Below are 57,671 nucleotides of genomic sequence, written 5' to 3'. Positions count from 1 at the left end.
TCGGCAAACCAGTCAGCAAATCATACATAGCTATATTTTCGAGCTCTTTGGTTTTTTGTTCGACCTGTAAATTAAGCTTTTCTAACTCAACACTTAATTCACCACTTGAGTTTGCCAAAACATCAAATTCATCTTCAAACAAACCGTTTGAGGTTAAATCTATTTCTCTAAATTGTGTAAATTCTTTACGTGCTAACATAGGCAAAGCACGTGACAAGGTTAAAAGTTTCGACGTAAATGGGCTAATAATAAAATAAATCAGCACGGCGACCGCAATAAACACAACAAAAATAGACAATAAAAATTGGTCACGATTGCGGTTATTCTGTTGTTTTAATTGGGTAACATCTTCAACTAATGCTAAGCGATAAAAGGCATCATTCGATTCAGCTAAGAGTAATAAATTCATTAAATAAAAATGGTTATTTATTTCAACTAACTTCCCTTGCTGAGCTTTTATCGCAAAGGTTAACGCTGATTGTTTTTGAGCTAGCAGTTGTTTGGTTAATTCAGCATTCGTTGTTGATATTACGCCAACGTCTGATGATTCTACACTACCAAGTTTTGGCTCTTTAAATATCGCGATATCATGTTTTAACAGGGTATTTAATGAATATAAAATATCCACTAGCGACGCTGTTAAGGTAACAACCGCTATTTCACCATCAAAGTTTAATAACGGAATGGAAATAACTTGTAAACAACTGTTTTGGCAATAAATTTCTTCTACCGGCTGCTGTTTCGCTAAAACCTGTTTGGTATTAGTTAACACTAAACTTGTTACTGGCGCTGTTTGAAAAAGCACATCACCTGACTGAATAAGCCAAAGTTGTTCAATATTAAAGTGCATTTGCAAACCATTATATTGTTTAGCCAATGACTTTGAAAAAGTTTGAAAATCACCTTTATCTTGTAATTGGTTAATGTCAGAAAAAGACTCTAACCAAGCTGATAATTGTGATTTTAATTGACCAAGGTGCTGGTCAAAAAGTTGCTGCTCTTTTACTAATCTTTCAATTTGATGCTGCTGAAACTCACCTTCTAAGCGGGTTAATGAATGCCAAGAGTAACCCGCACTAATAATTAACAAAATAGTTAAGATAAGAAAAAGTAACTTACTCGGCACACTAATAAATAATTTCATAAGCGTTAAAACCAATACATTAATTGTAGTGCGGTGAGCTGCCAGTGTTCCTGGGGATTATTGGTGGGATCCGGAATAATTAATGGCGTCAGGCGTGCGGTGCCTTGCACCCAATGATGTTCAAATTGTAATTTTAAATTAAAATCAAAATGATAAGTCAGACCAAGCGTTACATCATGCTGAAAACCAAAATAATAAGGCACAGCTCCAAACGTTGATGCCGCCAATTGATTACCACTTTTGTCATTTTTATCGGCAAAGTATCTTTCGTACCGAGCTAACAATTGAATGTCTTGTGTTACTTTATATTCACTTTGAAGATAACCACCTTGGCCAGTTGTTGGGCGTGAAAACTCTGGAAATAACAAACCGGTTAAGGCCATTTTTTCCTGTAATAATTCCGCACTCAGTGACCACTTTTCACCAAAATATTCAGCATTAAGGTAAAAACGTTGTAAATCAATTTCGCCATTGTCATAAATATCATCCAATGCACTTTCGTATTTAAATCTGGCATCGGTTAAGGCAAAACCAAACCGCCAAGGTAAGGCAACCGGCCGCCAATAGATACTAGCTTGTAAATCAGCATCATGTTTTAAACGCCCTTTGGTTTTTGGGTCAACAATGCTTCGGGTATCACCTGTAGGAATTGGCGCTTTTGAAGAGCTAATGGTGAGATCAATTTCACCGATATTTTCTGACGCGTATTTATTTGAAAAGGCAATGCCATCACCACCTACCGACATATCTCGAGTACCATCAAAATAAACGGATTGTGGTAAAATAATACTTGGTCTTGTCATCGGCACATCTCGAGTGCTTGAATACAACCAATGGTAGTTTTTAATCCGGCCAATATATAAATGGCTTTGATTTTTTTCGCTGTTATAAAAATTCCAATCCGCTAATAAATAATCAACTCGTAAGCCTTCATCAAAACGGTTGCCACCATTTAAATAAACCGCCTGACCAGCAAAACGTAAGCTATCACTCAATTGATAAGAAAAATTTAACCCTAACTCCGTCAAATCAAAAGTAAGTTCATCATCTTCAATAACGAAGTTACTGCCTTTGTTTTGCACCACTCCTTGAGCGATAAAACCATGCACCTGAAATTCATCGGCTAATGCTTTTGTCCCAACGGTAAAAAATACCACGTACAAAATAAGTAAATAGTATGGTTTATTTACGGGCTTTGCTTTTTTACTCGGTAATTTTAATAACATTAAAGTTATCTCCCTGCCCTACTTTATCAATATAGCCAATAGCTCCTGGTGTATTCATAACCGCCGTTTTCAGTTCAGATATCGAATTAACAATAACCGGCATTTCCCCTAAACCCGAATAAATGAGTTTTCGCCAAATTCGATCTAATTGATAAGGAAATATTTTTAGAATTTCTTTACTAAATTCTTGATGAAGTTCTGAATTACTTGCAAGCGCATAAACAACTATTTTTTGACCATCCTGCCAAACTGTTTGCCGCATAGTATAAATTTGACGAATTTGATAAGTGGTGAGAGCAGAAGTGGCTATATTTTTATCGTGAACAATAACCTCCACAGCATTAACACGGAAAAATGCCGTAAAAAGTAACACCAATAAAAAAACGCTTAACTTATTAATAGAAAATTCCTTTTATTGTTTCGCACGTGAGCTGTACGCGACAAAATCCTAATAGAATGTTTTCCTAGTTTAATTAAGGCTACCTCAAAAAACTAAGCTCTGCTATTTAAAGTTTAGTTTAAATTTCTTGAGAAACAATATTAACTGATTAGACCACTAAGTTGCTGCTAATTTCTTCGAAATCACGATAATATTGCAAAAAGTTGAAAGAATAATAAAAAAAAGTGTTTTCAGCTATTCCCGAATGGTTATTTTTTTATTATCATGGCTAAATTACTACTTAAATGGTTTTTCACAGAAAATGACAGCAATTTATAACATTTTAGTGTTAAATGGCCCCAATTTAAATATGTTAGGTAAAAGAGAGCCTAATGTTTATGGTCATCAAACACTTGAGCAGATCATTGCTGACTTATCTCAACAGGCTAACGAAAGAAATGTTCACTTAAGCCATTTACAATCAAATGCCGAGTTTGAGCTTATTGATGCTATTCATCAAGCATTTGAAAAAGTAGATTTTATTATTATCAATCCAGCAGCATTTACTCATACTAGTGTTGCTCTGCGTGATGCACTACTTGCCGTTAACATCCCTTTTATTGAAGTACATTTATCTAATGTACATGCTCGGGAAGCATTTCGACATCATTCATATTTATCAGACAAAGCTCAAGGCGTAATTTGCGGCTTAGGCGCTCAAGGTTATTCGTTTGCTCTAGAGGCCGCGATTAACCAACTTAACAATTAATTTACACAAAAAAATAAGGTGTACTAAATGGACATTCGTAAAATTAAAAAACTCATTGAACTTGTTGAAGAATCAGGCATTAATGAGTTAGAAATATCTGAAGGTGAAGAATCAGTACGCATTAGCCGTGGTGGTCAAGTGGTAGCAGCACCAACATATGCGCCAGCACCAGTGCAATCTGCTCCAGCTCCGGCAGCACCTGCAGCTGCTCCAGCTTCAGCACCATCAGCACCGGCGGCAATTAGTGGTCATGTTGTTCGTTCACCAATGGTTGGTACTTTCTATACGGCTTCTTCTCCTGATGCTCCGGCATTTGTTGAAGTTGGTCAGCATGTAAATGCTGGTGATACTTTATGTATCGTAGAAGCAATGAAAATGATGAATCAAATTGAAGCTGATAAGTCTGGTGTCATTAAAGAAATTTTAGTTCAAAACGAAGATGCTATTGAATTTGACCAACCGCTATTCATCATTGAATAAGCCCAAACAAACAAGGGGCATTCTATGTTAGAAAAAGTACTTATCGCAAACCGAGGCGAAATTGCATTGCGTATTTTACGTGCATGTAAAGAGCTTGGTATAAAAACTGTTGCTGTGCATTCAACAGCAGATAAAAATTTAAAGCATGTATTGTTAGCCGATGAAACCATTTGTATTGGTAAACCTTCAGCGCTAGACAGCTATTTAAATATTCCGCGTATTATTACCGCAGCTGAAGTGACTAATGCGTCAGCTATTCATCCTGGTTATGGCTTCTTAGCTGAAAATGCCGACTTTGCCGAACAGGTTGAAAATTCAGGTTTTGCTTTTATTGGGCCAAAAGCCGAAAGCATCCGCTTGATGGGTGATAAAGTTTCAGCGATCAAAGCTATGAAAGAAGCTGGTGTACCGTGTGTACCAGGTTCTGACGGGCCATTAACTGATGATGATGCTGCTAATATTGCACATGGTCGTCGTATTGGTTATCCCGTGATCATTAAAGCCTCTGGTGGCGGTGGTGGTCGTGGTATGCGTGTTGTTCGTGAAGAAAGCGAACTTATTAACGCGATCCAATTAACCAAAAATGAAGCCCGTTCAACCTTCAATAACGACATGGTTTACATGGAAAAATTCCTTGAAAATCCTCGTCACGTTGAAATACAAGTACTTGCTGATGGTCAAGGTAATGCTATTCATTTAGCTGAGCGTGACTGTTCAATGCAACGTCGTCATCAAAAAGTTGTTGAAGAAGCACCTGCACCAGGTATTACACCTGAATTACGTGCTGAAATTGGTGAACGTTGTTGTAATGCGTGTAATAAAATTAATTACCGTGGTGCTGGTACCTTTGAATTTTTATTTGAAAATGGTGAGTTTTATTTCATTGAAATGAATACCCGTATTCAAGTAGAGCATCCGGTAACTGAAATGATCACGGGTGTTGATTTAATCAAAGAACAACTTCGTGTTGCTTCTGGCATGAAATTAACCATCAAGCAATCAGACATTGACGTTAAAGGTCATGCAATTGAATGTCGTATTAACGCTGAAGATCCTCGTACTTTTATTCCTTCGCCAGGAAAAATCACCCGTTTCCACCCTGCTGGTGGTATGGGCGTTCGTTGGGATTCTCATATTTATACCGACTATTCAGTTCCGCCACATTACGACTCAATGATCGGTAAGTTAATTACTTACGGTGAAAGTCGTGAAGTAGCCATCGCTCGCATGAAAAATGCGCTTGATGAATTAGTAATTGACGGTATCAAAACCAATATTGCATTGCACAAAGATATCTTAAACGATAAAGGCTTTGTTGATGGCGGTGCTAACATTCATTATTTAGAGAAAATGTTAGCCGAGCAAGAATAACAAGCCAAACTACGAAAAAAGTGGTATTGTACTATCTATTAAAGCCCCTTAGCTGTTTAAATGAATAAGCTTTAAGGGGCTTTTTTTATAACAATAAAAAAATTCATATAAATGATATAGTCGATATGCGTTCAGAAATTATTACCACTAACAGTCACGTCCAAAATAAGCAGTTTAAAGCACTTATTCTTGGTCGTATCATGATAATCTCAGTAATATTCACCTTATTTTTTGCTATCTTAGACACCTTAAAAATCAATTATATTGGTGATGTACAGCGTATAAATAATTATTTGCACGCCGCTTTTGTATTGCCCGCTTATTTTTTATTTAAACATAGAAAAATGAGTTTAACTTGTGCTTCTCATTATTTTTTGCTGTTTTGTTTTATTACTTCTATTACCGCACTACTCTTTGCTGATAATGACGCTTTCCGTGCAATCTGGTTCTTTCTTTCAACCATGATTTCTTTTATATTTGTTGGTAAAAAATATGGAAATTTGTACGGCTATTGCTCTTTTGTTTTTATTGCCGTTGCGGGCTTTTATTTTGAAAGTAATTTAAATGCCGAGTCTATTTTAAGTATTTTAATTAGTTTTTTAGTACTCATTTTAGTAATGTCAGCTTATACCGGTCAAATGGAAAAACACTTAGATCATATCGAACAAATACAGCAAGAACTTTATTATTTAGCCAATAAATCAGATATATCCAATTCGTTAAGCTCTAATGAACACGCCCTTACTGTTGAGCAAATGCTAAAAAATGCACAGGAACTAAATTCTGACTTTTCACTGATCTACGTTGATATTGAAAATTTTGATGAATTAAAAAGTCACTTCGATAATTATTTTATTGTTGATATTAAAAACAAGTTAAACCACATCTTAAAAGCCTTAGTCAGTTCATCTGATATTGTCTCTACCATTAATAACGACTTACTTTATATCGCAGTACCTAATCGCGATTGCGTAAGCATAAAACACTTAGTAGAAAAAATTTATCACTATATTCGTGACCATGGTTTGCAAGTTAATGGTCAGCAAATTGAGCTAAAACTTTGTATTTCAGTAACCACCTTACAAAAAAATGATACCGGCATTCGTGCCTTACATATCCGAGCCGATAAAGGCTTGATGAAAGCGAAAGCTATGGGTGGAGAGCAAATCGTCTTTGTTGATATGTAATACCAATTTCATTAAATTATTGCCCTCTTGTGCGGGTTACAATATTCCATGGCTGCGTTGCTTTCAATCCCAGTAACCAGCTATTGCTAAATCAAGCGCCTTGCCATGATTTATTTTTCCTACGCACAACAAAATCACAAGCTTAATTTAATTGCAATACGCCACCCTTGGATGGGGAATACCATTCCGTATAAAGTAGAACGGTGTTTGAATCAAAACTGAGGCTCACTATTGGCGCTCAAATTTTCCTTATCCTAAGAAAAACATCACTCCAGAATAAAAAACATCAAAACCATCTGTATTTCATATTGTTATGATAATTTTTTATCCTGCGTTCAAGTTAAAAAACTTTCTCCCTAACTCAACTCACATGAATAAAACTTGACATAAATCAAGAAAGTTTTACAATTTTCAGTAATTACTGAAAATTCAAAAGAGACAGAAAATGAAAGTTACACCTATGACTCAATCGCTTATTTTACATTTTGGTGAAATGGGCTCGCGCTGGGGGTTAAATCGAACGTTAGGACAAATGTACGCATTAATTGTGCTAACCGAAGCTCCACTCAATGCTGATCAAATTAGTGATGCCCTGCAAATTTCACGTTCAAATGTCAGCATGGGCTTAAAAGAATTAAAAGCTTGGAATTTAATCAAGCTTCAACATATTCAAGGAGATCGCAAAGAGTATTTCACGGCCCCTGAAGATATTTGGGAAATTGCCCGCACTTTGGTAATAGAGCGTCGTAAACGAGAACTTGATCCAACATTGACAACAATGCGCGATGCCCTCATGGCTGAACCAACCAATAGTACAGACGAATACGCTCAACAGCGTGTCAAAGAAATGCATGACTTAATGGAGATGTTCACCTTGTGGTCAAATGAGCTACAAAACATGTCTTCTGAAAAGCTATCTGCTCTCTTAAAACTAGGTGAAGGCATCAGCAAAATTTTAGATGTTAAAGACAAGTTATTAATGAAGTAATTGCCATTTCGGCTTTCGTAACTACATACCGCCGAACCGATAAATAACAAGTTCATTTAATCACTGATTTACTCAGTTATTATGATATTGAACGAGGGTCAAAAAATGTTAGATATTGCACTATCACAAGCACATGAAACAAGTTTTATACTTTCGCGTATACAGTTTGCCGCCAATATTAGCTTCCATATTTTATTTCCAACCATCAACATCGCTTTGTGTTGGGTACTGTTGTTTTTTAAAGTGCGTTTTAATCAAACTGGCGATGATAATTGGCTACGTATCTATCGTTTTTGGGTGCGAATTTTTGCCCTAACCTTTGCAATAGGTGTTGTGAGCGGTATTACCATGTCTTTTCAGTTTGGCACTAACTGGCCTGGCTATATGGAAACCGTTGGCAATATTGCGGGGCCATTACTTGGTTACGAAGTTATGACAGCCTTCTTTTTAGAGGCTTCATTTTTATCCATTATGTTATTTGGTATGGAACGTGTTTCTAATCGTGTTCACACCATCGCCACCTTATTAGTTGCTATTGGTACCAGCTTATCAGCCTTTTGGATTCTAGCATTAGATTCTTGGATGCAAACACCAGCAGGCTTTGAAATGATCGACGGCGTTGCTTATGTTACCGATTGGTGGCAAGTAATTTTTAATCCTTCTATGCCTTATCGATTAATGCACATGGTACTAGCTTCAGGCTTAACTACAGCATTTTTTATTGCCGGCATCTCAGCTTACCGAATCCTTAAAGGTGATAAGAAAAACTCCGCTAAAATGGCTTTTAAATTCGCAATAACATTAGCCGCCATATTAATCCCTATACAAATATTGGTTGGGGATATGCATGGTTTAAATACCTTTAAACATCAACCTGCGAAAGTAGCAGCTATGGAAGGAGTTTGGCAAACGGAATCAGGCGTGCCACTTTTATTATTTGCACTACCTGATGAAAAAGCACGAAAAAATCACGCTGAAGTTGCTATACCTAACATCGCCAGCCTCATTTTAACTCATGAGTTTGATGGTGAGATCAAGGGGCTAAACGACTTTATGGGGGAGCATCCCCCCGTTGCTCCGGTATTTTTTAGTTTTCGGATCATGTTAGCTATGGGGATGTTGATGTTGTTCTTTTCATACCTTGCTTGTTATCAATTATTTTATAAAAAGCAATATCCCACTTGGTTGTTAAAAAGTGCGGTATTAATGACCTTTTCTGGCTGGATTGCCACACTCGCCGGCTGGTATGTTACCGAAATTGGCCGACAACCTTATTTAGTTACCGGTGTTTTAAAAACAAGAGATGCTGTAACGCAAGTACCTCCTGAAAACATTAGTATTTCGTTAGCAATCTACTTATCGCTATATGCTTTTTTACTATTTGCTTACATTAAAACCTTATTTGTTATGGCTAACCGCGCGGTAAAACTAGAAGCTGAGAACTTAACCATTAATAAAATGGCTGACAACGACAACACAACGTCAGAATCTTTAGGAGCAACAAAATGAATGAACTAACACAAGGCTATGATTGGTTGCCGGTAGTATTTATTGTTTTGATGGGCATTTCATTTTTAGTTTATGCCATTTTAGATGGTTATGATCTTGGGGTTGGTGTGTTACTTCCTTTCGGTGATGAGCGCTCAGGTAACTTGAATCAAAATCAGCGAGACAAAATGATCTACTCCATAGGACCTTTTTGGGATGCCAATGAAACTTGGTTAGTGCTTGCAATTGGCTTATTGTTGATTGCATTTCCAAAAGCTCATTCCATTATTTTTCAAGCGCTATATTTACCTACCGCCTTAATGTTAGCGGGTTTAATTTTACGTGGTGTTTCCTTTGATTTTAGAACCAAAGCGCCAAGCACAGAAAAACACAAATGGGATCTCGCCTTTAAGTTTGGTTCGTTACTGGCAACACTCAGCCAAGGCTATATGCTAGGACGTTTTGTTACCGGTTTTGATGATGGCATTATTGGTATAAGCTTTGCCATTTTAGCTAGCATTTGTGTAACGGCTGGTTATTGTTTTGTTGGCTCAGCTTGGCTGGTGATGAAAACCGAGGGCGAATTGCAAAAACGTGCAGCTAAGTGGGCAACGTATAGCAATATTTTTATGATGCTGGGAATTATTTCTGTGTGTATTGCCAACTTAATGATGGACGTTGTATTGATGGATAAATGGCTCGGTTTTCCACAAGTATTTATTTTAGTGCCTATTACCATGTTATTCGCTTTTACTTTTGTCTCAGTGCACCTGTACTTAAAGCGAGTACCACTAACTGATGATATAGCATGCTGGTACCCATTTATGTCAGCGATTATTATGTTTACCGTTTGCTTTTGTGGCTTAGCTTATAGTTTTTATCCTTATGTTGTACCTAATCAAATGACAATATTTGAAGCAGCAAGTAGCCGAGAATCATTAAAAGTTATTTTTTATGGGGCTGTTATTGTGCTACCCATGATCATTGGTTACACCATCTTTGCTTACAAAGTGTTTAGCGGTAAAACCTCAAAGCTAAATTATTAATGAATAAATGGCGCATAAATAGAAGATTAAAATAACTCGCAATTGCCTACTATGCGAACACCTTTAGTTTTTGTTAGAATACGCGCCATTAACCGCTTACTACCACTCTACCGTCAATAGAGTATGAAATTAGAGAGACATTTATGCCAGCTTATGCCGTAGGACACAAAGTTCCTGATTCAGATTCAATTTGTTCAGCTATTGCGTTATCGTATTTAAAAACGTCAATTGGTGAAGAAACTGTACCAGCACGTTTAGGTGAGTTATCACCTGAAACATTATTTATTTTAGATAAATTTGGTTTTGAACAACCAGAGCTAAAATTAAGTTATGCCGGTGAAGAAATTTACGTTGTTGATCATTCAGACAAAATTCAAGGCCCTGATGATATTGATGACGCCACTATTTTAGGCATTATTGATCATCACAAACTCGGCGATATCACAACCTCAACACCATTAGAGTGTTGGATCCGCCCAGTAGGTTGTACGAATACCATTATTAAAATGATGTATGATTTCCACAATGTTGAAATTCCTAAAAACATTGCAGGTGCCATGATGTGTGCCATTTTAAGTGACACGGTTATTTTTAAATCACCAACTTGTACAACGGCGGATATTAAATGTGTTGAAGCCTTAGCTGAAATTGCCGGTATTGAAGATCCTAAAGCTTTAGGCATGGAAATGTTCAAAGTTAAGTCTGCGGTTGAAGGTACACCAATTCGTGACTTAGTCATGCGTGACTTTAAAGACTTTAACATGGGTGGTAAAAAAGTGGGTATTGGCCAATTAGAAGTTATTGACCTAGCAATTTTTGACGCTATGAAAGATGACTTACATGCTGATCTTGCCGCGCTTAAAACGGAAGGTGAACGTCATAGTGTGATGTTGTTATTAACCGACATTATGAAAGAAGGCTCTGAAGTTTTATTTGTTAGTGATGACGAAAACTTAACCGAAAAAGCTTACGGCTCAGCCAGTGTTGATGGCCGTGTTTGGATCGACGGTATTATGAGTCGTAAAAAACAAGTGGTGCCACCACTACAAGAATACTTAGCGTAACCGTTTAAAACTTAATGCTCTACGCTTAAACACTAAACCCAGCACTCGCTGGGTTTTTTATTATGATTGGCAGTAACTATCACCATGAAAATACCTAACTCAGTGCGCTTATGCTTCAAAAAAATCACAGCTGCTGATAGCGAATTACTTTTTCAATTAGATCAAGACCCAGAGGTAATGCGCTATTTAACCAATGGCCAGCCAACTTCCCGCACTACCATTAACGATGTTTTTATACCTCGAGTCGAGCAGTACTCAAATGCTGAAAAAGGCTGGGGCTTATGGCAAGTGCTAACCCGTGATAAGCATGAGTTTATTGGTTGGATTATTGTGAGGCCATTTAACTTCTTTCATGAGCAGCAAGAGTTTATCCGTGATGACAAGACCATTGAACTTGGTTGGCGCTTTAAGCAGTCAGCTTGGGGTCAAGGTTATGCGACAGAAGCCGCGGCGACTATTATGAATGAACTTGCTAAAAACCGAGCACATCAATATTTTTGTGCTACAGCTTTGGCTGAAAATACCGGGTCAATTAATATTATGAAAAAGCTCGGTATGCACTTTGTTAAAAACTACACTCACAGTGATAAGTTTGGTGAAAGACAAGCGGTATTTTATCAAACCACTTAAGGCAGATTGATGTGTAGTGAATTATTATTTCAAAAAAAGCTACATCAACCGATGTAGCTTTAATTTTGCTAAGTAAAAATACTTAATCAACTTGTGCTGATGATATTTAACAACGCTCAAACACAGTTGCAATACCTTGTCCTAAACCAATGCACATAGTGGCAAGGCCAAGATTAACATCTTGTCCTTCCATTAAATTAATCAAGGTTGTCGAGATACGAGCGCCAGAACACCCTAACGGATGCCCTAAGGCAATAGCACCGCCGTTTAAGTTAATCATCTCATCCAGCTTATCTTCAATACCTAAAGCGCGAACACAAGAGATCGCCTGGGCAGCAAAGGCTTCGTTAAATTCGGCAAGTTCAATATCAGCTAATGTTAAGCCCGCACGTTTTAAGGCTTTTTTCGTTGCTGGCACAGGACCAAAGCCCATGGTTGATGGATCACAACCAGCTACCGCCATACCACGAATTTTTACCCGCGGTGTTAAGCCCAACGCTTTAGCTTGTTCAGCAGACATTACTAACATGGCCGATGCCCCGTCAGACAACGCTGAAGACGTTCCTGCGGTTACCGTACCATTAACTGGGTCAAATACCGGTCGTAAGGCACTAAGTCCTTCTATTGACGTTTCAGGACGTATAACTTCATCATGCTCAATTAACGTAAGTGCACCCATGTCGTCATGACCTTGCATAGGTGAAATTTCGTTGGCCCAGCGCCCTTCTTGTTGTGCTTGAAACGCCCGTTGATGAGAACGCACAGCAAAGGCATCTTGTTCTGCGCGGCTTACCTTGTGCTGCCGGCCTAATAATTCTGCCGTTAAGCCCATGCTACCTGAGGCTTTTGAGATGTATTTACTTAAGGCGGGATCAAAATCAACATCGTACATCATTGGTACGTGCCCCATATGTTCAACACCACCAACAATAAATATATCCCCTTGCCCTGCCATAATATTAGTTGTGGCGTCATGTAATGCTTGCATCGACGAGCCACATAAACGGTTCACAGTCACCGCGCCAGTGGTTTTAGGAATGTCGGTTAATAACTGGGCGTTACGCGCAATATTAAAGCCTTGTTCTTTAGTTTGTTTAACATTTCCCCAAATAATATCTTCAATTAAAGCAGGATCTAAATTAGGGTTTCTCACTAATAATTGTTGCATCAAATGAGCCGATAACGCTTCAGCTCTAACATGACGAAAAACTCCACCTTTTGAACGCCCCATAGGGGTACGAATACAATCGACTATCACTACTTCTTTCATCTTCATCTCCTATTAAGCTTGTTGTTTATTAAGTGAAGTTTTTACATCTGTATTAAAATACGACTTTCCTGATGCAGCCATTGCACGCAAGCCATCGGTTACGTGATAAATTTCCCCTAAAGCGGCCAACTTATCCGCTTGTTCAATAAACTTAGTTAAGCCTAAGGTTTCTAAATAACGAATGGGCCCGCCTCTAAAAGGTGGAAAACCTAGGCCATAAATTAAGCCCATATCCGCTTCATAAGCAGTATCAACCACCCCTTCTTCTAAACAGCGGATCACTTCATTGACCATAGGGATCATTAAACGGGCGATAACGTCTTCCGGCGTAAAACTAGTGATTGGCTGTGCATGTTGAGCAATAAGGTCTTGCGCAACAGACGATACCGTTTTGCAAGGTTTGCCACGCTTGTCTTTACTGTGATCATAAAAACCACCACCAGACTTTTGCCCTAAACGACCCGCTTGATATAACTTGCTAACAGGGTCATTTTCTATTTTATGCATACGAGTAGGAAAGCCTTCTGACATAACGCCAGTACAATGATCAGCTGTATCAATACCAACAACATCCAATAACATTGCCGGCCCCATTGGCCAACCAAACTCTTTTTCCATCACTTTATCAACCGTAGCAAAATCAGCGCCTGCTAATATGAGCTGGCTAAAACCAGCAAAGTAAGGAAATAATACCCGATTAACATAGAAGCCAGGACAGTCATTAACCACAATCGCTGATTTTCCCATACCGCTTGCGTATGCCACCACCGCGGCAACCGTTTCATCGGAAGTTTCGCTACCACGAATCACTTCAACTAAGGGCATTTTATTGACCGGATTAAAAAAGTGCATACCACAAAATTTATCTTTACGTTTAAGATCGCTCGCTAGTAAATCAATAGAAATGGTGGACGTATTCGAAGTCAAAATAGCGTTAGCATTTATTTTACTTTCAACTTCCGCTAATACCGCTCTTTTAATTTTGGGGTTTTCAACTACGGCTTCAACGACAATATCGGCATTTACAACACTGTCGTAACTTAAGGTTGGGGTAATTTGATTTAACGTTTGTGCTAGTTTTTGGGTAGTAATACGCTCTCGTTCATGCAGTTTAGTTAATAAATCAGCCGCGGTTGATAAACCTAAATCAAGCGCCTGCTGATTAATATCTTTCATAATGATCGGCGTGCCTTTATAAGCCGATTGATAAGCAATACCGCCGCCCATAATACCGGCTCCTAACACCGCCGCTTGAGTGATGGGCGCAACAACTTGCTTAGCGGCCTGTTTAGCTTTTCCTTTAATAACTTGATCCGCTAGAAAAAGCCCTACTTGTGCCGTAGCTTCATTACTTCTTGCCAGTTTTGAAAAATTGATATTTTCAATTTTCATAGCTTCGCTGCGCGAACAGCTAGCTGCTTGTTCTAAAGTATTTATCATCATCACTGGCGCAGGATAATGTTTACCGGCTTTTGCCATTATCATGCCTTTACAAGTACTAAAAGACATCACACTTTCAATTTGGCTTAATTTAATTGGCGCTAATTTTGGCTGACGTTTAGCTTGCCAATCAAGTTTTCCGCTAATCGCTTGTTGTAAGGTTTTTAACGCCGCCGCTTTTAAGTTTTCAGGGCTAACCACCGCATCAACAACACCAACAGATAAAGCTTGCTCTGCTTTATGAGCACGACCCGTCGACATCCATTCCACGGCATTATCAACACCTATTAATCGTGGTAATCGCACTGTACCACCAAAACCAGGCATAATACCTAGAGTAACTTCAGGTAAACCAATAGAAGCAGTTGTATCGGCAATACGGTAATCACAACTTAAAATAAACTCGCAGCCACCACCTAAAGCAAAACCATTGATAGCGACAACCGTTGGTAACTTAATATCTTCTAAGGCGTCAAAGGTATCGGTTGCCGATTTAACCCAACTTACTAATTCAGTTTCAGGTAAAGCAAAAATATCAAGAAATTCATTTATATCAGCTCCAACAATAAAGTTAGATTTAGCCGAGGTGATCAAAACCCCTTTTGCTTCAGCACAGTTATTAATGGCTGCGATCGCCGCATTAAAATCAACAAATGTTGCTTGATCAAATTTGTTGACGGAACCTTGAGCATTAAAGTTAAACTCAACAATACCATCATCTAACAGCTCAACTGAAATGCTGTTGCCTTGATATAACATAGTTATCCCCTTTACCTTATTTGATAAACCTACCTTAATAGTAGTCCTTGAGTTTGCCTTGTTAAAAAAATAAATGCAATTTATTTAAACGACCGTTTGAAACTTTTGTTTTAATTAAATACTTATTTGAACTATTCAGTACTATGGCAAATAAATGTTAAACTAGCATTTGAACCACCGCGCTTTAAAAAGAGCTTATCAATGAAGCTATCCGCTAAATACCAACAACCTGAATATTTATTATTAGCCATGGCATTTATTATGCCTTTGATATTTTCAGTATGGATGGTGTTATTAAATAACTTTGTGGTGGAAAAGGCCGCTTTCACCGGTAAAGAAATTGGTATGTTACAAAGTCTACGGGAAATTCCCGGCTTTTTAGCTTTTACCGCCATCTATTTATTACTCTTTTTAAGAGAGCAAAAATTAGCCATTATTTCACTTGGCATCACAGCCGTCGGTGTCGCAATAACAGGTTACTTTCCAAGCGTTATCGGTTTATACATTACGACCATGATCATGTCGGTTGGCTTTCATTATTTTGAAACCGTTAGTCAATCGTTAACCTTACAATGGATTGATAAAGATAAAACCGCTCATTTTATGGGACGCATGTTATCAGTAAAATCCGCTGGTTCATTATTGGCATTTTCATCGGTCTGGCTATTAATGGAAAAAATGACTTGGAGTTATCAGTCAACTTATCTACTTTTTGGTGGTTTAGGCTTGGTGCTAACAATTTGCATGGCTTTATACTTTCAACAATTTCCGCAAGTAAACAGCCAACATAAAAAAATTATCTTACGAAAAAAATATTGGTTATTTTACCTGTTAACTTTTTTTAGTGGCGCGCGTCGGCAGATTTTTGTCGTCTTTGCCGGCTTTTTAATGGTAGAAAAGTTTCATTATTCCGTAGCTGATATCAGTGCTTTATTTCTCATTAATTATGTTTTTAACTGGTTATTCGCAGCAAAAATAGGAAAAATTATTGGTAAAGTCGGTGAGCGTAACGTGCTAATTTTTGAATATGTCGGCTTGGCTTTTTTATTTGTTGCTTATGGGGTTGTTGATAATGGCCACTTTGCTGCCGCACTTTATGTTATTGACCATTTGTTTTTTGCCTTAGCCATTGCGATTAAAACCTACTTTCAAAAAATAGCCGATCCAAAAGACATTGCCGCCACAGCAGGCGTAAGTTTTACCATTAATCATATTGCAGCGGTATTTATTCCAGCCTTGCTTGGTATGGTTTGGTTAGTGAACAGTGCGTGGGTATTCTACATTGGAGCAGGTTTTGCCTGTTGCTCATTAGCGTTGTCGTTCTTGATCCCGAAACACCCTCAAATTGACGTTGAATGGTCGTTTAAAGAAGCTAAAACGCTATAAACTTAAACTTGGTTCTAGTTAGGCTATATTCAACTTAATTAATCCGCAACATTAAAAAAGGAGCATCAGCTCCTTTTTTAATGGCGATAAAGTTAAAGTTTACTTCTTACTTTCTAAATAAGCTAAAAACTCATCTTCTGGCATTGGCTTAGCATAATAAAAGCCTTGTACTTCATGGCACCCTTGTGCAATTAAGTGCTCTTGTTGCTCAACGTCTTCAATACCTTCCGCGATCACCTTTAAGTTCATTTGCTTACCTAAGCTAATAATCGTATCGGCAATAATTGACTTACCTTCTTTAGCAATATCTATCACAAAAGAGCGATCAACTTTTAGTCTATCTAATGGTAATTGCTGTAAATAACTCATTGAAGAATAGCCGGTACCAAAGTCATCTAACGCAATATGAATACCATTCGCTTTAATTTTAATCAGTGAATCAATAACTACCTGCGGATCATCCATTAAAATACTTTCGGTAATTTCTAATTCTAAACGACTCTTATCGATCTGATGTTTTTCGGTAGTTTCAATAATAGAATCAACAAAGTTATTACGTCTAAACTGAGGGATAGAAACATTTACTGAAATACCAATATCATGATACCCCTTAGCTGTTAATGATTTTATCTGTAGACAAGCTTGGTCAATAACCCAGTCGCCAATATCAATAATTAGCCCCGAATACTCGGCTAAAGGAATAAAAACCGCTGGTGAAATAAATTGGCCGTCAGCCGTTTGCCAGCGCAATAATGCTTCGGCTCCCACCACTTTCCCCGTAGATAATTCTAACTGTGGTTGATACCAAAGCGCTAAACGGTTTTCAGCAAAATCGGTACGAAGCTGACGGATCATACTTAAACGCCATAATGTTTGCTCTTCCATTTCTTTGGCGTAATAAACATAAGAGTCGTGGCGTTCTTTTTTCGCTAAATTTAATGCAATATTAATTTGATTTAAAACATTAACACCACGAGCACCGGCATTTTCTTTGGTACAAAAACCAAAACAGGCATTAATTGGTAAATTCTGTTCGCCAGCGGCAAATGGTGCAATAAACAATTCAATCAACTTTTCTGGGTTAATAAGTTCTGCTGGCCCAATAATACCAAAAACATCGGCACCCACTCTGGCTAACTGGCAGCCTTTACCGAAGTGCGTTAATCGCTCCGTTACCGCCGTTAATAATTGATTACCAACATCTTGACCTAAGCCATCATTAATATCGCTAAAGTGATTAATATCAATTAACGCGGCCACCATATTGGTGCTAGTGTTTTGCGAAAAGTCATCTAATAAATTAACAAACTCTAAACGATTGGGTAATTCAGTTAGCCAATCTTTAAATGCTGCATTACTTAAACGTTGGAATAAATGAACATTTTCATAACCAATAGCTACATTTGTTAAAAACACTTCAATCAGTTGTTGTTCTAAAGCGGTTAACGGTTGGCTTAATTCAATATAAATAGTTGCTCGATAACCACCACTGGCTAAGAAAAGCGTAATAAAGGTATCGGTGATAATATGCTTTTTCTGCTGAAAACAGGTATTAATAGAAGAATTCGCTTGTTCATTTTTTAATACTTCAAGTTTTTGATTAACCATCACCGAAGACAAGCCGGTTTGGCCTAAAACATAAAAACTTAAATCATCAACTCCGTCAACAATCCCTTGTCCTCGCGCACAAAATAAGCTGGAGGTTGAATGGGTGATAATTTGTTTAAGCTGTGCTAACACACCATCGGCATAATCATGAACAGTATAAAATTCTAATAATTCAGAGGCTGAACCAATAATATGTTCAAGCCCTTTTTTATTTTGATTCACCGCATCTATTTGCTGATATGAGCGAATAGCGGCATAAACAGTAGTTACTAATTTTCGGCGAGTTAATTCTGTTTTAGTTTTATAGTCATTAATATCGTAATCTTTGATCACACTTTCTTCGGGTGCATAACCCGGCTGACCAGTACGCAGAACAATACGTATTTCTTCACGGCAGAGTTCTTCACGAATATATTTAACAACATTTAAACCCGCATCGTCAGTTTCCATAACAACATCAAGTAAAACGAGAACAATATCATGATTCTCAGCAATTAACTGGCAAGCATCTTTACCAGAATAAGCATGTAAATATTCTAATTTTCGGCCTAAAACGATTAAATCAGATAGAGCTAACTGGGTAACAGAGTGAATTTCAGGATCATCATCAACAATTAAGACTTTCCATATTTCACCATTACCTTCCTCTATGATTTCATCATCTAAACTATCGTCTATAAAAAGAAAATCATCATCAGTATGTTCTGTAGACTGCATACTTTCCTCTTTTAATTACGGCGATTTACCGTAATTAAGTCTCAAATGTTTGATTAAGCAATAAAAAATTATTAGTTAGTTATTTTATATTTGTCATTACATAATAAAGTCAGATGAATATTATTCAACCATTCAATTTTATTTCTACAACACTATATCTAAAAATATGCCAATTCTGTCGATAATACAAATAATTAAATCATCTAAATGCAGCAAATACTTGACCTGTTGTTATTAACAAACCACTATAAGTTTTAGTGTTCAACGACCTGTATTTTTTTTAACCTGCATTTAAGAGATGTATATGACAACGCCCGATGATAAATCAACTGCTGTAGTTGCTACCGAAGCACAAACAGATATTGTTCATACACAGGAAACTAAACATAAATCATCAAACACGGCTTCGTCACAACAGCAATTAATTAATTTAGCAAAAAGCTTTTCATTAGATGGTGGTTTATTACCCGAAGAAAAGCAAATGCCAATTGCCGAACGAGCTATTCGTCGAGAACGACTAATTTTGTTAAAGCAGCAACAAAATTTAGAAAGCATTATTAACAAAGCCATTAGCTATTGTAATGATGAAAACGCCGTCAATAAAACCGATCACGACTGGTTTACCAGCTTTATTCCTTTAGCTGAAAATATCAGTAACACAACCATGCAAGGACTTTGGGCCAAAATTTTAGCCGGTGAAATTTCTCGTCCTGGTACTTTTTCTTTAAAAGCGTTAAAAGTTTTTCGTAACATGAGTATTTACGATGCCAAATTATTTGGTAAAGCATGCTCTTTAGCTTGTCATGATAGTAAAAAGAAAAACTATCGTATTTTTGTTGGTAGCGCCCAGCAGCCGAGCTTATTTAATTTATTCGACAAACAGCGCCAGCAAGTGATTAACTTAAATAGCTTTGGTTTATCTTTTGGGGATATTTTATCTTTGGCAGAAAATCATTTAATTTTCAATCAAGAAAGTGAAACCCATTTATTTAACAAGAATGGCAGTTTAGCGATGGACTTTAATGGCATACCATTAATTTTTACGGCAACAAAAGAAAACTGTGTATTAAGCTTTTATAAATTCACTCCGGCAGGTACAGAGTTAGCAAGGTTAATAAATGATGTACCTGAAATGGATTATTTACAGAGTTTAAAAACTCAGCTCAGTCACCATTTCAGTATACAATCGAAAGAAAGTAGCGGTTAAATACCATCACCGTCAGTGTGCAAGCCACACTCACGTGCCATACCACCAAAGCGGGTTTCTTCTTCCGTCATTCCTAAGGTTAACGGTTTACTACTGTGAGTATCACCAACAGAAACATAACCTTCTTCCCATAACGGATGATAAGGTAAATCATGCTTAGTTAGATATTGATGCACATCACGGTTGGTCCAGTTAATAATTGGATGAACCTTATAATTTCCACGTAATGTTGAAATTACCGATAATCCTTTACGATGATCCGACTGTTGACGACGTACACCCGAAAACCAAGTATTAGCGCCTAATTCAGCTAAACCACGTTCTAGCGGCTCAACTTTATTCATGCGGTTGTACTGTTTTAATTCATCCAGTCCTTTATTCCATAATTCACCATAGCGCGCTAATTGCCATGCGGCACTTTCTTTGGCGCTATACACTTGTAAATTAAGGTTTAAACGTTCAGTTAACTGATCAATAAAACGATAAGTTTCAGGAAATAAGTGGCCTGTATCGGTTAGTAAAACCGGAATATCCGGTTTTACTTGCGTCAACATGTGCAACATTACTGCTGACTGAATACCAAAACTTGACGACAACACAAAGTTACCCGGCAAATTTTCCATCGCCCACTCAACACGTTCAACAGCCGATTTTTGTTCTAACTGTTCGTTCCACTGAGCAATGGAAGATTCCGACATAAGCGCCGAAACCTTGTTATCAACCGCTTGATTAGTCATGAAAATCTCGCACACTCACAATCACTTCAGCCACAATACCAGCACGAATAGCAAAATCACCAAAGCCTTCGCCAGCATTACGTTCTGTCGACCAACGAGCAACTAAGCCATCAATTTCAGCTAAAATAGTCGCTTCATCAATACCTTCTTTGTATAACTTAGGAATACGAGTACCACCCGCATTACCACCTAAATACATGTTGTATTTACCTGGTCCTTTACCCACTAAGCCAATTTCAGCCAACATTGCACGGCCACAACCGTTTGGACAACCGGTAACGCGTAAAATAATATGGTCATCAGCAACATTATGCTTAGCTAAAATACCTTCTACTTCGGTAACTAAACCTGGTAAATAACGTTCTGCTTCCGCCATTGCTAAAGGACAAGTAGGAAATGCAACACAAGCCATTGAATTTAAACGTTGGTTAGATACTGACGCATCTTTTAAACCGAACTCAACCGCTAACGCTTCAATTTTTTCTTTGTCTTCCGTTGGTACACCGGCAACAACCAAGTTTTGGTTGGCTGTCATGCGGAAATCACCTTTGTGAATTTTAGCAATTTCAGCTAAACCGGTTTTAAGTGGCTTACCTGGGAAATCTAAAATACGGCCATTTTCAATGAATAAGGTTAAATGCTGTTTACCGTCAATACCTTCAACCCAACCAAAACGGTCACCACGTTCGGTAAATTCGTATGGCTTGCTATCAGCAAATTCAACACCCGCACGTTTTTCTACTTCGGCTTTAAAGGTATCAGTACCAACACGATCTAAGGTGTATTTAGTTTTAGCGTTTTTGCGATTAACACGGTTACCCCAATCACGCTGTACAGTAACAACAGCTGCGGCAACATCTAAGGTTTTTTCTAGTGGGATATAACCTAAGTCATCGGCTTTACGAGGATAAGTAGACTTATCACCGTGTGTCATGGCTAAACCACCACCAACTAATACGTTAAAACCAACTAACTTGCCGTTATCGCTAATGGCAACAAAGTTTAAGTCGTTCGCATGCACATCAATATCGTTATGCGGTGGAATTACAACCGTAGTTTTAAATTTACGTGGTAAGTAATTGCTACCTAAAATTGGTTCTTCGGTAGTTTCAACTTTCTTTTCATCTAACCAGATCTCGGCATAAGCGCGAGTTTTAGGTAATAAATGCTCAGAAATTTTTGTTGCCCACTCATAAGCTTCTTGATGTAACTCTGACTCAACTGGGTTTGAGGTACATAATACGTTACGGTTTACATCACCCGCTGTCGCAATCGAGTCAATACCAATGCTGTTAAGCGTTTGATGCATTAACTTAATATTTGGCTTTAACACACCGTGAAACTGGAATGTTTGACGCGTTGTTAAACGAATAGAACCGTATTCAGTTTTTTCTTCGGCAAATTTATCAATTGCTAACCATTGCTCAGGCTTAATAATACCGCCAGGCATACGTGCACGTAACATAACGTTGTGCATAGGTTCTAATTTTTGCTTTTGACGCTCAGAACGAATATCACGATCATCTTGTTGATACATGCCGTGGAAACGAATTAACTGAAAGTTATCCGCAGTAAAACCACCGGTAATACGATCTTGTAAATCTTCTAAGATGGTACCGCGTAAAAAGTTACTTTCCGCTTTTAAACGTTCGTTATCGGCTTTTTTACCTTCTACGATAAGTGGGCCCTGACCCACTAATACTTCTTTATTTGTCGTCATTAGTACACGTCTCTTTGATAGCGTTTAGCACTTCTTAATGCTTTTAAATAATCTTCAGCTTCTTCAGAAGATTTACCTGATTGGCCAGCAATCACTTCAATTAAGGCCGTGTGAACATCTTTTGCCATACGGTTTGCGTCACCACAAACGTAAACATGAGCACCACGCTCTAACCATGCATATACTTCAGCGGCATGTTCTTTAATGCGGTGTTGAACATAAACTTTTTCTGCTTGGTCACGAGAGAAAGCCACATCCATTTTAGTTAACAAACCTGATTTTAAGTAGTTCTGCCATTCAACTTGATACAAGAAATCTTGGGTGAAAGTTTGATCACCAAAAAACATCCAGTTATCGCCACTTGCATCACAAGCTTCACGCTCTTGCATAAATGCTCTAAATGGCGCAACACCAGTACCTGGACCAATCATGATCACTGGCGTGTCGTCGTTATCAGGTAAGCGGAAGTTATTATTGTGTTCAACAAACACTTTAACAGAACCGCCTTCTTGTAAACGTTGTGATAAGAAACCTGAAGCACCACCAAAACGCGTTGCTTCACCTTCTTCATAACTAACCACACCAACAGTTAAGTGAACTTCTTCTTCCACTTCGGCTTGGCTTGAGGCAATTGAATATAAACGTGGTGTGATTTTACGTAAAGCATCAACAAATACTTGTGCTTTAACAGCTGCTGGCGCTGATTTAACAATATCAACAATTTGATGGTTAGCAGCAAATTCACGCGCAGCATTTTTATCTTCAGCTAACGCTGTTAATTTTTCATCACCAGACACTTCAGCCCAAAAGCTAATAAAGTTTGGTGCTGTTTGCGTAATTTCTAATTTTTCAACTAACGCTTTTTTCAAGCTAATAGTATTACCCGAAAGTAACACTTCTTGCTCAGCTTCTAACGATAACGCGCTAATTAACTCATCAACTAATGCTGGATCATTATCAAAATAAACCCCTAAAGCATCACCTGTTTGATAGGTTAAACCTGATTCACCTAAATCAATTTCAATGTGACGAACATCTTTAGCCGAATCACGGCCTGTGATCTTTTGATTGGTGGCTAATTCTGCGGTATATGGGTTTTCTTTATTGTATTGGCTTTCAGTCACAACTGAATGTGACGCAACCGCTACAGGTGCCGCAGTACTCGCCGTTAATTCATCTTTTAATGAATCGACAATTTTATTAACCCAAGCAGCGGCGTCTTCTTGATAATCAACATCACAATCAACACGATCATGAACACGGGTAGCACCTAACTCTGCTAAACGTGTATCGAAGTCTTTACCTGTTTGACAGAAAAATTCATAGCTGCTGTCACCTAGTGATAACACGCTATAATGTAACTTTTCTAACTTAGGCGCTTTTTTCGAGAATAAAAACTCATGGAACTCTATCGCATCGTCTGGTGCTTCACCTTCACCATTGGTACTAGCCACGATTAATAAATGACTTTCAGACTTTAACGATTTCGCTTTATAGTCTGAAACATTTTTAAAGTTCACTTGAATGCCTGCGGCTTTAGCAGCATCTGCTAATTGCTTAGCAACACCTTTCGCATTACCGGTTTGTGAGGCATATAATATCGTTAACGTGGCAGCAGCTTGAGGTGCAGCTACGGCATGAGTTACGGCTGATGAACCTTCACTTTTGGCGGCTAAATATCCGCTTGCCCATGCTAATTGCATTGGCGAGAAGGCACTAATAGTTTGCTGTAAAGATGCTAACTGATTAGCATCTAACGCTGTTTGATTTGAATTTTGCTGCTCTGGCAACATAAGCAATTTCACCTAATTTATTGATTGCCGCTAGGATACGCTGCTTTGTGCATAATTAAAAAGATTAGAAAACGATTTTTTATTCCATAATTGAATATAAGTATAATTAACTGTGCATTCATGAAATTTCATGCAATTTTTACTGAAATAAACCTCAGTCACCAAAGCTTCATTTTTCTGTCACCTAAGTGACATTTAGCCTTTCTAGGATAAGACTTAACGCTTCGTTATTCATGGATGAACCATGCCAACACAACAATACAATGCTTTATTCTTGTCGGATATTCACTTGGGTTATAAAGATTGTAAAGCTGACTATTTGATTGATTTTCTGCAAAATAATCATGCTAAAACCATTTATTTAATTGGCGACATTATTGATATTTGGTCACTAAAAAAACAATTTCATTGGCCTGCTAGTCATAATGCTGTACTGAGCTTGTTGATTGAAAAATCTCGCACCGGAACCAAAGTGGTTTATATCCCCGGTAACCATGACGAAGATTTAAAATCGTATTGGGGTGAAAAGTTTAACGACATTGAAGTGTGCAAACGCTACGAACATACAACACAAGGTGGCAAAAAGTTATTGTTATTACACGGCGATGATTTTGATGGTGAAGTCTGTTTTAGCAAACTTTCCGCCAAGTTGGGTGATACCTTATACGACTTCTTATTATTTATGAATCGCCACTTCAACCGTATTCGCCGCCGTTTTGGTTATCATTATTGGTCGCTTGCCGCCCATATAAAGTCAAAAGTGCCAAAAGCAAAAGAAGCCATCTCTCGTTATAAAAATGCCGCCGTTAAAGAAGCTAAAAAACTCGGATTTGACGGTATTGTTTGTGGCCATATCCACCACCCTGAAATTGATTGCATTGACGATATTATTTATTGCAACGATGGCGATTGGATTGAAAGTTGTACCGCGTTAGTAGAAACCACCAGTGGTGACTTAGAGTTAGTACATTGGTGTGAGCTAACGGTAAAACTGGCATTGGTGAGTAGCGAAGGCCAGCTGAACAAAAGTGCGGCTTAAACAATAAAAGAAAGCATTGTCATAAAAGTGGCATAAAAGTGCAAAAAAAAAGTCGCATTGATCTTTTAACGTATCAGTTAATTAAAACGAAAATTAGCGATAACTTATGTTCAACACAGATCAAGTCATTGAAGAGCAACTTCCTAAGATAAAAAATAACAAATTGTTATTTAAACCGGTTCGCTCTATCTTAAAATTTTTATTACATGAAAAAGAATGTCAAAGCTTTGCCGAGCAGTATCCACATTTGGAAGGTATTGACTTTGTTGAACAAGTACTTGATTACTTTGATTTTAGTTACTCCGTATTAGATAAAGAAAAATCACGTATTCCGTCATCAGGTCGAGTCGTGATAATTGCTAATCACCCCATCGGTTCTTTAGACGGCTTGGCGTTATTAAAATTTGTTAGTGATATTCGCCCCGACGTTAAAGCCATTGCTAACGATTTGTTAATGACCATTAAACCGTTAGAAAAAAGCTTATTGCCGGTTAACAACATGAAAGGCAATACTCCTAAAGAAAATCTCAATAACATCTACAGTTATTTGAATAATGATGGCGCTGTCATTATTTTTCCGGCGGGAGAAGTGTCGCGCTTAAAGCCTAACGGTGTTAAAGACGGACAATGGCACAGCGGTTTTTATCGCATGGCTAAAGCGACAAAATCACCAATAGTACCTATTTTTGTTGATGGTAAAAACTCGGCAATATTTTATTCCGCCTCAATGATCTACAAGCCATTAGCAACCATGCTATTAATGCGTGAAATGTTTAAACAAAAGAAAAAAACCGTAGCATTACGCATTGGTGAAGGTATTCCTTATGAAAATTATGCTAACGATAATTTACCAACCAAAACCAAAGTTAAACTTTTTCATAAACATTTATATCGCATAGCGCACAATAAAACCGGTATTTTTAAAACTCAATCGGCGATTGCCTTTCCCGAGCAAAGACAAACCTTAAAAAAAGCACTTAAGCAATGTCAGCACTTAGGCAGCACTAACGACGGTAAAGATATTTATCTTTATAACTATGATGAAAGCTCGCCCATTTTACGAGAAATAGGCCGCTTAAGAGAAGTTGCCTTTCGAGCTGTTGGCGAAGGCACAGGTAAAAAAAGAGATATTGATAAATACGACGCTTATTATCACCACTTAATTTTATGGGATAAAGAAGAGCTCGAAATTATTGGTGCCTACCGCTTTGCCGATACTAAAAAAGTGATCAATACCCAAGGTAAAGATGCACTTTATACTGAAACACTATTTAAGTATGAAAACGAAATGAATACTTACTTAGAACAAGGTTTAGAACTGGGTCGCAGCTTTGTTCAGCCAAAATATTGGGGAAAACGCAGTCTCGATTATTTATGGTTTGGCATTGGCGCTTTTTTAAAGGTTAACCCACAATTTCGTTATTTATTTGGTCCGGTCAGTATTTCCGATAGTTACCCACCAGCAGCCAAAGATTTAATGGTTTATTTTTATAATTTATATTTTGGCTACACCACCAAGGTAGCGGAATCAAATCAGCCTTATCAATATCAACAACCCGATCTGGCAATATTAAAAGCCAGTTTTAGCGGAGAAGATTACAAAGCCGATTTTGTGCAATTAAAACACCTATTAGCCAATATGGGGGTGAGTGTGCCAACCCTATACAAACAATATAGTGAGTTATGTCAACCGGGCGGCGTGCAGTTTTTAGCCTTTGGTACCGACCCTGAATTTCAAGACTGTTTAGACGGCTTAGTGTTAGTTGATGTGACTAAATTTACCGACAAAAAACGCGCAAGATATTTAGGTGAAGACTAAATTTAAACGCCTTACCATAGAGCTTGCATGGACGCAGGCTCTTATTTTTAGCTTCCCAAAACACACCAAAAAAAACTATAAATAATAATTGACAAACACGTATTTTAAGCGAAAAATCAGCGTGTTTTTAAACCCTATATTTACCTGTGGGGTGCCCACCCCGTCAGTCCCTGATGTGCTCAAGCATCACCCCTTAATGGATTGATGAAATGTTCAATACTCTTTTTGTTGTTGACGATGAAACCTTATTAACCAACTCGATTGGCGTAACCAGTTTTAATGACTATTTACGCGATTATCCGAAAAAAAATGAGCCGAAAACGCGTATTATTAACTTATGTGATACCGAACGCTATTTAAGCCAAGGCTATTATTGTTCTTTGCTTGCTGAAGCGCGCGGTCATGCCGTTTTTCCGAGTGTTAAAACCATTAATGCGCTACGGGCTGAAGGCGCGTATTTATGGTTTGAAGGAGAGAAAACTCTCCCTGAACATGCAGGCTTAGGTGATATAAGTCTGTTAGTTTGTATGGGTGTTGTTATTGGTGGCGACTACAAAACTATTGCCCAACATGTTTTTCATGAACTACCGGCACCTTTATTAACCATCACCTTAATGCCAAATAGCAAAGGATTAAGAGTTAAAGTAAGCCGAGCCAGTTTACAACAAGTGCCAAAAGAGCATTTAGACAGTTGTTTGGCGATTATTGAACAAAGTTCCCGCACTGCTTATCGTAATCAACGTGGTAATAAAAAATACCGCTGGGATTTGGCTATCTTAGTTGATCCAAATGAACAAGTGCCGCCTAGCAACAAAGGTGCGCTCGAACGATTTATTAAAGCTGGTGCCAAATTAGGTATTCGTGCACAGCTCATAACCGCTGGTGAACTGGTGAATTTAAACCAATTTGATGGTTTATTTATTCGTGAAACAACAGCGATTAACCATCATACCTACCGCTTAGCTTATCAAGCGGAAGAACAAGGTATTGTGGTAATTGATGATGCCAATTCGATTTTACGTTGCTGTAACAAAGTGTTTTTACACGACGCTTTTAATTATCAAAAAGTGCCGAGCTTAAAAACCGAATTTATCACCGATTGTTCGACTGAAACTTTAGATAAATTAGAAGCAACCTTTGGTTATCCTATGGTTTTAAAGGTACCTGAAAGTGCTTTTTCCAAGGGGGTTTTTAAAGTGAAGTCACGTGCTGAACTTGAAAAGTTGATCATGGAAATTTTACAAGAGTCGGCATTAGTACTGGCACAAGAGTATTTATTTACCGACTATGATTGGCGCATTGGTGTATTAAACGGCCGAGCTTTATATGCCTGTCGCTATTATATGGCAAGAAATCATTGGCAAATTTACAACCATAGCTCATCACGCAATTTTTCCGGTGGTTTTGATACGCTCGCGACTTTTGAAGTCCCTCGACATGTTTTACAAGCAGCATTAAAAGCCGCAGCAGTGGTGGGAAATGGTTTATACGGCATTGATATTAAAGAAGTTGATGGTACAGCTTATGTTTTAGAAGTGAATGACAACCCTAATATTGACCGCAGCATTGAAGATGCTTATTTAGGTGAAGAACTGTATATGCAGGTGATGTCAGAATTTTTACGACGTTTTGAGCACAGAGGTCAATAATGACTAAGCTAATTAATACGCCAGCTAACGTTAATCTTTATCGAGCAAGACATGAACGAGCGCAATAACGTTATGATAAGTTCAGCAACGTTGGCTGACCTCAATGCTCTAGTGGCTTTAGAGCAAGCATGTTTTAAAAGTGATCAAATCAGTAAGCGCAGCTTTCGCCATCATATCAGCTCTAGTCATACCGATTTATGGTTAGCAAAATCAAATGATGGTGAGTTGCTCGGTTATGCCTTGGTATTAAAACAACAAGGCACACGGTTAGCGCGTTTATATTCATTAGCAACTGCCCCTACCGCTCGAGATTTAGGCATAGCTAAACAATTGCTTAAACATTGTGAACAACAAGCAGCCAACGACGAACGTCATTATTTACGTTTAGAGGTCGCTAAGTTAAATACCGGAGCCATTGCTTTATATCAAGCTTGTGGTTATCGGATATTTGGCGAATATGCCGATTATTATGACGATCATAGTGACGCTTTGCGAATGCAAAAACGCATTCGTACTATGGGTGATAAAGGTATTAAAAAACTCACTCCTTGGCTTAGTCAAAGTACCGAGTTTACCTGTGGTCCAACATCATTGATGATGGCTATGGCTAGCCTAAATGACAACTTAGTGTGCTCACTGGAATTAGAATTAGACTTATGGCGCGAAGCCACTACCATTTTTATGACTTCTGGTCATGGTGGCTGTCACCCATTTGGTTTAGCATTATCGGCACAACGTAGAGGATTTAACAGTTCGGTTTGGTTAAATACCGAGCAACCTTTGTTTGTTGATGGCGTAAGAAGCGAGCACAAAAAACAGATAATGACAGTGGTTCATCAACAAATGTTGACTCAATGTCAGGAAAACAAGGTGGCTATTGTCAGCCAAGCAATTTCATTTGATGATATTAAGCACTGTTTAGAGCATGGCGAAGCGGTACTTATTTTAGTCAGTACTTATCGCTTAGATGGGAAAAAATCGCCTCATTGGGTGGTAGTTACCGGCATTGATGAACGCTGTTTATTTGTCCACGACCCAGATCTCGATGAAGACAAACAAATGGCAATTGATTGCCAATATGTGCCAATTGCTTTTGAAGACTTTGATAAAATGGCAGCTTTTGGTAGCCAACGGTTAAGAGCGGCCGTGACGATTGCCGCGATAAACTAAAGCCATAAATTGTCCGCAATAAAAAGCCGTTATCTCAGACAAGATAACGGCTTTTTGTTATTTCATTTTTTAAAATTGGGGCTTAAAAATGTACGACAGCACCAAGGAACACACCTTTAAAATCAAGGTTGGTGTTTAAGTCATCAAGGTCAGAAAGCTCTAACTTAGTAGCGCGATAACCTAAATTAACATTAAAATCGACAGCAATATTATCTAATACCGCATAGCTGATACCTGCTTGATAGTCGTATAAGGTGTGATCATCAAACGATAATAAGTTACCTTCAGCAAACACATCAAAGCCAGTAAACGGTAAACCAATCACCGTTGAAACGTATAACATCGGTACAACGCCTGAAACATCTAAGCTACCTGTGTCGCTTGATGAACTTTCGGTAACAATAATTTCGCCATCAAAATCACGGCCGGTAATACCAACATCAATGGATAATAAATCGTTATCAAAAATTTCATAATACAAGGTGTAGTCAACATAACTTAAGTCAATATCGGTAGTAACATCACCATCAAAACTTTCACCACCAAAGTCAAAGGTAACTGTGCCATTACCCTCTGTTGTTAAGTCAGTACTGGCTAACTTCAAGTTTGGAATTAATGGGATCGGATGCTCTAACGCAGCAAAAAAGCTGCTGTTTTTTTCGTCATCAAAATTAAAGCTAGATTCAGAGCTGCCCTGCTCACCAAAAGAACCGGTAGTTTCCGCATTCCAAATACTACCACCAAGATATAACCCCAATAACGTATCCGCTTGAGCACTGGTTGCCATTAAGGCAGTAAGACCTGCTGCAATGATTGTTTTTTTCATGTTTTTTTATCCCTTACTTAATAAATCATTTAAATCGATTAATGCTGCATTGGCACGTGAAATAAAGTTTGCCATCACTAAAGAATGATTAGCTAACATACCAAAACCAGAACCGTTTAAAATCATCGGGCTCCAAATGGTTTCTTGGCTCGCTTCCAATTCGCGAATAATTTGCTGAACACTGACCTTAGCATTTTTATTTTCTAAAACGTCGTTAAAATCTATTTCAATAGCTTTTAAAAAGTGCAATAACGCCCAACAAGCACCACGCGCTTCATAAAACTCATCATCGAGCTTCCACCAACTGGTTTTCATGTCTAATTGTCGATCCGTTACGGTTGACTGCCTAGCTTTCTGATCATTAGCTAAATCAATATTCAACTGCTCTCGACCAACACTAACACTTAAGCGCTGAGAATAACTACCTAAGCGTTTTTGAACTTCATTTAACCAATTTCGTAAATTATCAGCACGGGCATAAAATTGCGCCCCTTGATCATTCACATCCGCTAACGCACTACGATAAGCATATAGCGCTGTGATTGCTTTTTCATATTCACTTTCTGCACTTGGCATAGCCCAACTAGTGTGATCAATATTTAATTGTGGCTGTGCAATTTTTAAAAAGTTATTTTCTATTGATTGTGACTGAGAACGGCTAAACTCTTGGCGCATGGCTAAAGACAGATCTCGGATCATTTCTAAAGCACCAAACTCCCAAGCCGGAATATTATCAAGAAATACTGACGGCGGCAGAACATCATTCGATAAATAACCACCTGGTTTATTAAGTATGGTTTCAGTAACCCGAATTAACGCCGTTGTTGTGGTATAGCCAACAACAGGTGCTACACTATCAGCGCTAGCATCCTTGGTAACTTCAGCACGAATATCAAATTGCTCGGGTTCAAAACTAAAATAAACACCGATAAAATAAAATACGATAAAAAACAGAAAAAACAGTAAACTAAATGACTTTGCGTTAATTGAAGGCTTCATATGATTTCCTTAATGATGATGGTGATGACGCTGCTTTATACTTTGCACAGGTAGGGTAATATTCACTACTTTTTGATCTTCAAAGATAAGATTTAAAGGTACTTGCTCGCCAGCCATCAACCCCTTAGTTAATTCAAATATCATGATATGTAAACCTGACGGTTCTAGTGTAACTTCGCTATTGGCGGGGATCAGAATATATGGCACTTGACGCATTTTCATCATACCACTCTCGGTCATTGAATGTTCATGCAATTCAAGCCGAGGGCTTACTTTACTGGTCACTGCGATCAATTTTAAAGCTTGCTGATGAGTATTATGAATAGTTAAATAAGCCGAGCTAATCGAAGTACCCGGTATAGTTTCACGAATATGACCTTGGGAAATTTCAACACATTCTAAAACAGAATTTTCACTAAAAGCCGGTAAACTTAATAATGTAAAAAAAACAAAAAACCAACTTTTTAATCTTAATATCATGAGTAATATTCCCTTTTACACGGCAGTATTGGTAAGCTCATTTCACTACAGTAATACTTATCCATTAATAAATATAGTCTGAAAAATAATTACTTAAGTATAACACTATGCGTTTTCATGATTATTACATTGTTATCATAAAAAGAAAAAACATATTGATTAAATTCGCTCTTTTATTAACAAGCTCGCTAACTTTTAAGCTTAGCTGCAAAAATAATCATCGCGGCTTTTATCTCGGCATAAAAAATATAACAAACAAGCAACCAAAACCACTGGCCAAAAAGCACCTAATATCGCCAGCACTATCGCTAAAAATACCAAGCCAATAATGAAGATAATCGTACCAAAAACAGCAAAGACAACGACACTGGCGACTATAATAAAAAATAATGCCGCTAATGCTGATAAGTTAATCGCTTTCATCGATTCAAGCCATGATGCATGTTCAGCTACACCATAACCAATAACATTAAAAATTGATGAACCTAAAAAGTAGGTGATTAATAGTGTTACCAAAATAGCGATCATTAACGCTTTAAAGAAAGCCATAATTTAGCGCTTCGGTAAAAATAATGCCGCGCCAATATAAGCAATGGCAGCCACTTTCGTAAAGCTAATTAAACATAGCACGGCAATAATACGAACGGCTAATTTAGGCATCAAGAAGTAGTTTGCTAATCCGGCACACACTCCAGTTAACTTGCCATTTTCAACATCTTTGGTTAATTTTCTTTCGCTACTTTTATAGTCATAGTTCATGATTAATTTCCTTACTCATCGTTTCAAATACCTGTAACAAACTAGCAAATAAGTTACATAGCAAAGGTAATAAAAAAAAGGTTAATACGGGCACAATAAAGATCAATAAGCCCGTAGTATTGTTGACATTTATCATCAGTTATTCCTTTAAACTGAGTTAACTAACTCGCTAATTTTTCACGTATAGCGCTTAGCTCTTTGTCTATCACTGCGGCTTGCGCCAAACTTTCTAACTCGGCTAATTCGCCAGTAGCTGAAGTATTTTTTGTTATGTCGTAAGCGGCAACTTGGGCTTCAATCTGTTCAACTTTTTGCTCATATAATTCGAACTTTGCCAACGTAGCTTCAATGTTATAGCTTGCGGATTTCGCTTTTAATGCTAAGCGAGTACTCGCTGCTTGACGACGTAACAACAAGGTTTTTTGGCGCGCTTTAGCATCATGTATTTTTTCATTTAAACGCTGACTATCTTGCTGAATGCTCGTTAACGATAATTCAATTTGTGATAATTCATTTTGGCTATTGTCGATACTTTTTTGAATATGTTGCTTTTCAATTAATGCTTGTTTAGCCAAATCTTCACGATCTTTTGTTATGGCTAACTCCGCTTTTTCTTGCCATTGCTGCAATAACTTTTCTTGTTCTTTCATTACACGCTGACAAGCTTGTTTTTCGGCTAAATGTTTAGCGGCAACGGCTCTAATATCAATTAACGCCTCGTCCATTTCTTGAATAATCAACTTGATCATTTTTTCAGGATCTTCTGCTTTTTCTAACAAATGGTTCAAATTAGCATTGACGATATCGGTAAAACGACTAAATACACTCATAATTTTCCACCTTGGAAGTTGTTATTAACTAATAGACATATTACAAGTGGCATGCCAAAACATTAATTCATTGAAATATAAGGAAATATTAAAAAAACCGTAAAAACGAAAAATAATGACATAATATGACAAACCATTAATTAGCTTTTTTAACTAAAAAATGGTTAATTATAAAATCAAATAAGAAATGCGTGGGTGATTTTATCAATCCCCACGCGAATAGGTGTTAAAAGATTAGCAACTGACGTTTAATGAGTGTGTGCTTAATACCAATCCGTATAAGTTAAACTTGGTTGAGTAATTGATGAGCTTGAAGCCAAAATTGACTTGAAATTTTATTGATCACATTCGATTCAGCATTAATTAATATAGCAAAACCAACGCCTAACTCTGGTGAATAACCAATATCAGCTCGAAAGCCAGCTACCCAACCAGAATGATAAATAATCGAAGTATTGTCTAGTTGATAGATACGCCACCCATAACCATAGTGCGCATCGGTTAAATGTTTACGCCAGAACTTTCGACGTAAATCTTTTTTCGTTTTAATGCGTGGCGTGATTAATTCTGCAACTAAACCTGATGGTAAAACCTCAGGCTGATAACCCATATTAGCCATAAGCCATTTTGCTAAGTCACTTATGCTGGCATTAATACCCGCTGCGGTTTCTACTTTGTAGAAGTCGGGTTCTACGGCCACCTTACGCCAAACATACTTATAAATAAATTGCCCTTGGAGATTTTTACGAGGTGTTTTAATTTTATTAATTAACACATGAGGTTTAGCCGTGTTTTCAGCCATCATAAAGGCATTATAACCAACAGAAGTATTCACCATATTTAAAGGGGTAAATAACTTTTCTTGTAGTAATTGTGAATAACTTTTATCTTGCCTTGCTTCAATTGCTGGTTGTAAAAAACCATATAAAACATTTTGATAGCCGTAACACTTTTCCGGTGGGCAAATCGGGGTGAGTTTATCAAAGCGTCCAATAATTTTATCCATACTCCAATTTTCATGGAGTAAGTTATCGTAAGTATTTGGCATCAGGCCACTGGAATGACTTAAAATATGCTTTAGCTGGATATTGTCAGCCTGCCCTTTTTTACTTAAGGCAAATGCAGGCACATATTGCGTGATAGGATCAGACAAGTTAAGTAGATTATCTTGGGCTAACATAGTGGTTAACGTCGCCGCAAACGTTTTAGACACCGACGCTAAACGAAAAACCGTATCTGCAGTAACCTTTTTGGATTTCGCTTGATCAACATAGCCGTATGTTTCTAACGCTGAAACTTTATCTTTGTGAATAACAGCATAAGCCGCACCTGGAATATTATGTTGAGCAAGCTCTGTTTTTACTTTCACCGAAAAAGCTCGGTTAAACTCACTCAAGGTATTGCTATATGCTGGTGGTATAAAACACAAAGCCAATAAAACAAAGCGAAATAACATTAACTTAATCAACCTAAGCATTAAGGCATTTGAACAAGCGAAAAAGCTTGTTTTAAAAACTGACCATTATTGTTTTCTTCAAAACGGGCATTTTCACTTAAAAATCGTCGAAACTGTTTTGCTCCGCCTAAGCCATTACACAAACCTAACATATGCCTAACTACGTGCCAAACACGGCCACCTTCCGCAACATATCGGTCGCAATAATCAGCCATAATGTCGATAATTTCAGGCCGAGTTAAAGCGTTAACATTATCACCCCATATTTGCTGATCTGCTTCTACTAACATAAACGGGTTTTGGTAAATTTCTCGACCAATCATCACACCATCAAGTTTAGTTAAGTGTTCATTAGCTTGCGCAAAAGAGGTAATACCGCCGTTTATTGAAATTTCACTGTTGGGGAAATCTTGTTTTATTTGATAAACACGGTGGTAATCTAATGGCGGAACTTCACGGTTTTGCTTAGGGCTCAAGCCTGACAGCCAAGCTTTACGCGCATGGATAATAAAATGCTGACAACCAGCACTACTAACGGTTTCAATAAACTGATGCAAAAATTCATAACTGTCTTGATCATCAATACCAATACGAGACTTAACCGTAACCGGAATATTAACTGCTGCTTGCATGGCACTAACACACTCCGCGACCAAGTTAGGCTCAGCCATTAAACAAGCGCCAAAACGACCATTTTGAACACGATCAGACGGGCAACCGACATTAATATTGACCTCATCATAACCTAACTGCTCTGCCCGCTTAGCGCACTCGGTTAATGCTTTAGGATCACTACCACCTAATTGCAACACCACCGGATGTTCTTCATCATTAAAGCCAAGATAATCACCTTTACCAAAAATAATCGCGCCTGTGGTTACCATTTCGGTATACAGTACCGTACGTTTAGACATAACGCGGTAAAAATATCGGCAATGGCGATCAGTCCAATCAAGCATTGGAGCGACTGAAAGTTTGTGGCTTATCGGTGTTGAGTAATTCACATCTAACCTTTTGAATAATAGTAATTTATTGGTGTTTTCATCTTATTGCGAGAAAAAACGTGGCAAATTATACCATTAGTAAACGTCCAAATAAAAAATAACTCTTCTTAAAATATTTTATAAAAATAAATATTGAAAAATAATTTAGCTATCCCTATATATTTTTCAACTTCGTTAATCACCTTATTTAATGGGAATATCCCCAGTAAACAAAGGAAATAAATAATGTTTTTATCGAGTTATCATGCAAAGGTTTTAATTATCAAAATTAAAACAGTTAAGTTTAAACCTACTCATAAAAACACAACGAAGCTTCTTTTTATTTATTCAAATAATTAAATTTATATTAGGAAGGTAATATGTTGGAAGTTAAAAATTTAACGCGGAAATATAACCAATTTATTGCTGTGAACGATGTTAGCTTTACAGTTAATAAAGGGGAGGTTATTGGTTTACTCGGTCATAATGGTGCCGGCAAAACCACTATCATGAAAATGCTCAGTGGCTTTTTAGAAGCCGATTCTGGCAACATTTCATTTGATGGCTTAAGCCTATCTGAGCATTTAAAACAAATTCAGTTAAATTTAGGTTATTTACCCGAAAACTTACCGGTATATCCTGAAATGATTGTCGCCGATTATTTAGATTATGCTGCCGACTTAAAGGGGTTAAAAGGACACAAAAAACACGCTGAAATTAAGCGTGTAATTAAAGCCACCGACATTAGCGAAAAATTACTCGCGCCCATTTCTCAATTATCTCGTGGTTTTAAACAACGAGTGGGGGTTGCGCAAGCTATTTTAGGAAAGCCTAAATTACTCATTCTTGATGAGCCTACCAATGGTTTAGATCCCAAACAAACACAACATATGCGTGATTTAATTTTGGATATCGCCGAAGAAGCTACCGTTATTATTTCTACTCACATTATGCAAGAGGTGGAAGCCTTATGTTCTCGAGTGCTTATTGTTAATTCGGGGGCTTTAGTTGTTGACGCAAGTCTTGAAGAATTAAAACAAAGCCATCAACTGCTGCTTGAAACATCACTTAACCAGCAAGCGGCAACTCAACTTAAACAAATAAACGGTGTTAAAAATATCTCACTGGTTCAATCAAACATATCGGCAGAAGGTATTAAACAATACAAAGTTGAACTAACAAAAGATCTGCCCATTGCTCCAATTAGTGCCGCTATTGCTAAATATATAATTGATAAGAATGAATCTCTATACAGCCTAACACCGCAAAAGCGTGATTTAGAAACCTTATTTAAAGAAGTAAATGAACAGCAATATCAGCATAAGGAGAGTAAAAATGCAGCCTGATATTCAAAAAACAATCAACACAGCGCCATCGGGCAATATCAAACGTATTGCCGCGAAAGAAATTAATCTATTTTTTGCCTCGCCAATTGCCTATTTATTCTTGGCAACCTTTGCGGCTATTACCTTGTTTATTTTTTTCTGGGGGGAATCATTTTTTGCCCGCAACATCTCAGATGTTCGTCCGTTATTTGAATGGATGCCAGTATTATTAATTTTCCTTAGTGCTACTTTAACCATGCGCCTATGGAGTGAAGAACGTCGAAGTGGCACCTTAGAATATATACTTACCCAAGCTGTGCCGTTATGGCATTTTGTTGTCGGTAAATTTATCGGCTGCTTACTGCTGTTAATTATTGCATTAATTATTACCTTACCTATTCCCCTAACCGTTGCCATGATTGGCGATCTAGATTGGGGGCCAGTGTGGTCAGGTTATATTGCCACCATACTTTTAGGGGCAGCTTATTTAAGTATTGGTTTATTTGTTTCAGCCAAAAGCGATAATCAAATTGTTAGTTTGATCAGCGCCAGTGTTTTATGCGGTATTTTCTATCTAATTGGCACCAGCACCTTAACTGATTTTTTTGGCACCCAAATGGGTGAATACATGCGGTTACTCGGAACGGGTTCTCGTTTTGAAGCGATCACTCGAGGCGTAATTGATCTGCGCGATTTATACTATTACATCAGCATTACTTTAATATTTTTAACGTTAAATACCTTAGTGCTAGAACGAGAACGCTGGACTAATAAAATAAACAACAACCAAGCTAAGCCACTTCACAAACATTGGTTGACAATAAGCAGCTTAATTATTATCAATGCTTTTGCTGCAAACTTTTGGTTAGGACAAATAAATACCCTACGAGTTGATGTTACCCAAGGTCAGCAATATTCCATTTCCGATGCCACCAAAGGTTATTTAAAACAACTACAAGAACCTTTATTGGTAAGAGGCTATTTTAGCCGTAAAACCCACCCGCTGTTAGCGCCATTAGTACCACAAATGCGTGATTTAATGAATGAATACGCCATTGCTGGGCAAGGTAAAGTACGTGTTGAATTTATTGACCCTATTGCCGAACCGGAATTAGAAAAAGAAGCCAATCAAAAATACGGTATTCGCCCTGTTCCTTTTCAGGTAGCTGACCGTTATCAATCTTCAATTGTTAGCTCTTATTTTAATATCGTATTGCAATATGGCGATCAACACCAAGTACTGGCTTTTAATGACCTTATCGAAGTTAAATCGCAAGGTGTTGGTGATATTGAAGTACAGCTACGCAACCCTGAGCATGACTTAACCCGAGGTATTAAAAAAGTACTAAACAGCTATCAAGCGGGCGGTAACTTATTTGACACCATAAAAGATAACATTACTTTTACTGGTTATATCTCAGCGCAAGAACAACTGCCAGAGCAACTTGCAAACTTTAAAACCAGCATAAATAAACACTTAAGCGAGCTTAAAAACAACTCGTCACAACGGTTCGATTTTCAGTTTATCGACCCACAAGCCAATGGCGGAAAAGTTGCACAAGAAATTGCTGAAAAACATGGCTTTGCGCCAATGTCGACTAGCATTTTTAGCCAAGAGCAATTCTATTTTTATATGGTGTTAGAAAGCGACCAGCAAAGTATTCAAATACCCTTTTCGAGTATTGATGAAAACGAATTTGAACGAAACTTCACCGCCAGTTTAAAACGTTTTGCTACCGGCTTTACTAAAAACATTGCCCTTGTTACTCCACCAGCTACCGCCAATCCTTATGCCGGACAATTTGGTATGCCGTCTAGTGCTCAGGGGCCACAATTTAATCAATTACGCACTTTTTTATCTGAAGAATTAAATGTACAAAGTGAAGATTTATCAGATGGCTCTGTTGCCGGAGATGCTGATATTTTAGTACTTGCTGCACCACAAGCTTTAGACGAAAAACAACTATTTGCTGTTGATCAATTTTTAATGCAAGGCGGAACTGTGATAGCCACAACATCTCCTTATCGCGCCAACCTTGCAAGTGGCCGTTTGTCGCTGCAACAACAAAATAGCGGCTTACAAGAGTGGTTAACCCACCACGGCTTCACGTTAGAAAACAGCTTAGTGCTTGATCCTCAAAACACCGCGTTCCCTATTCCAATCACACGGAATGTTGGTGGTCTTCAGATTCAAGACCTACGTATGTTTGATTACCCATATTTTGTTGATATTCGAGGCACGGGCTTAAATCAAGACAATGCCATTACCGCAGATTTACGGCAAGTTACTATTCCGTGGGCGTCACCAATAACCATTGATGAAACCAAACAACAAAGCCGAACCTTAACACCGTTAATTACCAGTAGTGAACAGTCTTGGTTGTCATCATCTCTAGACATAATGCCCAAAATCAATCAGCTCGGGGAAGCATCTTATCGCGCAGAAGGTGAACAAAAACAGCAAACCCTCGCAGTGATCAGTCAAGGGCAATTTACTTCATTCTTTGCTGATAAATCATCACCTCTAATTGATAAAACTGATGATAACAACAATGAAGTAGCTGCGGATGAAACGCAAGCAACTGAGAGCCAAAGTAAAGCTGAAAACAAAGATGAAGCGGTTGAACAAGCAAGTGAATTACAGCTAGATCAAATCATCAAACGTTCACCTGAGTCTGCTCGGTTAATTCTCATTAGTTCTAATGATGTCATGAACGATCAAGTGCTGAGCTTTTTAAGCCAAGGCCAACAAACTGAATATTTAAATAGCTTACAACTGATCGCCAACGCCATTGACTGGTCGCTTGAAGATGCAGGGCTATTAAGTATTCGCTCTCGCGGGCACTTTAACCGAACATTACCTCCTATGGAGCAATCAGAGCAAATGACTTGGGAATACTTAAATTACGGCATGGCCATTTTATTATTGCTATGTGTCGCGCTGATTATTCGTCAAAAACGAAAAAGCCGTATGCAAAATTTCGTTAACTTATATACCGAAGATACAACCACAAAAGGAGCTTAACAAATGAAATTAAAACAAAATTTATTTCACCTTTTGCTAGCTCAACTGGTGTTGATCGTTGCTTTGTTTTTTGCTTTTCAACCTGATCCAACCAGCAATAAAAAACAGCCTTTAGTGCCTGTTGAGCAAAAAAATATAACAAAGCTGGTGATTGATGATGGTGAACAAAGCATTAATTTAGTAAAAAAAGGCAGCAGTTGGTATTTACCTAACTTTCACAACTTACCTGTTAACTCAGCTAAGCTAACCCAATTTTTACAAAAATTAACGGGTACCGAAGTTACTTGGCCAGTAACAACCACCAGCCAAAGTCATGACCGTTTTGAGGTCAGTGATGATAACTTCCAGCGCAAAATTAGTTTTTATGAAAATGAAAACGAACAAGCAAGCTTGTTATTAGGTACTTCGCCCTCGTTTAAAAAGGTGCATAGTCGCCTTTCATCGTCTGATGATATTTATGCAATTGACTTTAATAACTACGAAGCGAGTACCGATAATAATAGCTGGCTAGATAAATCGTTACTTGCGGTGAAAGAAGTTGCCTCACTGTCAACAGACAGCCTAACTCTGGAAAAAAACAACGGACAATGGCAATTTAGTCAAAGTGAACATGGCGAGGTTGACCAAGATAAAGTAAGTGAAATCATTAACACTTTACGTTTGTTATCAATATTGGATGTTGCCAGTAATGATATCAGCTTGCTTGATGAGCAAGCGAAAACGCAAAGTATTACTTTTTCAGTTAGTTCTATCATAGGTAAAACCGTTAATTTTTCATTATTTGAAATTGACGATAACTACTATGTAAAAACCGATGAGCACGCCGCCATTTTTACGCTAGCAAAAAAAGATTTTGACACCTTAACGCAATTAAACCTTGATACGGTTAAAAAAATCGAACAAGCGGCTGATACAGAAAAAACAGAAGAGGCTGAAGCAACACAAAATAGTCAGTAACAGCAAAGTATCATTAATTAGTATGTTCACCAGAGAAAACAACGCGCTTTTCTCTGGTGAATAAAATGAATAAAGTACCGTTTCTAGGAGGTGCATGATGGATACAATGATGAGCCTTACACTAACTAACGACACTCATGCGTTAACAACAAATGCAGGACAAAACCTAACAGGAAGTTTTCAACAATACTTAAATCATGTAAATAGTTTACCGATACTTTCTCAACAAGAAGAAATTCATTTATTCGAGCAGTATCAACAAAATAATGACCTTAATGCTGTAAAAGAAATAATTCAATCACACTTACGCTTTGTTGCTCATATTGCTCGCGGGTACCATGGCTATGGCCTGCCATTAGAAGATCTAGTGCAAGAAGGTAATATTGGCTTAATGAAATCGGTTAAGCGTTTCAATTTATCCTATGGCGTACGGTTTGTATCTTTTGCAGTACATTGGATAAAAGCTGAAATTCACGAATTTGTTATTAAAAATTGGCGTCTTGTAAAAATAGCAACAACCAAAGCGCAGAGAAAACTATTTTTTAATTTGCGTAAAATGAAACAACAACTTGGCTGGATGAATAGCGAAGATAAACAAAAAGTAGCCGAGTATTTAGACGTAGATGTGGACGAAGTAACCACCATGGAAACTCGTTTATATCAACAAGATGCTTTTTTTGATGAGTCGTTTGGTGAAGCAAACAACGAAGATCCTGATAGCAACACCGCCGCTGGCAAGTACTTAGAAGATAAACGTTGGACTCCAGAAAACACCCTGATTAAAGCCAATAGTTCGCAACATTTACAAACGTTATTAACCCAAAGTTTGAGTGAATTGGATGCCCGCGAATATGAAATTATTACAGCTCGCTGGCTAACCAAGCAAACCCCAATAACCTTACACGAATTAGCGACTAAGTTTGGTGTTTCCAATGAGCGAGTAAGACAAATAGAGCAACGAGCATTGGCTAAAATTAAAAAGTATTTAATGGCTAATGAACCAGAGCTAACAATGGCTGAATTTAACTGCTTTGGATAATTAGCAATCAAGTATTGGCTGGGGTTAACTATAAAGAGACATTCTAAACCGTGGAATGTCTCTTTTTTTTAAATCGTAAGGCGATCATTACCTCATACATAGCGTTTTATAGCAAGGGCAATACTGGGTCGTTAGTTGTTTGCATTTTGGCTAAAATAATTTGTTCAAAGCGATGAATAATAGCTTTATGCTCCGCTGATAATTGCTCCGAAATCAGATTAGTCGTTTCTTGTGGGTCGTTTGATAAATCGTAAAATTCATCACGCCCTGTATTTAAAAAGTCTTTGATTAATTTATAGCGGCCATCACTATATGCGCGCATTTGAGTTAGCGACTGATGAAGGGTTGAATACGCCGCATAATAATCTGTTGATAAAACCACATTCTCATCAAGTAAAGCCGGCACAAAACTTTGCCCACGAATAATGGTATCAGGTTTCGCTTTAGTTTTTGCCAAGTCAACTAAGGTTGGAAACCAATCAAGATTAGAGAAGGTTGACGGATTGCTAGTATTAGCAGGAATAACCCCAGGCCAGCGAACAATTGTCGGCACTTTTAAACTGTTGTTATACATATTAGGCCGTTGATTATCTGGAATATTAGCCGTTCCTTTTGGAGATTCATGTAATAACCAAAAACCATTACCTTTATGCCAAATACCGTTATGAGCAATGTTATAACCATGATCAGAGGTAAAAATCACAACCGTATTGTTTGCTAAACCCAGTTTATCTAGCGAGGTTAATAAACGACCAACGTTTCTATCAATACCACGTACACTTGATAAGTACTCACGCATTAATTGTTTAGCGCGTTTGGTATTCAAATCAGGATAATTAGGATGTGCTAGCTTAATATCCATATTTTTATAAGGGGAAAAATCTTCCGGTGCTACCGGAAAAAACGGATAATGTGGTGCGCGATAATGTAATGATAAAACAAATTTATCAGCTCTATTTTTCTCAATAAAAGCAATAGCTTCATCGGTTAAAATATCAGTTGTTAAGCCCTGATATTGTTTGTCTTCGCCATTTTTGTTCAAAACTGGGTTTAGTGGTTTTGTGCCACCGGCTTGAAAACCAATAAATTCATCATAACCATGCTTGGTAGGCTGATGCTCAGCTTTTTCTCCCACATGCCACTTACCAATTAAGCCTGTATAATAGCCAGCTTGTTGTAAAATTTCAGGCCAAGTTTCATAACTTGCATCAAGGCCAAGATCAGGTTGATTACCGGTTAACGATTTTGCTTTATTAGTTTTGATCCAGTCATCAATACCTAGTTCATAACCATACTGTGAGGTTAGCAAGCCAGCACGAGACGGGCTACACACTGGGGTTGTTGAATACGCGTTAGGAAAATACATACCTTGGGATGCCATTTTATCTAAATTCGGCGTTAATGCTTGAGCATTACCTGATTTTCCTAATGCCCAAGGTGCTTGATCATCGGTATAAATAAAAAGGATATTTGGCGTAGCGCGTTGTGTTAACTTACTCGTTTTAGCAGCAGCTATTTGGTTTTCATTACTAGTGGGTGCTTGAACACAAGCAACTAAGGCTATGATTGACACAGCTATTAAGATTGTTTTTTTCATCGTTATACCCCTCAGCTTACTCACTTATTTAGGGTAAGCTGCTTAATAATATTATCTAAACCTTGTTTAGAAGCTTTTACTGCTTGTAATGGTGTCATGCCATCAGGGTATTCTTCTTGCTCAATCACTATCCACTCAGTGCCACCATGTTCAATATTGGCTTTAATTAATTCAGCCCAATCAAAGCTGTCTTGCCCAATGATCACAGGTTTTGAGTGTTCTCCTTTTTTCGTCCGTATTTTATAGTGCGTAGTTACGGTACGATTTGGGTATTGCTTCACATAGTTAACCGGATTTTGATCAGCATAATTTGCCCAACCAACATCTAACTGAAGAACAACGTCTTTTGGTGTATTGCTGGCTAAATAATCCCAAAAAGTCGCATCAGCAAAGCTGTTAAATTCTTTAGCATGGTTATGATAACCAACCAACATACCAAAGCGTTTAGCCGTACGTGAAATTTCAGTAATTTCAGCAACAAAATCAGCTATTTTTTCAGGGTCATCAATGCGTTTATCATGTGGAATTATCACCAAATGCGCACCTAATGCCTTTAAAAATTTAAATGTTTTATTACCGTTTTCACCAAGTAGGTTTTTAGTGGGTATGTGAGCACCACTGGCCTTTAAACCTAACGAGTTTAGGAAGTTTTTGAGCCCTTGAGGATCATTAGCATAAGGCCCATACCTACCCGCAAATTCCACACCTTGAAAGCCCATATTAGCAATAGCCTTTAAAGTGCCTTCAAAATCATTGGCAATATCAAGTTTTACAGAATGTAACTGTACACTAACAGGTGGTACTTTTAAGGTTGATGGCTCAGCCGACAAAAACGTACTGACCAACAAAATTACCCCTGCAAACACTATGTTGAATTTACCTATACTCTTCATTATTTTTTCTCTTTTTATTTATTATGAGCTTTCGCGGTTAAATTTTCGCGTCTAATGACCTTTAACCACAGGCTTACTGTTAAGTGTTAATAAGAAAGCGATCACGTCTCTTATTTCTTCTGCTGTTAATAAATAATTCATTGGTGGCATACCTGATACGGCTTTTTCAATGTTGGCAATATCTGACTTTTGATATGTAATTTGTTTATCAACATTTTTACCCAAAGTCAGTGTTGTTTCAGTTTCACCAAAAAAGATACCGGTAATATTTTCACCGTTTTTCATAGTGATAGTGTAAGTGCCATAGCCTGGGGCTATTTTAGCGCTTGGGTCCACCAAGGCCTCAAGTAAATAAGTAGCTGAATGCTGATAGGCAATATGAGTTAATTCAGGCCCAACTTTTGAGCCATTAGCACCAACTTTATGGCATCGCGTACATTGTACAGCGGCTTTATCAAGCACAATTTTTTTGCCTTCTTTCGCATCACCACCTTCAAGTGAATTGGCAAACTGGGCAACAATATCTTTAGTTTCTAATTTCGCTTTATGCTCAGCTAATAAGGTTTTTACTTTAGGATGATTACTTTTTTCTGCAACAGCGATTAACTCTAACGCAATCGCCACTTTATGTTTTTCTGCCACTAATGCCGTTAAGTTTTGAATCAACAATTGATTAATCTCATCCGTCACTAAATGGCCGTTGTCTAAAGCTAAGTGTGCTAATGCAATTTTATTAAGTTCAGTACGATCATCTTGTAGAAAATCAACAATGGTGGATACCGCTAATGGCTGATCATATGAGGCAATAATCTTCAATGCTTCGGCTTTTATCGCGGTTGATTGATCATCTAATAACGACCGTACAATCGGCACAATACCACTTTGCAAACGCTTGGTTAATAATGCTAGCGATTGTATTCTCGCTTCATCAGCAGTTTTTGCACTCGCAATATCAATTAAAGTTTGCTCTGCAATATCAAAATTTTCTTTACCAGCAATGCGCATCGCTTGCACTAAAGACTGGCCTTTTACCCTTGCTAATATCTTCGGTAAATAATTTAAAACCAGCGGTTTTATGTTTGCTCTGCTAGCATTAGCCGTGCTCGGTAAACCGGTAATAGTGTCTATCGGGTTTAAATCATGCCAGCCTTCTATCGCCGCTAAGGCTTCTGATGCTAGCTTGTCTGACAAACCTTGATGAGAGATATAATCCAATAAGCGCTTAGCATCTTCTGCTCTGCCTTCATTAAAGTTGGCATTAATAATACGAAAGTGCATATAAGCTTGGACATCGGTGTTGGCAATGCGTTCAGCATCAAGTAACGCTGCCACTTGTGGTCTTGCTGAAATTATATTTTTATCTTCAATTGCCACAATGGCTTCATTAACTAATGTTATTTCTTTATCTTTTAAGAAGTAAGCAACATCAGCATCTTCTAATAACCTTAGTGCTAATAAAATTCCCATGCGTACAGCTTTGTCAGGGTGGTTTTTATATTTTAACCAATGCTTTTTATCGGTACCTTTTAAGGTCATGGTCAAAGCATGACGCAGCCATAAATCTTGATCATTATTTTGTTCAAGCTTGTTAATTACGGAGTTAATGGCCGCTGCTTGATTAAGTTTACCTAAGCCTAAAGCGGCATACATCACCACTTGTGGATGTTGATCATCTAATGCGTTTATTAATGTTTGTGCCGCAAATGGTGCTGCGTGATCACCTAATACTCTGGCGGTTTGAATGCGTACTTGTGGATTATTATCTTGCAATAACGGTAACAACGCGCTTAATTTTTCACGTTTAATCGTGTCATTAAACACTAATTGGCTTAAGCCCCAAATACTATGAATACGAGCAAAAAGAGGCTGTGATTTGTCATGCGCTAACTGATCAAACGCTTTATAACCAGCCTTGCCTCGCTTGGCTATTTCAAATTGTGCACGTTGACGAATATGTTGATGATCAATTGACAATAAAGTTATTAATTCAGTAATCGACTTATCATGATAATCATTGATTAATAAAGGCGTGTAGCTTGCGTGTTGCTGTTTTAATTCATCAGCTAAGTTTTTATTATTAATGGCAAAAATCGCGCCTTGGTTCGAGCTGCCCCAACCACCAAAATTAAACTCCGCCATATATAATCGGCCATCTGGGCCAAAATCAACATCAGAGGCATTAGCACCTTTCGAAAATTCTTTTTGGTTAGTTGCAAGAAATGAAGCACCATTTTGTGCAAGTTTTAACGTACTAATATAAGAATTAGCTGGTGAGCCAGTATAGTGAGTAATAAAAAAAGTATGTCGCCATTCATCGCCTAAATAATTCGACGGATTATAGGTTATACCTGACGGCCCTCGCAGAAACTTAGCAATACCCGGTAACATGTAAGCAGGTTGGTTGTCGTTTCTTGGTAACGACATATCGTTAACTAACCAACTTGATTGCGTGCTATTACCACCTGTATATTTTGATGAACGAAGTTCTAAACGTTTACCAAAGCTCATGGTTGTTTGATTGCCAGCATGCCAGCCAGAATCACCACCTTCTATTAAATGATTAAAACGTTCAAAATCGCCCCTATCGCCGTCATTATCCGCTGTGAATAAATTACCGTATTCATCAAATGCCAATTCTTGTGCATTTCTTAAACCATGGTAAAACACTTCAATATTTGACCCGTCAGGTTGCGACCTGAAGACAGCACCAAAATTTGGCTTGTGAAACTCAACTCCTTCTTTACTGGTAAAATGATAACCACGATCACCTAACGACCAATACAATCGACCATCAGGCCCCCATGCAAAGCCATGCATATCATGGCCTAAAAAGCTGACACGCGTACCAAAGCCTTTTTGCATTGACGTTTGTTTATCTGCTATGCCGTTATTGTCGTTATCTTCTAAAATCCAAACATGGGGAATATTAGCTGAATAGACTTTACCATCACGCTCAATAACACCGGCAGCTAAGCCATCTAAATGATGATTAAAGCCATCAGCAAACACTTGTGATTTATCAGCTTTACCATCTTGATCAGTGTCTTGTACTAAACGGATGAGATCACTAGCTTCAGTGGTTAACTCTTTTTCAAATTCAGTTGGAAACTGATGATACATTTTGGTTCTATCATCAAGAGTTTCAATTAAAATATCTGCAAATGTCGCTTCTTTCGAAAATGCCCTAACGTCACCTACACCATTATAAATACGATAAATTTCATTAATAAACATGCGGCCATGGGTATCAAAATAAAAGAACCCAGGGTTTTGAGTGAGTGTTGTATCGGCCCAAACATTAACTGCCATATTCTCTGGAAAGTTAAACCCCGCAATTCTTTTTTCTGCTTGGTTAACGTCATCATTAGCCAAGGCTGTAACGGCAGCTACTGGCATAAAAGTTAATAGAAGCTTTTTGATTATTCTCATAATTTTTCTCTTTTATCGCTAATTTTGGCTATTGTTATTAGAGCGTGTTGAGCTTTCGTGTTCAATTTTTGTTTCGTAATTAGTGTTTATAACTTTATGTAAGATAAAGCGAACAAAAATAAACCAACAGTCTAACGCAATCAATTCAAATCAGTAAAGCTCAATATTTTTACAAAACGCTTAATTTTTTGTATTAACAGCTTAATTACATCTATCCGACATGGTAATTATTGCCGTTAGCCATGTGGTTTAAATAGCCGATATATTCCCATAATAAAGTCATGGTTCAAACTAACGTCTTATACAAATATGTAACACCAAGGGAATATTTTTACTAAATTCAACGAGTGCTTAAATAACAATAAGCTTAAATGATACAGTACAGTAAATTTTTCATGGCCTTATGGCTAATAAAAATTATGCCCTGTTGTTAAATAAAGAATAAATAACAATATTAAGTTAGCGCTATCATTTTGTTTTAATGATACAGAAGGTCGGGAGAGGAAAGAAATAAATCTTAAGTTGGGGTAAATGACTATCAGTTATTTAGCAATAATAACTTCAATACCATGTTCTTCAAATTCTTTTAAAATGTCTTTATCCGCACCATTATCAGTGATTATTACATCAACCTCATCTAAGCGCGCGCAAAGGAAGTTACTGGTTAAGCCTAAGCTTGAACTTTCAGCCATCACTATTAACTTTTCCGCTTGGCTTTTTAACTTACATTCAGCCCTAGCAACAAACTTGTCAGACTCCATAACCCCTAATTTACTAATGGCTTGGCTACTAATAAACATTTTTGAATAATAATAACTCGGCACATTATCATTACTGGCTTGGTAATCACCAATAATGAGACCATTAGCACCATACACTTCACCGCCGGGTAAGATCACTTGAATATCACCATTACCCCAAAGCGATTGTGCAACAATCATGGAATTAGTCATGATATTTAATTGCTTGCCACTAAAATATTCACACATCAGATTAGTCAGCATGCCACCATTAATAATAACCGTTTCATTGTTATTGCATAATTGAGCAGCTGTTTTTGCGATAAGTTTAAAATTATTGACTTCGCTCTCAAGTCTATCTTTAAGAAAAAGCTGTGTATTACTTGGCTCCTTATAACTAAGGCCATTATTGATAGCTTCAGCACCGCCTCGTATTTTTTTTAACAGCCCTAATTCTGACATTTTATTAATATCACGACGTATCGTTGCCGGTGAAATATTTAGTCGAGAACAAAACATACTGACACTAGAAAAACGCTCCTTCTCCAAAATATCAATAATCAACTGCTGACGTTCTTTTTCCCACATAAACTTACTCCTATGATAATGATGCTCCCCCCCCCTTAAACTGCCAACTTAAATTGCCAAGTTCTTTTTTGTTACCGTATTACTTGGTTATCTCTATATGACTTCGATTTAACTATTAATTTACAAATTGTTTTTTAATTCCTTACACCCCAAAATAAGCGGCAACCCTCTTACTCAACACAAGAAACCAAAATAAATCACTACAAATCAAATTAAATCAATAATACCATCAAAGTTAAATATTTATAATAAAAAAGTCAGTACTTTTTACCTAAAAAATACTATAAATCGTTAACATAAGCCGATTAATTAACATTCACTCAACCGACAAAAAGACAACAAACACCACAAAATTACAAAATAAGTCAAAAACCATTGAGTATTTTTAAAATCGTGTTAAATTATTAACTGTTAGCGCTAACTTTTTGGTTTTACGGTTAACATTTTAATAGTATTAATCGTAAAGGGAGCTTTATATGTTAGAAAAACATAGACAACAATTAATTAAAGAGATCTTAGAAAAAGAATTGTTTGCATGTGTTAGAAGCTTAACCGAAAAGTTAAACTCTTCAGAATCGACCATTCGTCGTGATATCACCAAAATGGCTAAACGTGGCGAAATTAAAAAAATAAGAGGCGGTGCTGAGTCACTCACTAATGAAAAAAATTCACAAGTTAATTCGTACAACGTAAGCAAAAGCAATGCGGTCGATGTTATTGAAATTAATCAAGTGATAGCCAAAAAAGCAGCTGAGCTCTGCTCAGACGGTGACTCAATCATTATCAACGGTGATAACATTGCCGCAACGATTGGCAATTATTTATCAGAGCTTAATCTAGATATTTTAACCAATTCATTTATTGTTGCAGCTTCATTATCTGAAAACACCAATCATCACGTCTCTATTCCTGGTGGGCAATTATACCGAGAACAAGGTATTATTTTGAGTTTAGATGAGCAAAGTAGTACAGAATATTATCATAGCTCGATGATGTTTATAGGCGCTTCTGCAATCAGTAAATTTGGTTTAATGGGCTCAGACCCACTTATGATCACCGCAGCTCAAAAGTTAAAAAGACAAGCCGAAAAATTAGTCGTTTTAGCAGACAGTGAAAATTTAGATAAAGCTGGCCGTTTTATTATTTGCCCGTTAAATGCTATTGATATTTTAATAACAGATTCACGTGCTGATCATGAATTACTCAATACCTTCACACGTCAAGGTATTGAAGTGATCATTGCTGATAAACAGTAACATTCTACAAAATTAAACCGCTAAGCTAAAACACACTGCTAGCATTAATTATCCAATAAAGAACACCTCAATTATTCAATGGTAACATTTTAACTGCCCCATTAAGCTAAATCAGAAATGAAGCATGGGAGTTTTATTGTAAATTCCTTTACCTTGCCACAACTCCAAAAGTATATTTTATATAGATAAGTTTTTAATGAGATGATCAAAAAACCCAGCATATTATTGCTGGGTTTTTGCTACATGAGATTAAAATCAACTATTCAATTAAAACGAATAATTCATACTCACTTCATAAATACGTCCGGTGTAATCAACACGAGCAATAGCTCTTTCATCATCACCAAAGTATTCATAAGTTTGCTCATTGGTTAAGTTATAAGCTTTAAAATAAACATTTAAGCCTTTTGCTACTTTATAACTTGATGAGAAATCTAAACGACCACTTGCTTTAACCGTTCGATCTTCAAGACCATAATATGAACCACCAGGGAATTGAATATCGAACTCATCACGCCAGTTATAAGCTAAACGTAAACTAATACCATCGTTCTCCCAGTAACCAATAAGGTTATAAGATTCAGGAGATACTTTGTAAAGTTTGCTATCGCCTTCATCAGTACCTTCACTACCTGATTGGTCAATGTATGTATAGTTAAATACACCACCAAAACCATTCCAAGGATACGGTAAGAAATCAAGTTTTTGCTGAACAGCAAACTCTAAACCACGTAACTTAATTTCATTATCCGCATTGAAACTACGATTAACTGTTACCGAGCGGTTAACAACTTCACCAGTATCAGGATTGGTGAAAGTATCTACTTGAGTACAGTTGCCTGGTAACTCTGAATCATCACCAACAAAGGCACCGTATTCTTCATCAATTAACGGATATTCGCCTAACTCAGGACATGCTCTTTCGGTATCGAAAAGTCCGGTAATATTTTTTTGGAATAAACCTAATGAAATTGCACTACCTTCACGGTTATACCATTCAAAAGATAGGTCATAGTTGTCCGCTGTGTATGGTTCAACTTCACCTTTTGGTAAGGTTACTGTAATTGATGTATTGTTCTCACTTGAACTCAATGTTGGGGTTTGGCTTCTTAAGTTAGGTCTAACTAACGCTTTATAATATGAAGTACGAATAACAAAGTCGTCACCAATTTCAAAAGCAAGGTTTAATGACGGAAGCGTGTTACTGTAATCTGAATTAAAGTCAACATCTTCTACCGTATTTAAACCACCACTAGTTAATCTAGATTTACCAATAAAGTCATTATCAGTTGCTTCATGGCGAATACCAAAATTACCGCTATAAAACACAGATCCAAGTTCACCTTCAAAATTTGCCATCAAGTAAGCAGCACTGATAGTTTGCTCTACTGAAAAGTTATTAGCAAAAAGCTGTGGCAATCTTGTACCGTTATTCAAACGATCATAAAACCCACTTGGCTCAGCAATTGTTAACGCATACTGGTTATCATCTGTTACTTGCGTTAAATCTTGTAACCCATCTTGTAATCTTTCAGTTACATAAGGGGTATCAAGTGTTAACCAACCGCTATCAACACCAAAAGTGCCCGGTAACTTACCGTCAAAAAAGGCCGTTTGTTGCTCAGTAAGGATATCTTCACTGAAAAACATATTATCAATATTGGCAACATTAATACCTGGAGCACCTATTTTTTGATCTCGGTTTGTTAATTCTTCAGTGCTATGACGAGCACCAAACTTAACTGAGGTAATGTTAAATGCATCATTGCCAAATTCAACAAAGCGCTCAGCATTAAACTCTGCCGCTTCCATTTCACGCTTAGGGTTATCAACACGACCATCAACATAATGACCAACACGACGACCGCCGTTTGATGGATCCATTGAAGTAGTAGATGCTGATGCAAAATTTGTTGCCGACCAATTTAGGTTATTATAATTATAATTATCCCAACCTGTCGCAAAGATCTCCATAAGATCTTGATTGCCTTGACCTGTATTTAAAGAACCATTAATGCCTGTAGCTACTGAAGGTAAAGAAGTTCCTGATGTAGCATCCGCAGGTCTGTGATTAACATTTGCGTTATGATGTTCCATATGACGGAAATCTAAACCAATATTCATAAACTGGTTTTCAGATTCAGAATAGCTAACCACACCATCTAATGCCCAATCATCTAAGATATAATCAGCATATAACATTGCACCTTTTGATGTTTCAAAAAAGGTAGTTTTACGATTAGTTACTTGCCAAGCCCCGTTAGTGAAATCAGTATTACTAACAAGGTAGATAGGGTTACCATCTTCATCATTTTTATAAACAAAAGGTGCTGTATCCATATCAGGTTCAAAACCTGCGTGATAGTGGTGACGATCACCTCGGGTTGGATGTAAACCTGCAGAAAAACTTGTATCTTCCTTAGTACCTTCACCTAAATCACGTTCGGTATATAAAATATGGCTACCAATTTTTAAGTCTTCAATCGGTCTCCACTCAATGTTACCGGTGAATGAAACACGATCACCATCACTGTATTCACTAACATTACGTCCACTAGAAATACCTAACACTTGTGCGTCTGGCGCAAGCCCATGTTGTGCTTTATAAGCATCAATGGTTTGTGAAACGTTACGTCCACCATTTGCTGTTTCATCGAATGAACTATATTGTGTAAATTGAACCAAATCACGGCGGAAAGTTTGATCTGAGCTTGAAAATTTAAACGCCACCGCTAACTCATCTTTAATAAGATGCTTAGAAGCCGCTAATTTTATAGTTTTATCCCAATTACCCGTTAAGTCTTCATAGCGACCACCAGCAGTAATAGAATATTTTCCATCTTTTTTCGATAATGCTTGTTGTAATTGTTTATCAACAATACCAGCCATACCACCCGCTTGTATGTCAGCAGTAGGAGATTTAATAAGAGTTACGCCATCAAATACACCGGCTTCAAAAGCTGCAAATGGGTTAGTCCCACCAGTTGGTCCAGCACTTCTACTTGGTGTAGCAAAACTTTGACCAAAAGCCGTTGTTTTTACAAAGCCGCCTGATAAACCACGTAAACTAATTTCAGATGTACGACCTTCGTTAGAACGATCAAGCTGAACACCTGGTAAAGCTTGTAGTGCTTCACCAAAGTCTAATGCTGGTAAAGCATCAATATCCGTAGCCGATATAGCATCAACAATCGATGGTGCATCACGCTTGGTTAAAAGCGCTGATTCTAATGAACTACGAACACCCGTTACTTCAATAACTTCTACATTTTGTTCTGCTTTTTTCTTCGCTAAAGCGGCGTTAACTTCTTGTGCAACAACTGACGGTGCACCAAGTGCTAAAATTAAACTAGCTGAACCAGCTAAAATAGCACCATTTTTAAACTTTTTATTCATATGACGATTTAATTTTGTCATGACATTCCCCCAACCTATAAGTAGGTTCATTTTGTATATTTTATGTTTTGTCATTTATTTAATTAAATTTACTACTAGGGGTAGCAATTTATTAAATAAAGTAACTATACAATAGCACCAGCAAGAAACATTTCAAGCCTTATTTGGTCATAACCAATCACAAAGAGTTAAAACAAATCAACAATAAGAAATTAAATCATTTAAAATCATATAGATAAACAGATTAAACTTTTTACCTTAACGACAAATTATTTTTATTAACTTTTAATGGCAAACCAATACCAGCTTGTTTTGACGATATTTTTTATAATTTATAGATAGAAATTTAACTATTTTTAGAAAGTTTTAGTATAAAAAACAAGTTTTACTAAACAGAAGAAAAGCCTTTATTGATTGCTATTGATAAATAAGTGTTAGGAATGATATGTAGGATAAACGGATGTAAAGTAAGGTTAACCTGCTTTATTTACAGAGATAAGCTTGAGGCCTTAATAAAAAATATCCTCATGCCATTTTTACATAACATGAGGATAATATTTAACTTGAGATCGAGATAAGAAATTAGCTAATAATGATTAACTAAAAAGTTACTTATCAGCCCACTTAGCCATTTCAGCTGCCGCCAATAACACAGCACCAACACCATATAATTGAGAGTCTGACTCTTTTACTGGGTCAGGTGATTTACCCACTTGCTGTACCCAGTTAACACGGCCATTTGGTGAGATAGCTTTTTCAATTGCCGCCCAACCTTTTTCAACAATTTCTTTCGAATTTTGATCCGTTAAAATACCGTTATTCACACCCCAAGCTAAACCATAAGTAATAAAGCCAGTACCACTTACCTCTGGTGTTTTCACTTTATTTGGATCCATTAAAGAGGCTGGCCAGTAACCATTAGCATTTTGTAATTTCATTAAGCCTGCAGCATTTTTCTTGTAAAGCTCGATGTAACGATCTCTTGATGGGTGATCTTTTGGTAAGTCATCAATAATTAAAGGAAGTGCTGCGAATACCCAACCATTACCACGTCCCCAAAAAACTGGAGCACCGTTATCACTTTTCATATCAAAGTAGCGGCTGTCACGGAAAAACAACCCATATTCATCAGAGAATAAATAGTCAGCGCTTGCCCAAAATTCCTTGTCTGCATATTCAAAATATTTTGGATCGCCAGTAACATTGGTCATTTTTAACCAAGTTCTCGGCGCCATAAATAAAGCATCAGCCCAACACCAACGATCTTGACAATTACCTTCTAAATGAACTTCTCCATGGCCGGAAGCAGTTGAATCAAGCATTTCTAAACCAACCTTAGGCTGGTTAGCTAAAATCATATCAAATACTTTTTGGGTTGGTTTGTATGCGTCTTTGTTGCCCGTTTGCTCGCTTAACCAAAGGTAAGTTTGGCCAATGGTGTGATCATCTGCATGATAAGGACGGTCTAACAATAATTCATAATTTTCTTTCTTAGCCATTTGCTCCATAAAAGTTAAAAACTCTTGATCATTCGAGGTTTCAACCCATTTGGTTAAGCCAATATAAAAAACAGCTTGGATCCAAAACTTAGCATTTTCTGATTTAGCACGGTGTGACTCAGGGATGTAATCTAGTTGCCCTAATTGAGCAATTTGCCATTTTGCCGAACGTGTCGCAATATCGTAAGCTGATTTTTGAATGTCTGCGGCACTTGTCTGTACACTTTTTTCAACGGCTGGTACCGTTGTTGTTTGCTCAGCTTGCTTTGCTTCGTTACCACAACCGCTTAATAATAAACCGACAGTAAGCGGTATTAACGCCAGTTTTTTTGTTTTGTTATACATAAAATTTCCTAGTTATTAATTGACTACTTGCACTGCAATTCACATTAATTAAAACGACTGTTCTTTTTTAATACAGAATAGTCGTCTAATACTTATTCGTGCAAATAACGCAAAAACGAGCCAACTAATTCCATATCTTATTGCTCATTTTGCTTATGTTTAAGATAAAAGCCTAAGTAACCTTAATTCAGAATAACAACTGGTTTTCTAGCATGTTGTTTTCCCTTATTACGCTATTGGATTTAATTGCAATACCTAGGCTTAATAACAATTAATCTTTATATGTTTCAAACATATCGTAAAATTCTTTTGTTAATGCTGGGTACTTTTTCGCTAAGTTATTGGTTTCACCAGGATCTTTAATAATGTCATAAAGTTCCATTTCACCTTGTACTGTATAACGTACTGCTTTCCAGTTACCTTTACGAGCCGCTTGGAAAACGTCACCAATAATACCTGAATTAGGATCACCTACTTGCTTTGCAAACTCCCAATATAATGTCCGCTCAGCCATTTTTTCTGGCGCATCGTTTAATAAGCCAGCAATCGACTTACCGTTAGTTTTTACGCGCGGCACAATATTTAAATTTACACCGGCAATATCTGCAAACGTAGGTAATACATCAGCAAATAACCAAGGTGTATTATCTACACGGCCTTTTTTAATTTTTTCAGGCCAGTGAACTAACATAGGTACGTGAATACCACCGTCGTATAAATCACGTTTTTGACCTTTATAAGGTGCTGATGCTTCAAAAAACTCAGGGCTTGCGCCACCTTCGTCATGTGGGCCATTATCTGAGGTAAAGAAAATTAGCGTGTTATCTAACTCGCCTCTCGCTTCTAATTCAGCGGTAATTCTACCAACATATTCATCAAGCGCTGTTACCATACCCGCTAACACGGCATTTGGTTTATCAACAGGCTCTGGGTAATAAGCAGCATATTTATCAGCTGGAACACCACCTTTCATACCTGTGTATGCTTTTTCGTCAAACTCATATTGTTTGCTGTATTTTTCTGGAACGGCTAACTCAGCATGAGGAGAAGAGAAAGTTAACATCATGAAAAATGGGTTTTCACGATCTTGCTTAATATAGTTAATTGCTTCTTCGGTAAATAATTCTTGTGCGTAGGCACCTTTACGGCCACCTTCGTTCTCA

Annotated in this window: 44 protein-coding genes (2 of these 44 running past the window's edge); 20 read left to right on the top strand and 24 right to left on the bottom strand. The window is 37.4% G+C overall.

Annotated elements, in window-relative coordinates; translation table 11 throughout:
- The 3 genes in view from ACSLUO_RS01330 to ACSLUO_RS01320 are tightly spaced (at most 5 nt apart) and all read right to left on the bottom strand, a layout consistent with a single transcriptional unit that may run on beyond the window.
- Positions 1–1,144 carry the 5' portion of a putative bifunctional diguanylate cyclase/phosphodiesterase gene (locus tag ACSLUO_RS01330; protein ID WP_448245516.1) on the bottom strand. Its footprint begins 1,301 nt before the window's first position, so the window shows 1,144 of its 2,445 coding nt (coding positions 1–1,144); the start codon lies at positions 1,142–1,144; its stop codon lies beyond the left edge, outside the window.
- Positions 1,145–1,149: 5 nt separating this feature from the next.
- Entirely contained in the window at positions 1,150–2,370 is a 1,221-nt protein-coding gene (locus ACSLUO_RS01325; protein ID WP_448245515.1) for a hypothetical protein, read from the bottom strand.
- Entirely contained in the window at positions 2,348–2,743 is a 396-nt protein-coding gene (locus ACSLUO_RS01320; protein ID WP_448245514.1) for a type 2 periplasmic-binding domain-containing protein, read from the bottom strand. The genes ACSLUO_RS01325 and ACSLUO_RS01320 overlap by 23 nt, the downstream gene beginning before the upstream one ends.
- 328 nt (positions 2,744–3,071) lie before the next feature.
- Here ACSLUO_RS01320 and aroQ point away from each other — a divergent pair, with 328 nt between their 5' ends.
- The 9 genes from aroQ to ACSLUO_RS01275 all read left to right on the top strand — a co-directional run bounded on the left by aroQ (position 3,072) and on the right by ACSLUO_RS01275 (position 11,772).
- Positions 3,072–3,518, top strand: coding sequence for a type II 3-dehydroquinate dehydratase (gene aroQ / locus ACSLUO_RS01315; RefSeq protein ID WP_448245513.1), 447 nt, complete (start codon positions 3,072–3,074; stop codon positions 3,516–3,518).
- A 27-nt stretch (positions 3,519–3,545) separates the two neighbouring features.
- Positions 3,546–3,998 (top strand): acetyl-CoA carboxylase biotin carboxyl carrier protein, encoded by a 453-nt coding sequence (gene accB, locus ACSLUO_RS01310; RefSeq protein ID WP_448245512.1) that lies wholly within the window; start codon positions 3,546–3,548, stop codon positions 3,996–3,998.
- A gap of 24 nt (positions 3,999–4,022) precedes the next feature.
- Positions 4,023–5,369: an acetyl-CoA carboxylase biotin carboxylase subunit gene (gene accC, locus ACSLUO_RS01305; protein WP_448245511.1), complete on the top strand. Its 1,347-nt coding sequence runs from the start codon at positions 4,023–4,025 to the stop codon at positions 5,367–5,369.
- 125 nt (positions 5,370–5,494) lie between these two features.
- Positions 5,495–6,556 (top strand): GGDEF domain-containing protein, encoded by a 1,062-nt coding sequence (locus tag ACSLUO_RS01300; protein ID WP_448245510.1) that lies wholly within the window; start codon positions 5,495–5,497, stop codon positions 6,554–6,556.
- A gap of 445 nt (positions 6,557–7,001) precedes the next feature.
- Positions 7,002–7,544 carry a GbsR/MarR family transcriptional regulator gene (locus tag ACSLUO_RS01295; protein ID WP_448245509.1) on the top strand — a complete coding sequence of 181 codons (543 nt, stop codon included), beginning with the start codon at positions 7,002–7,004 and terminating at the stop codon, positions 7,542–7,544.
- A gap of 105 nt (positions 7,545–7,649) precedes the next feature.
- The gene (locus tag ACSLUO_RS01290) at positions 7,650–9,053 is read left to right on the top strand and encodes a cytochrome ubiquinol oxidase subunit I (protein ID WP_448245508.1); all 1,404 of its coding nucleotides are present in this window, start codon (positions 7,650–7,652) and stop codon (positions 9,051–9,053) included.
- Positions 9,050–10,078 (top strand): cytochrome d ubiquinol oxidase subunit II, encoded by a 1,029-nt coding sequence (cydB, locus tag ACSLUO_RS01285; protein WP_448245507.1) that lies wholly within the window; start codon positions 9,050–9,052, stop codon positions 10,076–10,078. Before ACSLUO_RS01290 ends, cydB begins: the two co-directional genes overlap by 4 nt.
- Before the next feature lie 143 nt (positions 10,079–10,221).
- Entirely contained in the window at positions 10,222–11,142 is a 921-nt protein-coding gene (locus tag ACSLUO_RS01280; RefSeq protein WP_448245506.1) for a manganese-dependent inorganic pyrophosphatase, read from the top strand.
- A gap of 84 nt (positions 11,143–11,226) precedes the next feature.
- On the top strand, positions 11,227–11,772 hold the full coding sequence (locus ACSLUO_RS01275) for a GNAT family N-acetyltransferase (RefSeq protein ID WP_448245505.1): 546 nt from the start codon (positions 11,227–11,229) through the stop codon (positions 11,770–11,772).
- Between the two features lie 106 nt (positions 11,773–11,878).
- Here the strand turns inward: ACSLUO_RS01275 and fadA are convergent, their stop codons facing one another.
- A complete protein-coding gene (gene fadA, locus ACSLUO_RS01270) occupies positions 11,879–13,042 on the bottom strand; it encodes an acetyl-CoA C-acyltransferase FadA (protein WP_448245504.1) in 1,164 nt (387 codons plus the stop codon).
- Positions 13,043–13,054: 12 nt separating this feature from the next.
- Entirely contained in the window at positions 13,055–15,241 is a 2,187-nt protein-coding gene (fadB, locus tag ACSLUO_RS01265) for a fatty acid oxidation complex subunit alpha FadB (RefSeq protein WP_448245503.1), read from the bottom strand.
- A gap of 201 nt (positions 15,242–15,442) precedes the next feature.
- Here fadB and ACSLUO_RS01260 point away from each other — a divergent pair, with 201 nt between their 5' ends.
- Positions 15,443–16,627, top strand: coding sequence for an MFS transporter (locus ACSLUO_RS01260; RefSeq protein ID WP_448245502.1), 1,185 nt, complete (start codon positions 15,443–15,445; stop codon positions 16,625–16,627).
- A gap of 99 nt (positions 16,628–16,726) precedes the next feature.
- Here ACSLUO_RS01260 and ACSLUO_RS01255 read toward each other — a convergent pair whose 3' ends face one another.
- The gene (locus tag ACSLUO_RS01255) at positions 16,727–18,952 is read right to left on the bottom strand and encodes a bifunctional diguanylate cyclase/phosphodiesterase (RefSeq protein WP_448245501.1); all 2,226 of its coding nucleotides are present in this window, start codon (positions 18,950–18,952) and stop codon (positions 16,727–16,729) included.
- Positions 18,953–19,256: 304 nt separating this feature from the next.
- Between ACSLUO_RS01255 and ACSLUO_RS01250 the strand changes: the two genes are divergently transcribed.
- Positions 19,257–20,159, top strand: coding sequence for a TIGR03899 family protein (locus ACSLUO_RS01250; protein ID WP_448245500.1), 903 nt, complete (start codon positions 19,257–19,259; stop codon positions 20,157–20,159).
- On the opposite strand, the gene ACSLUO_RS01245 is transcribed toward ACSLUO_RS01250, so the two are convergent.
- Genes ACSLUO_RS01245 through ACSLUO_RS01235 form a run of 3 tightly spaced genes read right to left on the bottom strand, consistent with a single transcriptional unit; the run spans position 20,156 to position 24,409 of the window.
- On the bottom strand, positions 20,156–20,857 hold the full coding sequence (locus ACSLUO_RS01245; protein ID WP_448245499.1) for a phosphoadenylyl-sulfate reductase: 702 nt from the start codon (positions 20,855–20,857) through the stop codon (positions 20,156–20,158). The genes ACSLUO_RS01250 and ACSLUO_RS01245 overlap by 4 nt on opposite strands.
- 31 nt (positions 20,858–20,888) lie before the next feature.
- Positions 20,889–22,616: an assimilatory sulfite reductase (NADPH) hemoprotein subunit gene (gene cysI / locus ACSLUO_RS01240; protein WP_448245498.1), complete on the bottom strand. Its 1,728-nt coding sequence runs from the start codon at positions 22,614–22,616 to the stop codon at positions 20,889–20,891.
- Entirely contained in the window at positions 22,616–24,409 is a 1,794-nt protein-coding gene (locus ACSLUO_RS01235; RefSeq protein ID WP_448245497.1) for an assimilatory sulfite reductase (NADPH) flavoprotein subunit, read from the bottom strand. The genes cysI and ACSLUO_RS01235 overlap by 1 nt, the downstream gene beginning before the upstream one ends.
- A 244-nt stretch (positions 24,410–24,653) precedes the next feature.
- Between ACSLUO_RS01235 and ACSLUO_RS01230 the strand changes: the two genes are divergently transcribed.
- The 4 genes from ACSLUO_RS01230 to ACSLUO_RS01215 all read left to right on the top strand — a co-directional run bounded on the left by ACSLUO_RS01230 (position 24,654) and on the right by ACSLUO_RS01215 (position 30,086).
- The gene (locus tag ACSLUO_RS01230; RefSeq protein WP_448245496.1) at positions 24,654–25,448 is read left to right on the top strand and encodes a UDP-2,3-diacylglucosamine diphosphatase; all 795 of its coding nucleotides are present in this window, start codon (positions 24,654–24,656) and stop codon (positions 25,446–25,448) included.
- 106 nt (positions 25,449–25,554) lie between these two features.
- On the top strand, positions 25,555–27,267 hold the full coding sequence (gene olsF, locus ACSLUO_RS01225; RefSeq protein ID WP_448245495.1) for a bifunctional ornithine lipid synthase OlsF: 1,713 nt from the start codon (positions 25,555–25,557) through the stop codon (positions 27,265–27,267).
- 209 nt (positions 27,268–27,476) lie between these two features.
- Entirely contained in the window at positions 27,477–28,916 is a 1,440-nt protein-coding gene (locus ACSLUO_RS01220; RefSeq protein WP_448245494.1) for a RimK family ATP-grasp domain-containing protein, read from the top strand.
- A 51-nt stretch (positions 28,917–28,967) separates the two neighbouring features.
- Positions 28,968–30,086, top strand: a complete 1,119-nt coding sequence (locus ACSLUO_RS01215) for a GNAT family N-acetyltransferase/peptidase C39 family protein (RefSeq protein WP_448245493.1) — start codon at positions 28,968–28,970, stop codon at positions 30,084–30,086.
- A gap of 82 nt (positions 30,087–30,168) precedes the next feature.
- Here the strand turns inward: ACSLUO_RS01215 and ACSLUO_RS01210 are convergent, their stop codons facing one another.
- The 8 genes from ACSLUO_RS01210 to dusA form a co-directional block, all read right to left on the bottom strand.
- On the bottom strand, positions 30,169–30,912 hold the full coding sequence (locus ACSLUO_RS01210; RefSeq protein WP_448245492.1) for a TIGR04219 family outer membrane beta-barrel protein: 744 nt from the start codon (positions 30,910–30,912) through the stop codon (positions 30,169–30,171).
- A gap of 6 nt (positions 30,913–30,918) precedes the next feature.
- Positions 30,919–31,911 carry a DUF2333 family protein gene (locus ACSLUO_RS01205; RefSeq protein ID WP_448245491.1) on the bottom strand — a complete coding sequence of 331 codons (993 nt, stop codon included), beginning with the start codon at positions 31,909–31,911 and terminating at the stop codon, positions 30,919–30,921.
- A 9-nt stretch (positions 31,912–31,920) separates the two neighbouring features.
- A complete protein-coding gene (locus ACSLUO_RS01200) occupies positions 31,921–32,391 on the bottom strand; it encodes a copper chaperone PCu(A)C (RefSeq protein ID WP_448245490.1) in 471 nt (156 codons plus the stop codon).
- 201 nt (positions 32,392–32,592) lie between these two features.
- Entirely contained in the window at positions 32,593–32,940 is a 348-nt protein-coding gene (locus ACSLUO_RS01195) for a hypothetical protein (protein ID WP_448245489.1), read from the bottom strand.
- 3 nt (positions 32,941–32,943) lie between these two features.
- A complete protein-coding gene (locus ACSLUO_RS01190) occupies positions 32,944–33,150 on the bottom strand; it encodes a PspC domain-containing protein (RefSeq protein ID WP_448245488.1) in 207 nt (68 codons plus the stop codon).
- A gap of 161 nt (positions 33,151–33,311) precedes the next feature.
- Positions 33,312–33,980 carry a PspA/IM30 family protein gene (locus tag ACSLUO_RS01185; protein ID WP_448245487.1) on the bottom strand — a complete coding sequence of 223 codons (669 nt, stop codon included), beginning with the start codon at positions 33,978–33,980 and terminating at the stop codon, positions 33,312–33,314.
- A gap of 283 nt (positions 33,981–34,263) precedes the next feature.
- Entirely contained in the window at positions 34,264–35,436 is a 1,173-nt protein-coding gene (locus ACSLUO_RS01180; RefSeq protein ID WP_448245486.1) for a serine hydrolase domain-containing protein, read from the bottom strand.
- A 20-nt stretch (positions 35,437–35,456) separates the two neighbouring features.
- The gene (dusA, locus tag ACSLUO_RS01175; RefSeq protein WP_448246153.1) at positions 35,457–36,395 is read right to left on the bottom strand and encodes a tRNA dihydrouridine(20/20a) synthase DusA; all 939 of its coding nucleotides are present in this window, start codon (positions 36,393–36,395) and stop codon (positions 35,457–35,459) included.
- 404 nt (positions 36,396–36,799) lie between these two features.
- On the opposite strand from dusA, the gene ACSLUO_RS01170 reads away from it, so the two are divergent.
- The 4 genes from ACSLUO_RS01170 (at position 36,800) to rpoH (ending at position 42,765) form a co-directional block, all read left to right on the top strand.
- Entirely contained in the window at positions 36,800–37,765 is a 966-nt protein-coding gene (locus ACSLUO_RS01170; protein ID WP_448245485.1) for an ABC transporter ATP-binding protein, read from the top strand.
- A complete protein-coding gene (locus tag ACSLUO_RS01165; RefSeq protein WP_448245484.1) occupies positions 37,755–40,769 on the top strand; it encodes a Gldg family protein in 3,015 nt (1,004 codons plus the stop codon). Before ACSLUO_RS01170 ends, ACSLUO_RS01165 begins: the two co-directional genes overlap by 11 nt.
- A gap of 3 nt (positions 40,770–40,772) precedes the next feature.
- The gene (locus ACSLUO_RS01160) at positions 40,773–41,726 is read left to right on the top strand and encodes a DUF4340 domain-containing protein (RefSeq protein ID WP_448245483.1); all 954 of its coding nucleotides are present in this window, start codon (positions 40,773–40,775) and stop codon (positions 41,724–41,726) included.
- A 94-nt stretch (positions 41,727–41,820) separates the two neighbouring features.
- Entirely contained in the window at positions 41,821–42,765 is a 945-nt protein-coding gene (rpoH, locus tag ACSLUO_RS01155) for an RNA polymerase sigma factor RpoH (RefSeq protein ID WP_448245482.1), read from the top strand.
- Positions 42,766–42,871: 106 nt separating this feature from the next.
- Here the strand turns inward: rpoH and ACSLUO_RS01150 are convergent, their stop codons facing one another.
- The 4 genes from ACSLUO_RS01150 to ACSLUO_RS01135 all read right to left on the bottom strand — a co-directional run bounded on the left by ACSLUO_RS01150 (position 42,872) and on the right by ACSLUO_RS01135 (position 50,012).
- The gene (locus ACSLUO_RS01150) at positions 42,872–44,362 is read right to left on the bottom strand and encodes a sulfatase family protein (protein WP_448245481.1); all 1,491 of its coding nucleotides are present in this window, start codon (positions 44,360–44,362) and stop codon (positions 42,872–42,874) included.
- A gap of 20 nt (positions 44,363–44,382) precedes the next feature.
- Complete coding sequence (locus ACSLUO_RS01145) at positions 44,383–45,255, bottom strand: sugar phosphate isomerase/epimerase family protein (RefSeq protein ID WP_448245480.1); 873 nt, start codon at positions 45,253–45,255, stop codon at positions 44,383–44,385.
- A 51-nt stretch (positions 45,256–45,306) separates the two neighbouring features.
- Positions 45,307–48,684 carry a PVC-type heme-binding CxxCH protein gene (locus tag ACSLUO_RS01140; RefSeq protein WP_448245479.1) on the bottom strand — a complete coding sequence of 1,126 codons (3,378 nt, stop codon included), beginning with the start codon at positions 48,682–48,684 and terminating at the stop codon, positions 45,307–45,309.
- Positions 48,685–49,226: 542 nt separating this feature from the next.
- Positions 49,227–50,012 carry a DeoR/GlpR family DNA-binding transcription regulator gene (locus ACSLUO_RS01135; RefSeq protein WP_448245478.1) on the bottom strand — a complete coding sequence of 262 codons (786 nt, stop codon included), beginning with the start codon at positions 50,010–50,012 and terminating at the stop codon, positions 49,227–49,229.
- A 476-nt stretch (positions 50,013–50,488) separates the two neighbouring features.
- On the opposite strand from ACSLUO_RS01135, the gene ACSLUO_RS01130 reads away from it, so the two are divergent.
- Positions 50,489–51,268 carry a DeoR/GlpR family DNA-binding transcription regulator gene (locus ACSLUO_RS01130; protein ID WP_448245477.1) on the top strand — a complete coding sequence of 260 codons (780 nt, stop codon included), beginning with the start codon at positions 50,489–50,491 and terminating at the stop codon, positions 51,266–51,268.
- Between the two features lie 267 nt (positions 51,269–51,535).
- On the opposite strand, the gene ACSLUO_RS01125 is transcribed toward ACSLUO_RS01130, so the two are convergent.
- From ACSLUO_RS01125 to ACSLUO_RS01115, 3 genes are all read right to left on the bottom strand, one after another.
- Positions 51,536–54,685: a TonB-dependent receptor gene (locus tag ACSLUO_RS01125; protein ID WP_448245476.1), complete on the bottom strand. Its 3,150-nt coding sequence runs from the start codon at positions 54,683–54,685 to the stop codon at positions 51,536–51,538.
- A gap of 587 nt (positions 54,686–55,272) precedes the next feature.
- Positions 55,273–56,508 (bottom strand): glycoside hydrolase family 88/105 protein, encoded by a 1,236-nt coding sequence (locus ACSLUO_RS01120; RefSeq protein ID WP_448245475.1) that lies wholly within the window; start codon positions 56,506–56,508, stop codon positions 55,273–55,275.
- Between the two features lie 271 nt (positions 56,509–56,779).
- Positions 56,780–57,671 carry the 3' portion of a sulfatase-like hydrolase/transferase gene (locus ACSLUO_RS01115; RefSeq protein WP_448245474.1) on the bottom strand. It continues 521 nt past the right edge of the window, so 892 of the gene's 1,413 nt are visible here — the last part of the coding sequence; its start codon lies off the right edge, out of view; its stop codon occupies positions 56,780–56,782.

The sequence above is a fragment of the Thalassotalea agariperforans genome (assembly GCF_053470345.1).
Note: the sequence above shows the minus strand (reverse complement) of the source record. Positions and strands in the feature narration are given on the sequence as shown.

Bases quoted from the DNA above. Each gene is read 5' to 3' on its own strand.
- ACSLUO_RS01180 (WP_448245486.1), bottom strand. From the start codon at position 35,436: ATGTTATTTCGCTTTGTTTTATTGGCTTTGTGTTTTATACCACCAGCA.
- ACSLUO_RS01140 (WP_448245479.1), bottom strand. From the start codon at position 48,684: ATGAGAATAATCAAAAAGCTTCTATTAACTTTTATGCCAGTAGCTGCC.
- ACSLUO_RS01215 (WP_448245493.1), top strand. From the start codon at position 28,968: ATGAACGAGCGCAATAACGTTATGATAAGTTCAGCAACGTTGGCTGAC.
- ACSLUO_RS01160 (WP_448245483.1), top strand. From the start codon at position 40,773: ATGAAATTAAAACAAAATTTATTTCACCTTTTGCTAGCTCAACTGGTG.
- ACSLUO_RS01120 (WP_448245475.1), bottom strand. From the start codon at position 56,508: ATGTATAACAAAACAAAAAAACTGGCGTTAATACCGCTTACTGTCGGT.
- ACSLUO_RS01135 (WP_448245478.1), bottom strand. From the start codon at position 50,012: ATGTGGGAAAAAGAACGTCAGCAGTTGATTATTGATATTTTGGAGAAG.
- ACSLUO_RS01125 (WP_448245476.1), bottom strand. From the start codon at position 54,685: ATGACAAAATTAAATCGTCATATGAATAAAAAGTTTAAAAATGGTGCT.
- ACSLUO_RS01280 (WP_448245506.1), top strand. From the start codon at position 10,222: ATGCCAGCTTATGCCGTAGGACACAAAGTTCCTGATTCAGATTCAATT.
- cysI (WP_448245498.1), bottom strand. From the start codon at position 22,616: ATGACGACAAATAAAGAAGTATTAGTGGGTCAGGGCCCACTTATCGTA.
- ACSLUO_RS01250 (WP_448245500.1), top strand. From the start codon at position 19,257: ATGACAACGCCCGATGATAAATCAACTGCTGTAGTTGCTACCGAAGCA.
- olsF (WP_448245495.1), top strand. From the start codon at position 25,555: ATGTTCAACACAGATCAAGTCATTGAAGAGCAACTTCCTAAGATAAAA.
- ACSLUO_RS01185 (WP_448245487.1), bottom strand. From the start codon at position 33,980: ATGAGTGTATTTAGTCGTTTTACCGATATCGTCAATGCTAATTTGAAC.
- fadA (WP_448245504.1), bottom strand. From the start codon at position 13,042: ATGAAAGAAGTAGTGATAGTCGATTGTATTCGTACCCCTATGGGGCGT.
- ACSLUO_RS01235 (WP_448245497.1), bottom strand. From the start codon at position 24,409: ATGTTGCCAGAGCAGCAAAATTCAAATCAAACAGCGTTAGATGCTAAT.
- ACSLUO_RS01290 (WP_448245508.1), top strand. From the start codon at position 7,650: ATGTTAGATATTGCACTATCACAAGCACATGAAACAAGTTTTATACTT.
- ACSLUO_RS01245 (WP_448245499.1), bottom strand. From the start codon at position 20,857: ATGTCGGAATCTTCCATTGCTCAGTGGAACGAACAGTTAGAACAAAAA.
- cydB (WP_448245507.1), top strand. From the start codon at position 9,050: ATGAATGAACTAACACAAGGCTATGATTGGTTGCCGGTAGTATTTATT.
- ACSLUO_RS01260 (WP_448245502.1), top strand. From the start codon at position 15,443: ATGAAGCTATCCGCTAAATACCAACAACCTGAATATTTATTATTAGCC.
- ACSLUO_RS01300 (WP_448245510.1), top strand. From the start codon at position 5,495: ATGCGTTCAGAAATTATTACCACTAACAGTCACGTCCAAAATAAGCAG.
- ACSLUO_RS01205 (WP_448245491.1), bottom strand. From the start codon at position 31,911: ATGAAGCCTTCAATTAACGCAAAGTCATTTAGTTTACTGTTTTTTCTG.
- ACSLUO_RS01255 (WP_448245501.1), bottom strand. From the start codon at position 18,952: ATGCAGTCTACAGAACATACTGATGATGATTTTCTTTTTATAGACGAT.
- accB (WP_448245512.1), top strand. From the start codon at position 3,546: ATGGACATTCGTAAAATTAAAAAACTCATTGAACTTGTTGAAGAATCA.
- ACSLUO_RS01150 (WP_448245481.1), bottom strand. From the start codon at position 44,362: ATGAAAAAAACAATCTTAATAGCTGTGTCAATCATAGCCTTAGTTGCT.
- ACSLUO_RS01200 (WP_448245490.1), bottom strand. From the start codon at position 32,391: ATGATATTAAGATTAAAAAGTTGGTTTTTTGTTTTTTTTACATTATTA.
- dusA (WP_448246153.1), bottom strand. From the start codon at position 36,395: ATGCTTGATTGGACTGATCGCCATTGCCGATATTTTTACCGCGTTATG.
- rpoH (WP_448245482.1), top strand. From the start codon at position 41,821: ATGATGGATACAATGATGAGCCTTACACTAACTAACGACACTCATGCG.
- aroQ (WP_448245513.1), top strand. From the start codon at position 3,072: ATGACAGCAATTTATAACATTTTAGTGTTAAATGGCCCCAATTTAAAT.
- ACSLUO_RS01210 (WP_448245492.1), bottom strand. From the start codon at position 30,912: ATGAAAAAAACAATCATTGCAGCAGGTCTTACTGCCTTAATGGCAACC.
- ACSLUO_RS01165 (WP_448245484.1), top strand. From the start codon at position 37,755: ATGCAGCCTGATATTCAAAAAACAATCAACACAGCGCCATCGGGCAAT.
- ACSLUO_RS01170 (WP_448245485.1), top strand. From the start codon at position 36,800: ATGTTGGAAGTTAAAAATTTAACGCGGAAATATAACCAATTTATTGCT.
- ACSLUO_RS01145 (WP_448245480.1), bottom strand. From the start codon at position 45,255: ATGAAGAGTATAGGTAAATTCAACATAGTGTTTGCAGGGGTAATTTTG.
- ACSLUO_RS01325 (WP_448245515.1), bottom strand. From the start codon at position 2,370: ATGTTATTAAAATTACCGAGTAAAAAAGCAAAGCCCGTAAATAAACCA.
- ACSLUO_RS01295 (WP_448245509.1), top strand. From the start codon at position 7,002: ATGAAAGTTACACCTATGACTCAATCGCTTATTTTACATTTTGGTGAA.
- ACSLUO_RS01190 (WP_448245488.1), bottom strand. From the start codon at position 33,150: ATGAACTATGACTATAAAAGTAGCGAAAGAAAATTAACCAAAGATGTT.
- ACSLUO_RS01220 (WP_448245494.1), top strand. From the start codon at position 27,477: ATGTTCAATACTCTTTTTGTTGTTGACGATGAAACCTTATTAACCAAC.
- ACSLUO_RS01195 (WP_448245489.1), bottom strand. From the start codon at position 32,940: ATGGCTTTCTTTAAAGCGTTAATGATCGCTATTTTGGTAACACTATTA.
- ACSLUO_RS01230 (WP_448245496.1), top strand. From the start codon at position 24,654: ATGCCAACACAACAATACAATGCTTTATTCTTGTCGGATATTCACTTG.
- ACSLUO_RS01130 (WP_448245477.1), top strand. From the start codon at position 50,489: ATGTTAGAAAAACATAGACAACAATTAATTAAAGAGATCTTAGAAAAA.
- fadB (WP_448245503.1), bottom strand. From the start codon at position 15,241: ATGTTATATCAAGGCAACAGCATTTCAGTTGAGCTGTTAGATGATGGT.
- ACSLUO_RS01275 (WP_448245505.1), top strand. From the start codon at position 11,227: ATGAAAATACCTAACTCAGTGCGCTTATGCTTCAAAAAAATCACAGCT.
- accC (WP_448245511.1), top strand. From the start codon at position 4,023: ATGTTAGAAAAAGTACTTATCGCAAACCGAGGCGAAATTGCATTGCGT.